The organism is Streptomyces sp. H27-D2 (genome assembly GCF_035828615.1).
In the GTDB taxonomy this organism is placed as follows: domain Bacteria; phylum Actinomycetota; class Actinomycetes; order Streptomycetales; family Streptomycetaceae; genus Streptomyces.
Genome location: NZ_JAYMZR010000023.1, coordinates 1 through 56,738, shown reverse-complemented (window position 1 = coordinate 56,738; position 56,738 = coordinate 1). Strand labels below are relative to the sequence as shown.

Annotated in this window: 54 protein-coding genes and 3 pseudogenes; 30 read left to right on the top strand and 27 right to left on the bottom strand. The window is 68.8% G+C overall.

Going from position 1 to position 56,738, the window contains the following annotated elements:
* Positions 1 to 78: 78 nt before the first annotated feature.
* Together QMK28_RS12065 and QMK28_RS12060 are read right to left on the bottom strand one after the other, a co-directional pair.
* Complete coding sequence (locus QMK28_RS12065; RefSeq protein ID WP_326437086.1) at positions 79 to 1,032, bottom strand: ANTAR domain-containing protein; 954 nt, start codon at positions 1,030 to 1,032, stop codon at positions 79 to 81.
* 404 nt (positions 1,033 to 1,436) lie between these two features.
* Positions 1,437 to 3,341, bottom strand: a complete 1,905-nt coding sequence (locus QMK28_RS12060; RefSeq protein WP_443050688.1) for an AMP-dependent synthetase/ligase — start codon at positions 3,339 to 3,341, stop codon at positions 1,437 to 1,439.
* A gap of 214 nt (positions 3,342 to 3,555) precedes the next feature.
* On the opposite strand from QMK28_RS12060, the gene QMK28_RS12055 reads away from it, so the two are divergent.
* The gene (locus QMK28_RS12055) at positions 3,556 to 4,515 is read left to right on the top strand and encodes a MaoC/PaaZ C-terminal domain-containing protein (protein ID WP_326437085.1); all 960 of its coding nucleotides are present in this window, start codon (positions 3,556 to 3,558) and stop codon (positions 4,513 to 4,515) included.
* Positions 4,516 to 4,776: 261 nt separating this feature from the next.
* Here QMK28_RS12055 and QMK28_RS12050 read toward each other — a convergent pair whose 3' ends face one another.
* Together QMK28_RS12050 and QMK28_RS12045 are read right to left on the bottom strand one after the other, a co-directional pair.
* Entirely contained in the window at positions 4,777 to 5,436 is a 660-nt protein-coding gene (locus tag QMK28_RS12050) for a TetR/AcrR family transcriptional regulator (protein ID WP_326437084.1), read from the bottom strand.
* A 147-nt stretch (positions 5,437 to 5,583) separates the two neighbouring features.
* A complete protein-coding gene (locus QMK28_RS12045) occupies positions 5,584 to 5,799 on the bottom strand; it encodes a hypothetical protein (protein ID WP_326437083.1) in 216 nt (71 codons plus the stop codon).
* Between the two features lie 125 nt (positions 5,800 to 5,924).
* On the opposite strand from QMK28_RS12045, the gene QMK28_RS12040 reads away from it, so the two are divergent.
* Positions 5,925 to 7,364, top strand: a complete 1,440-nt coding sequence (locus QMK28_RS12040) for a recombinase family protein (protein ID WP_326437082.1) — start codon at positions 5,925 to 5,927, stop codon at positions 7,362 to 7,364.
* Between the two features lie 299 nt (positions 7,365 to 7,663).
* On the opposite strand, the gene QMK28_RS12035 is transcribed toward QMK28_RS12040, so the two are convergent.
* The 5 genes from QMK28_RS12035 to QMK28_RS12015 all read right to left on the bottom strand — a co-directional run bounded on the left by QMK28_RS12035 (position 7,664) and on the right by QMK28_RS12015 (position 12,568).
* Positions 7,664 to 8,944, bottom strand: a complete 1,281-nt coding sequence (locus QMK28_RS12035; protein WP_326437110.1) for a dicarboxylate/amino acid:cation symporter — start codon at positions 8,942 to 8,944, stop codon at positions 7,664 to 7,666.
* Positions 8,945 to 9,410: 466 nt separating this feature from the next.
* Complete coding sequence (locus QMK28_RS12030) at positions 9,411 to 9,725, bottom strand: DUF4229 domain-containing protein (protein ID WP_326437081.1); 315 nt, start codon at positions 9,723 to 9,725, stop codon at positions 9,411 to 9,413.
* Positions 9,726 to 9,928: 203 nt separating this feature from the next.
* On the bottom strand, positions 9,929 to 11,092 hold the full coding sequence (mqnE, locus tag QMK28_RS12025) for an aminofutalosine synthase MqnE (RefSeq protein WP_326437080.1): 1,164 nt from the start codon (positions 11,090 to 11,092) through the stop codon (positions 9,929 to 9,931).
* Positions 11,093 to 11,190: 98 nt separating this feature from the next.
* Complete coding sequence (locus QMK28_RS12020; RefSeq protein ID WP_326437079.1) at positions 11,191 to 11,646, bottom strand: Lrp/AsnC family transcriptional regulator; 456 nt, start codon at positions 11,644 to 11,646, stop codon at positions 11,191 to 11,193.
* Positions 11,647 to 11,851: 205 nt separating this feature from the next.
* Positions 11,852 to 12,568 carry a UbiX family flavin prenyltransferase gene (locus QMK28_RS12015; protein WP_326437078.1) on the bottom strand — a complete coding sequence of 239 codons (717 nt, stop codon included), beginning with the start codon at positions 12,566 to 12,568 and terminating at the stop codon, positions 11,852 to 11,854.
* Between the two features lie 248 nt (positions 12,569 to 12,816).
* On the opposite strand from QMK28_RS12015, the gene QMK28_RS12010 reads away from it, so the two are divergent.
* Positions 12,817 to 13,365 carry a rhomboid family intramembrane serine protease gene (locus QMK28_RS12010; RefSeq protein WP_326437109.1) on the top strand — a complete coding sequence of 183 codons (549 nt, stop codon included), beginning with the start codon at positions 12,817 to 12,819 and terminating at the stop codon, positions 13,363 to 13,365.
* Between the two features lie 27 nt (positions 13,366 to 13,392).
* Here the strand turns inward: QMK28_RS12010 and mqnP are convergent, their stop codons facing one another.
* Positions 13,393 to 14,310, bottom strand: a complete 918-nt coding sequence (mqnP, locus tag QMK28_RS12005; protein WP_326437077.1) for a menaquinone biosynthesis prenyltransferase MqnP — start codon at positions 14,308 to 14,310, stop codon at positions 13,393 to 13,395.
* Positions 14,307 to 15,758: a menaquinone biosynthesis decarboxylase gene (locus QMK28_RS12000; RefSeq protein ID WP_326437076.1), complete on the bottom strand. Its 1,452-nt coding sequence runs from the start codon at positions 15,756 to 15,758 to the stop codon at positions 14,307 to 14,309. The genes mqnP and QMK28_RS12000 overlap by 4 nt, the downstream gene beginning before the upstream one ends.
* A gap of 87 nt (positions 15,759 to 15,845) precedes the next feature.
* On the opposite strand from QMK28_RS12000, the gene QMK28_RS11995 reads away from it, so the two are divergent.
* A complete protein-coding gene (locus tag QMK28_RS11995; RefSeq protein ID WP_326437075.1) occupies positions 15,846 to 16,301 on the top strand; it encodes a PLD nuclease N-terminal domain-containing protein in 456 nt (151 codons plus the stop codon).
* Between the two features lie 106 nt (positions 16,302 to 16,407).
* The gene (locus QMK28_RS11990) at positions 16,408 to 17,145 is read left to right on the top strand and encodes a DUF4291 domain-containing protein (protein WP_326437074.1); all 738 of its coding nucleotides are present in this window, start codon (positions 16,408 to 16,410) and stop codon (positions 17,143 to 17,145) included.
* Positions 17,146 to 17,160: 15 nt separating this feature from the next.
* On the opposite strand, the gene ccsB is transcribed toward QMK28_RS11990, so the two are convergent.
* The 7 genes from ccsB to hemL form a co-directional block, all read right to left on the bottom strand.
* The gene (gene ccsB, locus QMK28_RS11985) at positions 17,161 to 18,258 is read right to left on the bottom strand and encodes a c-type cytochrome biogenesis protein CcsB (protein WP_326437073.1); all 1,098 of its coding nucleotides are present in this window, start codon (positions 18,256 to 18,258) and stop codon (positions 17,161 to 17,163) included.
* Positions 18,255 to 20,360: a cytochrome c biogenesis protein ResB gene (resB, locus tag QMK28_RS11980; protein ID WP_326437072.1), complete on the bottom strand. Its 2,106-nt coding sequence runs from the start codon at positions 20,358 to 20,360 to the stop codon at positions 18,255 to 18,257. The genes ccsB and resB overlap by 4 nt, the downstream gene beginning before the upstream one ends.
* Positions 20,361 to 20,363: 3 nt before the next feature.
* The gene (locus QMK28_RS11975) at positions 20,364 to 21,128 is read right to left on the bottom strand and encodes a cytochrome c biogenesis CcdA family protein (protein WP_326437071.1); all 765 of its coding nucleotides are present in this window, start codon (positions 21,126 to 21,128) and stop codon (positions 20,364 to 20,366) included.
* 4 nt (positions 21,129 to 21,132) lie between these two features.
* Positions 21,133 to 21,750, bottom strand: a complete 618-nt coding sequence (locus QMK28_RS11970) for a TlpA family protein disulfide reductase (RefSeq protein ID WP_326437070.1) — start codon at positions 21,748 to 21,750, stop codon at positions 21,133 to 21,135.
* 137 nt (positions 21,751 to 21,887) lie between these two features.
* A complete protein-coding gene (locus tag QMK28_RS11965) occupies positions 21,888 to 23,135 on the bottom strand; it encodes a hypothetical protein (protein ID WP_326437108.1) in 1,248 nt (415 codons plus the stop codon).
* A 109-nt stretch (positions 23,136 to 23,244) separates the two neighbouring features.
* Positions 23,245 to 23,892, bottom strand: coding sequence for a histidine phosphatase family protein (locus QMK28_RS11960; RefSeq protein WP_326437107.1), 648 nt, complete (start codon positions 23,890 to 23,892; stop codon positions 23,245 to 23,247).
* Positions 23,893 to 24,071: 179 nt separating this feature from the next.
* Positions 24,072 to 25,379 carry a glutamate-1-semialdehyde 2,1-aminomutase gene (gene hemL / locus QMK28_RS11955; protein WP_326437069.1) on the bottom strand — a complete coding sequence of 436 codons (1,308 nt, stop codon included), beginning with the start codon at positions 25,377 to 25,379 and terminating at the stop codon, positions 24,072 to 24,074.
* A gap of 295 nt (positions 25,380 to 25,674) precedes the next feature.
* On the opposite strand from hemL, the gene QMK28_RS11950 reads away from it, so the two are divergent.
* Entirely contained in the window at positions 25,675 to 26,226 is a 552-nt protein-coding gene (locus QMK28_RS11950) for a hypothetical protein (RefSeq protein WP_326437106.1), read from the top strand.
* 255 nt (positions 26,227 to 26,481) lie between these two features.
* Entirely contained in the window at positions 26,482 to 26,994 is a 513-nt protein-coding gene (locus QMK28_RS11945; protein WP_326437068.1) for an anti-sigma factor antagonist, read from the top strand.
* A gap of 63 nt (positions 26,995 to 27,057) precedes the next feature.
* Here the strand turns inward: QMK28_RS11945 and QMK28_RS11940 are convergent, their stop codons facing one another.
* The 4 genes and pseudogenes from QMK28_RS11940 to QMK28_RS11925 form a co-directional block, all read right to left on the bottom strand.
* Positions 27,058 to 27,807: a GAF and ANTAR domain-containing protein gene (locus tag QMK28_RS11940; protein ID WP_326437067.1), complete on the bottom strand. Its 750-nt coding sequence runs from the start codon at positions 27,805 to 27,807 to the stop codon at positions 27,058 to 27,060.
* A 75-nt stretch (positions 27,808 to 27,882) separates the two neighbouring features.
* Positions 27,883 to 28,812 (bottom strand): ANTAR domain-containing protein, encoded by a 930-nt coding sequence (locus tag QMK28_RS11935; RefSeq protein ID WP_326437066.1) that lies wholly within the window; start codon positions 28,810 to 28,812, stop codon positions 27,883 to 27,885.
* Positions 28,813 to 29,150: 338 nt separating this feature from the next.
* Entirely contained in the window at positions 29,151 to 30,503 is a 1,353-nt protein-coding gene (locus QMK28_RS11930) for a cation:proton antiporter (protein ID WP_326437065.1), read from the bottom strand.
* Between the two features lie 4 nt (positions 30,504 to 30,507).
* A pseudogene (locus QMK28_RS11925) lies at positions 30,508 to 30,696 on the bottom strand (cation:proton antiporter regulatory subunit); the annotation flags it as partial.
* 106 nt (positions 30,697 to 30,802) lie between these two features.
* Between QMK28_RS11925 and QMK28_RS11920 the strand changes: the two are divergent.
* Complete coding sequence (locus QMK28_RS11920; protein WP_326437064.1) at positions 30,803 to 31,138, top strand: YnfA family protein; 336 nt, start codon at positions 30,803 to 30,805, stop codon at positions 31,136 to 31,138.
* A 175-nt stretch (positions 31,139 to 31,313) separates the two neighbouring features.
* Positions 31,314 to 32,078 carry an SDR family oxidoreductase gene (locus QMK28_RS11915; protein ID WP_326437063.1) on the top strand — a complete coding sequence of 255 codons (765 nt, stop codon included), beginning with the start codon at positions 31,314 to 31,316 and terminating at the stop codon, positions 32,076 to 32,078.
* Between the two features lie 82 nt (positions 32,079 to 32,160).
* Here the strand turns inward: QMK28_RS11915 and QMK28_RS11910 are convergent, their stop codons facing one another.
* Positions 32,161 to 33,354, bottom strand: a complete 1,194-nt coding sequence (locus tag QMK28_RS11910; protein WP_326437062.1) for an RtcB family protein — start codon at positions 33,352 to 33,354, stop codon at positions 32,161 to 32,163.
* A 162-nt stretch (positions 33,355 to 33,516) separates the two neighbouring features.
* Between QMK28_RS11910 and QMK28_RS11905 the strand changes: the two genes are divergently transcribed.
* The 4 genes from QMK28_RS11905 (at position 33,517) to QMK28_RS11890 (ending at position 39,091) form a co-directional block, all read left to right on the top strand.
* Positions 33,517 to 34,599, top strand: coding sequence for a hypothetical protein (locus QMK28_RS11905; protein WP_326437061.1), 1,083 nt, complete (start codon positions 33,517 to 33,519; stop codon positions 34,597 to 34,599).
* A 233-nt stretch (positions 34,600 to 34,832) separates the two neighbouring features.
* Positions 34,833 to 35,543 carry a DUF3558 domain-containing protein gene (locus QMK28_RS11900; RefSeq protein WP_326437060.1) on the top strand — a complete coding sequence of 237 codons (711 nt, stop codon included), beginning with the start codon at positions 34,833 to 34,835 and terminating at the stop codon, positions 35,541 to 35,543.
* A 250-nt stretch (positions 35,544 to 35,793) separates the two neighbouring features.
* Positions 35,794 to 37,224 (top strand): DUF2637 domain-containing protein, encoded by a 1,431-nt coding sequence (locus tag QMK28_RS11895; RefSeq protein WP_326437059.1) that lies wholly within the window; start codon positions 35,794 to 35,796, stop codon positions 37,222 to 37,224.
* Between the two features lie 181 nt (positions 37,225 to 37,405).
* Positions 37,406 to 39,091, top strand: a complete 1,686-nt coding sequence (locus tag QMK28_RS11890; protein WP_326437058.1) for an APC family permease — start codon at positions 37,406 to 37,408, stop codon at positions 39,089 to 39,091.
* A gap of 193 nt (positions 39,092 to 39,284) precedes the next feature.
* Here QMK28_RS11890 and lysS read toward each other — a convergent pair whose 3' ends face one another.
* Positions 39,285 to 41,054 (bottom strand): lysine--tRNA ligase, encoded by a 1,770-nt coding sequence (gene lysS / locus QMK28_RS11885; protein ID WP_326437057.1) that lies wholly within the window; start codon positions 41,052 to 41,054, stop codon positions 39,285 to 39,287.
* Between the two features lie 127 nt (positions 41,055 to 41,181).
* Between lysS and argS the strand changes: the two genes are divergently transcribed.
* Positions 41,182 to 43,026, top strand: a complete 1,845-nt coding sequence (argS, locus tag QMK28_RS11880) for an arginine--tRNA ligase (RefSeq protein ID WP_326437056.1) — start codon at positions 41,182 to 41,184, stop codon at positions 43,024 to 43,026.
* A 165-nt stretch (positions 43,027 to 43,191) separates the two neighbouring features.
* On the opposite strand, the gene QMK28_RS11875 is transcribed toward argS, so the two are convergent.
* Together QMK28_RS11875 and QMK28_RS11870 are read right to left on the bottom strand one after the other, a co-directional pair.
* Positions 43,192 to 44,655, bottom strand: a complete 1,464-nt coding sequence (locus tag QMK28_RS11875; protein ID WP_326437055.1) for a helix-turn-helix domain-containing protein — start codon at positions 44,653 to 44,655, stop codon at positions 43,192 to 43,194.
* Positions 44,656 to 45,160: 505 nt separating this feature from the next.
* Entirely contained in the window at positions 45,161 to 45,628 is a 468-nt protein-coding gene (locus QMK28_RS11870; RefSeq protein ID WP_326437054.1) for an ATP-binding protein, read from the bottom strand.
* A gap of 113 nt (positions 45,629 to 45,741) precedes the next feature.
* On the opposite strand from QMK28_RS11870, the gene QMK28_RS11865 reads away from it, so the two are divergent.
* The 5 genes and pseudogenes from QMK28_RS11865 to QMK28_RS11845 all read left to right on the top strand — a co-directional run.
* Positions 45,742 to 46,566: a helix-turn-helix domain-containing protein gene (locus QMK28_RS11865; protein WP_326437053.1), complete on the top strand. Its 825-nt coding sequence runs from the start codon at positions 45,742 to 45,744 to the stop codon at positions 46,564 to 46,566.
* Positions 46,563 to 46,898, top strand: coding sequence for a DUF397 domain-containing protein (locus QMK28_RS11860; protein ID WP_326437052.1), 336 nt, complete (start codon positions 46,563 to 46,565; stop codon positions 46,896 to 46,898). The genes QMK28_RS11865 and QMK28_RS11860 overlap by 4 nt, the downstream gene beginning before the upstream one ends.
* A 198-nt stretch (positions 46,899 to 47,096) precedes the next feature.
* On the top strand, positions 47,097 to 47,486 hold the full coding sequence (locus tag QMK28_RS11855; protein ID WP_326437051.1) for a WXG100 family type VII secretion target: 390 nt from the start codon (positions 47,097 to 47,099) through the stop codon (positions 47,484 to 47,486).
* A complete protein-coding gene (locus tag QMK28_RS11850) occupies positions 47,486 to 48,124 on the top strand; it encodes a WXG100-like domain-containing protein (RefSeq protein ID WP_326437050.1) in 639 nt (212 codons plus the stop codon). The genes QMK28_RS11855 and QMK28_RS11850 overlap by 1 nt, the downstream gene beginning before the upstream one ends.
* Before the next feature lie 27 nt (positions 48,125 to 48,151).
* A pseudogene (locus tag QMK28_RS11845) lies at positions 48,152 to 48,988 on the top strand (IS630 family transposase); the annotation flags it as partial.
* Positions 48,989 to 49,063: 75 nt separating this feature from the next.
* On the opposite strand, the gene QMK28_RS11840 reads toward QMK28_RS11845, so the two are convergent.
* Positions 49,064 to 49,528, bottom strand: coding sequence for a GNAT family N-acetyltransferase (locus QMK28_RS11840; protein ID WP_326437049.1), 465 nt, complete (start codon positions 49,526 to 49,528; stop codon positions 49,064 to 49,066).
* Between the two features lie 99 nt (positions 49,529 to 49,627).
* Here QMK28_RS11840 and QMK28_RS11835 point away from each other — a divergent pair, with 99 nt between their 5' ends.
* From QMK28_RS11835 to QMK28_RS11790, 11 genes and pseudogenes are all read left to right on the top strand, one after another.
* Positions 49,628 to 50,305 carry a putative adhesin gene (locus QMK28_RS11835; RefSeq protein ID WP_326437048.1) on the top strand — a complete coding sequence of 226 codons (678 nt, stop codon included), beginning with the start codon at positions 49,628 to 49,630 and terminating at the stop codon, positions 50,303 to 50,305.
* 45 nt (positions 50,306 to 50,350) lie between these two features.
* Entirely contained in the window at positions 50,351 to 50,770 is a 420-nt protein-coding gene (locus QMK28_RS11830; protein WP_326437047.1) for a DUF4279 domain-containing protein, read from the top strand.
* Between the two features lie 1,407 nt (positions 50,771 to 52,177).
* Positions 52,178 to 52,708 (top strand): SMI1/KNR4 family protein, encoded by a 531-nt coding sequence (locus QMK28_RS11825; RefSeq protein ID WP_326437046.1) that lies wholly within the window; start codon positions 52,178 to 52,180, stop codon positions 52,706 to 52,708.
* A gap of 15 nt (positions 52,709 to 52,723) precedes the next feature.
* Positions 52,724 to 52,927, top strand: a complete 204-nt coding sequence (locus tag QMK28_RS11820) for a hypothetical protein (RefSeq protein ID WP_326437045.1) — start codon at positions 52,724 to 52,726, stop codon at positions 52,925 to 52,927.
* A 58-nt stretch (positions 52,928 to 52,985) separates the two neighbouring features.
* Positions 52,986 to 53,423, top strand: coding sequence for a hypothetical protein (locus QMK28_RS11815; protein WP_326437044.1), 438 nt, complete (start codon positions 52,986 to 52,988; stop codon positions 53,421 to 53,423).
* Between the two features lie 563 nt (positions 53,424 to 53,986).
* Complete coding sequence (locus QMK28_RS11810) at positions 53,987 to 54,229, top strand: hypothetical protein (protein ID WP_326437043.1); 243 nt, start codon at positions 53,987 to 53,989, stop codon at positions 54,227 to 54,229.
* Between the two features lie 35 nt (positions 54,230 to 54,264).
* Positions 54,265 to 54,579 carry a hypothetical protein gene (locus QMK28_RS11805; protein WP_326437042.1) on the top strand — a complete coding sequence of 105 codons (315 nt, stop codon included), beginning with the start codon at positions 54,265 to 54,267 and terminating at the stop codon, positions 54,577 to 54,579.
* 87 nt (positions 54,580 to 54,666) lie between these two features.
* Positions 54,667 to 54,858: pseudogene (locus QMK28_RS34240) on the top strand (hypothetical protein); the annotation flags it as partial.
* A gap of 112 nt (positions 54,859 to 54,970) precedes the next feature.
* Complete coding sequence (locus tag QMK28_RS11800) at positions 54,971 to 55,444, top strand: hypothetical protein (protein WP_326437041.1); 474 nt, start codon at positions 54,971 to 54,973, stop codon at positions 55,442 to 55,444.
* A gap of 240 nt (positions 55,445 to 55,684) precedes the next feature.
* On the top strand, positions 55,685 to 56,227 hold the full coding sequence (locus QMK28_RS11795) for an SMI1/KNR4 family protein (RefSeq protein ID WP_326437040.1): 543 nt from the start codon (positions 55,685 to 55,687) through the stop codon (positions 56,225 to 56,227).
* A gap of 37 nt (positions 56,228 to 56,264) precedes the next feature.
* Complete coding sequence (locus QMK28_RS11790) at positions 56,265 to 56,519, top strand: hypothetical protein (protein ID WP_326437039.1); 255 nt, start codon at positions 56,265 to 56,267, stop codon at positions 56,517 to 56,519.
* The last annotated feature ends 219 nt before the right edge of the window (positions 56,520 to 56,738 follow it).

Below are 56,738 nucleotides of genomic sequence, written 5' to 3'. Positions count from 1 at the left end.
GCAAATTAAGCCCGTTGGGGCCACGTCCCGGACGAAGTCTGGGGGAGTTTGAGGACACCCGCCCACCGGCCCGACCGGTCAATCATCACGGTCACCGCACACGCCCCCGCCCGCGTCCGCAAGACCCCCACGCAGCCGCAACCGCAGATGAACAACATCCCGAGCAACCTCCAACAACGCCACGCCGTGGCACAACGCATGGCCCCGCAGCCGCAGCATCGCCGCCGCCGGGCTGATCCCCAGCTGCGCCGCGACCATGCCGGTGGCCTGGTGCAACACAGTGCGGCGCAGTACGGGCCCCAGCGCGGGCCAGCCCGCCGGGTCGGCGTCCGGATCGGCGTCCGGGTCGCTGTCCGGATCGCCGTCCCCGGCGGGCGGCGTCAGCAGGAGCAGCGTCAGCCGGTCGGCGAACGCGTGCGCGTCGGCGAGCGCCTGTACGGGGAGCGCGCCGGGGAGGCCGCGGTGGCCGGTCAGCACGCCGACCCGGATGACGCCGATCCGCAGCGGGAAGGCGAACCCGGCCCGTACGCCCAGCTCCGGGGCCGCGGTCGGCAGGCCGGGCCAGCGGGCTTCCGGGACCTGGGCGAGATCGTCGGCGAGCACGGGGACGCCGCGCAGCTCGGCTTCCTCGCTGGGACCGGCGCCCAGGCTGCTCTGCAGGTCCACGAAGCGCGCTCCGCGGGCGCAGGTGTGGGCCACCAGCTCGATCCGGCCGGCTGCGGCAGCGTCGTGGGTGGCGGCGTCGGCGTCGGCGTCCGGCAGCAGCGAGACGGCCAGCCCGTCGAGGCCCAGCGCCCGCGCTCCCGCGGCCAACGGAGCCTGGCCCAGGCCGACAGCGCCGCGGCCTGGACGGCGGTCGCGGCCGTGTTCACGCCGGGGGCGTGCGCGGGGGCCGTGCGGCCGGCCACGGGCGGGGATCTGCCGGAGGCCGCGCGGGCCGCTCCGGTCGGGGGCGCGGGCAGCGGCGGGGGCGTCCCGCCCTGCCGTCTCCAGAGCGTCGAGGACCACTGCCATCCGAGCGCTGATCACCACGCCACACCTCCCGAGGCCCGCCCGGCGCACCCCGTGAAGCCGACCTGATCCCACTGGGCTCGGCCTGGTCCGGCTCGGGCCGGTTACAGGGACATCTACTCCTGTTGGGCCCCCGGGTCGAGGATCTCGGCGCTGCCGTTTGCTTCGATCACCTCAAGGGCCACAGCGGTGAGCCCGAGCACCCCCGCGCAAGCCACAGCGTGCGCCCCGACGCGCAAGCCACCGTCCCCGCGCCGGGCGCGCGAGCCACCCGTGCGCGCCCCCGCGCCATGCCCGCGGCCCCGCGCCAATCGCAGACCGCGCGCCCCGCCGCCGTGGACCGACCGCCGCAGGACCGGCCGCCCCCGATCCCGCCCCCGGTCCCGCCCAGCGGAGAACCCAGCGGAGACCGCTCGGCGGCAGCGTCACCGCGTCCCGTACAGACCCTCGATCTCCTGCGCGAAGTCCCGCATGACCGCTGCCCGCTTGAGCTTCAGCGACGGCGTGAGGTGGCCGGACTCCTCGGTGAATTCCGTCGTCAGCACGGCGAACCGGCGAATCGATTCGCCGCGCGAGACCAGCTTGTTCGTCTCGTCCACCGCGTACTGGAGCTCGGCGAGCAACCGTTCGTCGGTGACCAGCTCCCGCATCGGCACATCCCGCTTGTGCTTCATCTGCCGCCAGTGCTGGAGCCCGTCCGGCTCCAGCGTGATCAGCGCGGTGACGTACGGGCGGTTGTCGCCGATCACCAGGCACTGGCCGACCAGCGGGTGGGCGCGCAGCCGGTCCTCCAGCGGGGCGGGGGCGACGTTCTTGCCGCTCGTCGTGATGATCAGTTCCTTCTTGCGGCCGGTGATGGTGAGGTAGCCGTCCTCGTCCAGCGCGCCGATGTCGCCGGTCGGGAACCAGCCGCCGACGTGCTCCGCCGGGATCGCCGTGCCGCTCGCCGAGTCCCAGTAGCCGCTGAACACCTGGCCGCCGCTGAGCAGCACCTCGCCGTCGTCCGCGATCCGGACCGCGCTGCCCGGCAGCGGCCAGCCGACCGTGCCCAGCCGGGGCTTGAGGGGCGGGGTGACGGTGGCGGCGGCCGTCGTCTCGGTCAGTCCGTAGCCCTCGAAGATCTCGATGCCCGCGCCCGCGTAGAACGCGGCGAGCGGGTGGCCGAGCGGTGAGCCGCCGCAGATCGCGTAGCGCACCCGGCCCCCGAGCGCGGCCCGGATGCGCCGGTAGACGAGCGGGTCGTAGAGCGCGCGGGCCGCGCGCAGGCCCGCCCCGGGGCCGGGTCCGGTGCCGCGCTCCGCCTTCTCGACCGCTTCGCCGTAGCGCCGCGCGATCTTGGCGGCCCGGTCGAACGAGGCGACGCGGCCCATCTTCTCGGCGGTGGCCCGGCCCGTGTTGAAGACCTTTTCGAGGACGTACGGGACGGCCAGCAGGAACGTCGGCCGGAAGCCCGCGAGGTCGGCGAGCAGCTCGTCGGTCCGGATGCTCGGGGCGTGGCCTAGCCGCACTCGGGAGCGCAGGCAGCCGACGGCGACCATCCGGCCGAAGACGTGCGAGAGCGGCAGGAAGAGCAGCGTGGAGGCGGGCTCCTTGCTGACCGACTTGAAGACGGGGTGCAGCAGTTCTATGGAGTTGTCGACCTCGGCGAAGAAGTTGCCGTGGGTCAGCACGCAGCCCTTGGGACGGCCGGTGGTGCCGGAGGTGTAGATGAGGGTGGCGGTGCTCTGCGGGCTCAGCCCGGCCCGCCGCTCGGTCACCAGCGAGTCGGGAATCCTGCGGCCCGCGTTGGTCAGCTGGCACACCGCGCCCGCGTCGAACTGCCAGAGGTGCTCAAGGTGCGGCAGCTTGCCGCGCTCGGCGCTGATCAGCCGGGTCTGCTCGACGTTCTCGACGGCGCAGCCGACCGCGCCCGAGTCATGGATGATCCAGCGGGCCTGGAGCGCGGAGGACGTCGGGTAGATGGGGACGGTGACCAGCCCGGCGGCCCAGGCGCCGAAGTCCAGCAGCGTCCACTCGTAGGTCGTCCTGGCCATGATCGCTAGTCGGTCGCCGGGCCGGAACCCGTAGGCGATCAGCCCCTTCGCGACGGCCAGCACCTCGGCGGCGAAGGTGGCGGCGGTGACGTCCCGCCAACTGCCGTCCGGCTGCTTGCGGCTGAGCACGGCGTCGGCGGGCGCCTCGGCCGCGTTGACGAAGGGGATGTCCGCGAGCGAGCCGGTCGGCACAGGCGGTACCAGCGGCGGTACCGAAACCTCGCGCACCGCCCCGCGAGCGGTGACTTTTCTCGGCTGCACGAGCACGGGTGAGGGTGCGGTTTCCTGACGGGGCACGATCAGCTCCTCAACTCTGGTCCGGATTCCTCGGGGCGTCCGGGTTCCTCGGGCGTACGAGTCCCCACTCCTGACCCAGCAGTAACCTTACTCAAAAGTAAACTTACGGCAGGCTGAGGAGCAGGCCAATGGCCGATCGCTGTCTTCACGTCACCACCACCTCCTTTGGCCGCCGCTCCACCCGCCACCTCGGCCCGCCGCTGGGAGCCCGAACATGACCGACATCAAGCTGTCCCGGCCGCCCCGGCTGATGCCCGCCCTCGGCCGGGGAGTCCTCACCGGCATCGGCAAACGCCCCGGCCCCGACTCGACGCCGCCCGACACCCGGCTGGTCCTCGCCGCCACCCGGATCGACGTCGGCCGCACCGCCGCGTACGCCCGGCTCTGCGGCTACCGGGCCGGCGACCCGCTGCCGCCGACCTACCCGCACATCCTCGGCTTCCCGCTGGCCGCACGGCTGATGAGCAGCCGCGCCTTCCCGCTGCCGCTGCTCGGCCTGGTGCACACCGGCATCGAGATCACCCAGTACGAGCCGCTGCGCCTCGACGACGCGCCCGAACTCACCGTCTACGCCGAGAAATTGATCCCGCACCCACGCGGCACCGAAGTCGTCGTGGTCACCGAGGCCCGGCGCGGCGGGGCGCTGGTCTGGCGCGACCTGAGCCGCTACCTCGCCCGGCACCGCACCGCGGACTCCCCGGCCACGCCTGCGCCCCGCACCCCGCCCGGATACCGCACACCGGCCACGCCTGCGCCCGCGGCGACCGCCCGCCGCCCCCTGCCGGAGGAACCCGCGCTGCCGGTGCGCGCGACCTGGGAGCTGCCCGCGAACCTGGGCCGCCGGCACGCCGCCGTCTCCGGCGACTACAACCCGATCCACCTCTACCCGCTCACCGCGAAGCCCCTCGGCTTCCCGCGCGCCATCGCGCACGGCATGTGGACCCTCGCCCGCTGCGTCGCCGAAGCCGCCCCGGCGGTCGGCGACGCGGTCCGCATCCGCGCGAACTTCAGGGCCCCGGTGCTGCTTCCGGCCACGGTCGCGTACGCGGCCTCGTACTCGGACGAGGGCGCGACGTTTCAGCTGCGCGGTGGCGGCGATGGCGGCGGGGGCCGCGGTGGTTCGGGCGAGGGCGGCTCGCGGCTCCACTTGTCGGGGACCGTACGGCCGGTCTAAGCGGGCGACCGCGATGGTCGACCAGTTCCGCCGGGTGGACGGGTGTCCTCAATCTCCCCCAGACTTCGTCCGGGAGGTGCCCCCAACGGGCTGAATTTAGCCCGCGAGGGCACCTCCCAGCCAAGGCTGGGGGAGGGCTCGATTCGGCCCGGTGGGGGCATTCCCCGGCCGAGGCTGAGGAGATCGAGGACACCGCAGGCACAGGAACGCGGCGGGCGCGGCACCGGACAGGCGCGCGCCGGAAGGCCGGACCCCGGCCCCCTACTGCCCCGGAGACCAGCGCCGCCCGCTCATCAGGCTCTCCAGCCCCGCCCACGCGAAATTCATCAGAGTAAGCGCCGTCTCCTTGGCGGAGGGGCCCTGCCCCTCCGCCTCGCCGGCCCACTCGGTCAGCGACTCGGCCGCTCCCACCAGCGCGTGCGCGAGCCCGGAGACCTCCCGCTCGGCCAGTTCCCGGTCGCAGTCGGCCTCCCGGGCCGCCGCCGCGATCAGTTGGGTCACCAGATCGACGAGCTCCGCGCGCATCACGGCGACCTCGCACGCGAAGGGCTCACCCTGGGTACGGGCCTGCTGGTGCAGCACCGCCCAGGAGTTCGGGTGCTCCGCGGTGTGCGCGAAGAAGCCGCGCAGCCCGTTCCACAGCTGCCGGTCGGCGGGGAAGCCCTCGGCGAGGCCCGGTTCGGCCGCCGCCCGGACCGCGCTGATCAGCGCCGCCGACTCCCGCCGGATACAAGCGCTGAACAGCTCTTCCTTGGAGTTCAGATAGAGATAGACGAGCGGCTTGGAGACGCCCGCCAGCTCGGCGATGTCATCCATCGAGGCCGCGCGGTAACCGCGCACCGCGAAGGTCCGTACGGCCGCGTCCAGCATCTGCTGCTCGCGTACCGCCCGAGGCACCCGCTTGCTCTTCACCGCACTCACGACAAAAGCCCCTTCGCACCGAAAAGCCCCTTCGCACCGCAGCCTTACTCGGAAGTAAGTCTACGGTGCGAAGGGGCGTTCGGCGCTGCGATCGTTCAAGCCTTGAATCGATCAGCCGTCAGGTCGGTGCGAAAGCGGCTGTTTCCGTCAGGCTTTGACGAGCTCCGGCTCGCGCTGCGAGGGCAGGTCCCCGACGGGGCCGTCCCCGGCGTCACCGTCGCCGCCGTTACCGCCATCGGTCCCGCCGCCGTCACCGTCGTTGGTCCCGCCGCCGTCACCGCCGCCGTTCGCGGAACCGTCGTCCGTCGCCGAGTCGTCACCGACGAAGTCCTCGATCGGCGAGGAGGTGGCCGCGTTGTACATGTCGTGGTCCAGGATCTTCTCCCGGGCCGAGACGATGAGGGATGAGCATTTGACCGGCTATGCCCGTAACCGTTCCTTGAGTATGTACGTTGCTCAATGCGGGACGACTACGGAGGGGACAGACCGTGGCCAAGCCGAAGCGCGTGGGGATCTACGTCCGCATCAGCAAGGACCGCAAGGGGCAGGAACTCGGCATCCAGCGGCAGGAGAAAGCCTGCCGCGAGCTGTGCGAACGGCTCGGGTGGGGCGTACTCAAGATCTACCCGGAGAACGACATTTCGGCGTCCACTACGAGCAAGAGGCAGCGTCCGGAGTACACGGAGATGCTGCGCGATGCCCGAGACGGGTTGATCGACGCGGTCGTGGTCTACTCCATCGACCGCCTCACACGGCGCATTGCCGAGCTGACGAACTTTCTTGAGCAGCAGCAAGAGCACGGCTTTGCGTTTGCCACGACGGAGGGCGAGGACACCGCCACAGCCAACGGCCGCATGATCCTCACGATCAAAGGAGCCGTGGCCCAGCAAGAGACCGAGCGTATGTCGGAGCGCATCAACAGTTCGCTGCTCCAGCGGCGGGAGAAGGGCAAGCCGCATGCTGGCGGCCCGCGCGTGTTCGGCTTCGAGCCGGGGTCGAATTTTCGACGGGTGGTACCCGATGAGCTGGAGTTGATCCGACTCGGCTACCGGATGCTGATGGACCAGAAGACACCCGGCGATGTAGCACGAGCGTGGAACGAGCATGGCTCGCGAAGTTCCGGCGGCGAGACAGCGTGGGCAATCCAGAAGGTCAAGCGGGTCTACCGCTCGGAACGCTTGGGCGGCATTGTCTCCTACAAGGGCCAGGACATCGGAGACAGCATCTACCCGCACCCACTCACGCGGGAGGAATGGGAGAACGTTCAGACCATCCTCAATGTCCGATCCACGCCCGCAAAAAAGGGCTCCGGGAAGAGGAAGCACCTCTACTCGGGTTTCCTGAAGTGCGGTCACTGCGGCTCGACCATGCGGATTCAGTGGGCCACCATCCTGGGGCGCACGTTCCGTCGGAGTTTCTGTCACTCCGGCCAGGTCGGGGCTCATGGCGAGCTGGGATGCGGAAAGGTCAGCCGCTCCTATGCGTGGATCGAGGAGCGCCTGAACGAAGTGGTGGAAGCTGCCTTGGCGAAGCGCATGCCCAAACCCCAGACGGCCCCCTCGGAAGACCTTTCGGGTGAGATCAAGATCTTGGAGGAGCGAATCCGGGGCCTGCGAAACCGCTGGAAGGCAGACGAGATGGAGGATGAGGACTATTTCGACTCCTTGAAACACCTCCGCGCCGAACTGCAAGCGCTCCATACTCGCACAGCCGCCTCCGTGGTCAGGGAGTCGCGCACCGAAACCGACGCACTCGCGGTGTGGCGGGACGAGGACATGCAGAACCTTGAACGCCGCCGTGCCATCGTCGCCTCAGCGATCAAGCACGTGGAGGTATTCAGCGTCGGCAGAGGCCGCAAGAAACCGCCGGAGATCGACTCCATCAAGGTCACCCCGGTCGGCGCAGAGCCGGAGTCTCCGGAAGCGTGATCTGCCTCGTCTGATCGGTGTCAAGCGATTGTGCAAGAGGTGCTGTTCCCGAGTCGCCGCAATCTGCGCAGCCCCAGCCAATCGACGGAATGCAGAGGAGTTGAGAATTCCGTCCCGGTCACGCATCGAGGCCCTCGACCAGCTCTTGATTCCCAGGCTCGTGCGCCGCATGAAGCACGCCGTCGCTGCCCGGAACAGAGCACACGCGCGGTACCTCGAAAACGGGGAACGGCCGGCCTTGTAGCGAAGTGCAGAAGATCCCCCCAGCAGCTCTGCTGAGGGGATCTTCTGCATGGTGCCTACGCGGCTACGGCAACCTTCGCCGTGTCAACCGGGTCGCCCAACTCCAGGCCCCCGTGGACACTGTTGAACTTGTCGCGATCGAGGATTCCCTCTCGTGCGGCCACGAGCAACGTGCATACGACCTGGCCGGCGACGTTGGTCGCGGTGCGCATCATGTCCAGGATCGGGTCGATGGCCATCAGCAGACCGACGCCCTCCAGCGGCAGGCCCAGCGTGGAGAGGGTCAGCGTGAGCATCACGGTCGCGCCGGTCAGACCGGCGGTGGCCGCCGAGCCGATCACCGAGACGAAGGCGATCAGCAGGTAGTCGCCGACGCCGAGCTGGACGTCGAAGATCTGCGCGATGAAGATCGCGGCGATCGCCGGGTAGATCGAGGCGCAGCCGTCCATCTTGGTGGTGGAGCCGAACGGCACCGCGAAGGAGGCGTACTCCTTCGGCACGCCGAGGCGCTCGGTCACCTTCTGGGTGACCGGCATGGTGCCCACCGAGGAGCGCGAGACGAAGGCGAGCTGGATCGCGGGCCAGGCGCCCCGGAAGAACTGGACCGGGTTGACCTTGGCGACCGTCCAGAGCAGCAGCGGGTAGACGCCGAACATCACCAGGGCGCAGCCGATGTAGATGTCGGCGGTGAAGGTCGCGTACTTGGCGATCAGGTCCCAGCCGTAGTCGGCGATGGCGAAGCCGATGAGGCCGACGGTGCCGATCGGGGCGAGCCGGATGACCCACCACAGCGCCTTCTGGAGCAGTTCCAGTACGGAGCGGCTGATGACGAGGACCGGCTCGGCCTTCTTGCCGAGCTGGAGGGCCGCGATGCCGGCGACGGCGGCCATGAAGACGATCTGCAGGACGTTCAGCTGGGTGAACGGCGTGATGATGTCGGTCGGCACGATGCCGGTGATGAAGTCGATCCAGGAGCCGGCGTCCTTGGGCTTGGCCCCGTCCTTGGGGGTCAGGCCGGTGCCGGAGCCCGGGTTGGTGAGCAGGCCGATCGCGAGTCCGATGGCGACCGCGATCAGCGAGGTGATCATGAACCAGAGCAGCGTCCTGGTCGCCAGCCGGGCGGCGTTGTTGACCTGCCGCAGGTTGGTGATCGACACCAGGATCGCGAAGAAGACCAGCGGGGCGACGGCCAGCTTCAGCAGCTGGATGAAGATGTTGCCGACCTGTTCCAGGGTGTCCTTGAGCCAGCCGACGTCACCGCTCTTGGCGACCCAGCCGAGCAGCACACCGAGCACCAGACCGGTCAGGATCTGGGCCCAGAACGGGACCTTGGGCATCCGGAAGCCGGTGGGCTTCTCGGCAGGCGCTTGCGTGGACACGGGCACACTCCGGCAGTCAAGGAGACACGGGGGAACGGGGTGCGGCGGGCCCGAAGGGGGTGCGGGGCCCGGCCGAACCGGAGCCGGCACTCACACCGGGGGCGACACCGCTGCTGGTCGCTCAGACGCGGCAACAGGCCGCGGACATACAGCGGCAGAGATCGACATGCAGGCGCGCCACGAGCAGGACGCTCATGGCGTTACGGGGCGCTGCTGCTGTCATCACGTCGAACACGTTAACACTTGTACTTTCAGAACATCAAAGGCGTCCTTTGGGGCAGCCGTTCCGCCGACGGCCGCGCGATGCCCGGAAAATGCCAAATCCCCACCGTGGAGCGGGAGCTCCAGGATGGGGTGCGGGTGTGATGTGACGAGCGTTACGCGGGCGGGCGGCGCGTACGGGGCGCGACGCCCGGCGTACGTCTCAGCCCTGGGAGCGGGCGGCGGCGTCGTTGGCGCCGTCTTCCTGGCTGCGGTTCTCCGCGAACCGCTGCTTGGTGCGGTCCACCCGCTCGACGAGCGACTCGGACATCGCGTCGCGCTGCTTGCGCAACAGGATGAAGCTGAGCGGCGCGGAGAGCACCAGCGCCAGCAGCACCACCCACATCAGGTTCGAGTCGCCGAAACCGGAGGGCAGCACTTCCAGACGGACCAGGACCAGAACGGCCAGGAAACAGCCGACGAAGACGGCCAGCCGCATCGTGGTGTACCGGAACGTGGCGCTCGGCTTGAGGGACACGGCGAATTCTTCTTTCTCCCGGAAGTACTGCCCATCCAGTGAAGCACGTCGCATTTCGGATCAAGTCAGCGGCACTGGAAGCCGGGGCCCGCCGCCCGGACGCGCGAGGGCCCCGGCGGGCCGGACGAACCGGCCCGCCGGGGCCTTCGGGGAGACGCGGGGCCCTCGCGGACGCCCAGGACCCTCGCGGACGCCCGGGAGCGTCAGACGCGCATGGCCTGCGGGGACTCGCGAAGCTCCAGGTCGGGGCCCGGGTACTCGCGGATGGTCTCGTAGCGGGTGTTGCGCTCGATCGGCCGGAAGCCCGCTTCCCTGATCAGGTCGAGCAGGTCCTGACGGGTCAGCTTGTCCGGCGTGCCGAAGTCGTCCGCGTCGTGGGTGATCTTGTACTCCACGATGGAGCCGTCCATGTCGTCCGCGCCGAAGTTGAGCGCGAGCTGCGTGGTGGCCAGGCCGTGCATGACCCAGAAGGCCTTCACATGCGGCACGTTGTCGAACATCAGCCGGGAGACGGCGAAGGTCTTGAGCGCGTCCGCGCCGCTGGCCATCGTCGTCCGCGCCTGGAGCCGGTTACGGACCTTGCCGTCCTTCATGTCCTGGAAGTCGTGCTGGTAGCGCAGCGGGATGAAGACCTGGAAACCGCCGGTCTCGTCCTGCATCTCGCGCAGCCGCATCACGTGGTCGACCCGGTGCCGGGGCTCCTCGATGTGGCCGTAGAGCATCGTCGCCGGGGTCTTGAGACCCTTTTCATGGGCGAGCCGGTGGATGCGCGACCAGTCCTCCCAGTGGGTGGCGTGGTCGACGATGTGCTGCCGGACCTCCCAGTCGAAGATCTCGGCGCCGCCGCCGGTCAGCGACTCCAGCCCGGCCTCGATCAGCTCGTCGAGGATCTCGGAGGCGCTGAGCTTGGAGATCGTCTCGAAGTGGTGGATCTCGGTCGCGGTGAAGGCCTTCAGGGAGACCTCGGGGAGAGCCTCCTTGAGCGCCTTGAGCGAGCGCGGGTAGTAGCGCCACGGCAGCGTCGGGTGCAGCCCGTTGACGATGTGCAGCTCGGTGAGGTTCTCGCCCCGCATCGCCTGCGCGAGCCGGACGGCCTCCTCGATGCGCATCGTGTACGCGTCCTTCTCGCCCGGCTTGCGCTGGAACGAGCAGTAGGCGCATGACGCGGTGCACACGTTCGTCATGTTGAGGTGCCGGTTGACGTTGAAGTGGACGACGTCGCCGTTCTTCCGCGTCCGCACCTCGTGTGCGAGGCCGCCCAGCCAGGCCAGGTCGTCGGTCTCGTAGAGGGCGATGCCGTCCTCGCGGGAGAGTCGCTCCCCGGCATGGACCTTCTCCTCCAGCTCGCGCTTGAGTCCCGCGTCCATCCGGCTGCCTCCCATATGTCTACCAATCAGGCCTCGCCGAGCGTACTCTCCCGGCTTTTGGCCGCCGGGCACCCCCCAGGTCCTGTTTCCCGCTGGATCTACGGCTCCTCGGGAAGCTCGCCCACCCGGTTCTCCCACTTGGTGGAGAGCACGACGGTGGTACGGGTCCGCGAGACGCCCCGGGTGCCGGACAGCCGGCGGATGGTGCTCTCCAGGCCGTCCACGTTCCCGACCCGCACCTTGAGCATGTACGAGTCGTCGCCGGCGATGAACCAGCAGTCCTCGATCTCCGCGAGGTCGCGCAGCCGCCGCGCGACGTCCTCGTGGTCGGCCGCGTCGGAGAGCTGGATGCCGATCAGCGCGGTGACGCCGAGACCGAGCGAGGCGGAGTCGACGGTCGCGCGGTAGCCGGTGACCACACCGGCCGCCTCCAGGCGGTTGATCCGGTCCGTGACGCTCGGCCCGGAGAGGCCGACGAGCCGGCCCAGCTCCGCGTACGAGGCTCTGCCGTTCTCCCGAAGGGCCTGGATGAGCTGCCTGTCCACCGCGTCCATACGCCTGGAGCCTTCCAATCTTTCAGCGTTTCCGAGTTTTACATGTAGAATCTAAGGCATACAGGGTCCGTTTGCCTGCGATTCTGTCAACATCCCGGCGTGAAGTCCCGCCTCGGCCGCGCGAAGAAGCGCTGACCCGAACACCGGGCGCCCCGAACACCGGGCGCCCCGAACACCGGACGCCCCGAACACCGGGCACTGAGCGCTAACCGGCTTCAGCGGACCGGGAGCCGCCACCGAGCTCTCCCTCCCACCTGCGGTACAGCTGATGCGGCACCCCCGCCGCGTCCAGCGCCCGCCCCGCGACGAAGTCCACCAGATCCTGGATGTGCGTCGCACCCGCGTAGAACGCCGGCGAGGCGGGCAGCACCACGGCGCCCGCCGCGTCCAGCGTCACCAGATGCCGCAGCGTCTGGCCGTTCAGCGGGGTCTCCCGCACCACGACCACCAGCTTCCGCCGCTCCTTGAGCGTCACGCTCGCGGCCCGCTGCAAAAGGTCCTTCGACAGCCCCAGCGCCACCCCGGCCACGCCGGCCGTGCTCGCCGGGACGATCAGCATCCCCTTCACCGGGTACGAGCCCGACGACGGCCCGGCCGCCAGATCCCCGGCAGCCCAGTGCCGTACCCCGGCCAGGTCCGCGAGCCCGATGTCGAAGGTCTCCGGCCTGCCGTCCGCGCCGCGCGCCAGCCAGCCGCGCAGGTCCTCGCGCCAGTGCGCGTCCCGGAAGGCGATGCCGGTCTCGTCCAGCAGCGTCAGCCGGGAGGCCCGGCTGATCACCAGGTCCACCGCCTCGCCGGCCAGCAGCAGCGCGCGCAGCACCGAGGCCGCGTACGGCGTTCCCGAGGCGCCGGAGACGCCGACCACCCACGGCCGGCGCCGCTGCGCGCCCGCTGCGTCCGTGCTGACTTCGCCGCTCTCCATCCCCCGACCTTATCCGGCGGAACCGACGGGCATACCGCGGCCGTTATCAGGTGACAGGAGTGTGTTCGGGGCGAAGCCCGCGGCAGGCTCCCCGCACGCCGACCGGCGACGCCCGAGCTACGGAGGACCACGTGGCATACGAACCGACGACACCGGGCTGGGCCGACAAGGGTCCGGCGCACGCGCGGCGCGGCGGCCGGGGCCGTGTCCGGGACCGGCCGAGCGCCGCCAAGGCGGCCGCCGGCGTCATGCTGGTCTGGCTCGGGCTGCTCTGGCTGCTCGAAGCGGTCGACTACGCGACGGGCCACGCCCTGGACACCTTCGGCGTCGAGCCGCGCCGGGCCGGCGAGCTGATCGACGTCTTCCCGTCCGCGTTCACGCACTTCGGCTTCGAGCATCTGGCGGCCAACTCCGTGCCGCTGTTCGTGCTCGGCTTCCTGGCCGCCCTGCGCGGCGGCGTGCTCCGCTTCCTCGGGGCCGCTCTGGTCATCATGGCGACCGCGGGGCTGGGCGTCTGGCTGATCGCGCCGGCCGGCAGCAACACCGCCGGGGCCTCCGGGGTGGTCTTCGGCCTCTTCGGCTTCCTGCTGATACGCGGCTTCCTGGACCGCGAGCCGCTCGACATAGGCATCGGCGTGCTGGTCGCCGCCGGGTACGGCTCGATCCTGTGGGGCGTGCTGCCGACCGCCGAGGGCGTCTCCTGGCAGGGCCATTTGTTCGGGCTGATCGGCGGCGTGCTGGCGGCGTTCCTCTACCGCGAGCGGCGCGCGCCCGCTGCCTCGCGGCTCACACGCTGAGGCCGCGCCACACACTGAGGCCACGCCTCACACGCTGAGGCCGCGCACCAGCAGGTCCAGCAGCGCGCAGAGGAAGAGCGCGATCCCGATGAAGCCGTTGACCTGGAAGAAGGCCCGGTTCAGCCGGGAGAGGTCATGCGGCTTGACGATCGTGTGCTCGTACAGGAACGCGGCCACGACGATCAGCAGGCCGGTCCAGAAGAACACCCCCGCGTCGGTGGCCACGGCGTACCAGCCGAGCAGCAGCGTCGTGACGACATGGCAGGCGCGCGCCCCGTACAGCGCGGCCGGCACGCCGAAGCGCGCCGGAACGGACTTCACGCCCCCCGCGCGGTCGGCCGCCACGTCCTGCGAGCCGAAGATCAGGTCGAAGCCGCCGATCCAGACGCCCACCGCGAGCCCGAGGATCACCGCTTCCCACGACCAGCTCCCGGTCACCGCGATCCACGCGCCGATCGGGCCCATCGCCTGCGCGAGACCGAGGATGGCGTGCGGGAAGTGGGTGAACCGCTTGCCGTACGGATAGACCACCATCGGGATGACGGCGATCGGCGCCAGCGCCAGGCACAGCGGGTTGAGCAGCGCCGCCGCGCCGAGGAAGGCGACGACGGCGACCAGCGCGCCGGTCCACGCGGACCGCACCGAGACCGCGCCGGTGACCAGTTCGCGGCCCTCGGTGCGCGGGTTGCGGGCGTCGATCTCGCGGTCGATGATCCGGTTGCAGGCCATCGCGAAGGTGCGCAGGCCGACCATCGCGATGGTGACCAGCAGCAGCCGGCCCCAGTGGATGTTCCCGTCCCAGCGGAACATCGCGGTCAGCGAGGCGATGTAGGCGAAGGGCAGCGCGAAGACCGAGTGCTCGATCATCACGAGCCGCAGGAAGGCTTTCACCTTGCCGCTGGACTCCGCCGGGCCGGGCCCGATGATTCCTTCGGCGGCGCTCACAGGCCGTACTCCTTCCAGCGGCGGTCGACCGTCGCCGCCGTATCCGGGTCGGACTGGACCATCCCGGGCCAGCCGCCGTCCCGGGTGTACCCCTCCTCGGGCAGCTTCGCCGTCGCGTCGATCCCGGCCTTGCCGCCCCAGAACTGCTGGTACGAGGCGTGGTCGAGGTGATCGACCGGCCCCTCGACGACGGTGAGGTCGCGCGCGTAGTCGGTGTTGCCCAGCGCCCGCCAGGACACCTCGTGCAGATCGTGCACATCGCAGTCCGCGTCCACCACGATGATCAACTTCGTCAGCGACATCATGTGCGCGCCCCAGATCGCATGCATGACCTTCTGCGCGTGTTTCGGGTACTTCTTGTCGATCGAGACGATCGCGCAGTTGTGGAACCCGCCCGACTCGGGCAGATGGTAGTCCACGATGTCCGGGATGATGATCTTGAGCAGCGGCAGGAAGAACCGTTCCGTCGCCCGTCCCAGCGGCCCGTCCTCGGTCGGCGGCCGGCCGACGACGATCGACTGGAGCAGCGGGCGCTTGCGCATCGTCACGCAGTCGATGGTCAGCGCGGGGAACGGCTCCTGCGGCGTGTAGAAGCCGGTGTGGTCGCCGTACGGCCCCTCGGGCAGCGTCTGCCCCGGCTCCAGCCAGCCCTCGATGACGACCTCGGCCTGCGCCGGGACCTGGAGCGGCACCGTCTTGCAGTCCACCATCTCGACCCGCTTGCCCTGCACGAAGCCCGCGAAGAGGTACTCGTCGATGTCGCCGGGCAGCGGGGCGGTGGCGGCGTACGTCACGGCGGGCGGCGCGCCGAAGGCGATGGCGACCGGCAGCCGCTCGCCGCGCTTGGCGGCCACGGCGTAGTGGTTGCGGCTGTCCTTGTGGATCTGCCAGTGCATCCCGATGGTGCGCTTGTCGTGGCGCTGCAACCGGTAGAGGCCGAGGTTGCGCACGCCCGTCTCCGGGTGCTTGGTGTGCGTCAGCCCGAGGTTGAAGAACGACCCGCCGTCCCGCGGCCAGGTGAACAGTGCGGGCAGCAGGTCGAGGTCGACGTCGTCGCCGGTCAGCACGACCTCGTGGACGGGCGCGTCCTTGACCTTCTTCGGCGGCACATGCGTCATCCCGGCCAGCTTGCCGAACGCCTCCCTGACCCCCATGAAGCCCTGCGGCAGCTCGGGCTTGAGCAGCCCGGCGATCTGCTTGCTGATCTCGTCGTAGGACGTGAGCCCCAGCGACTTGAGCAGCCTGCGGTCGGTGCCGAAGACATTCATGGCCAGCGGCATCGCGGAGCCCTTCACGTTCTCGAAGAGCAGCGCGGGACCCCCGGCCTTGTTGACCCGGTCGACGATCTCGGCGACCTCCAGATACGGATCGACTTCGGCCTTGATGCGCTTGAGCTCACCATCGCGCTCCAGCGCACGCAGGAACGAGCGGAGATCGTCGTATGCCATAAGCCCAAGTATCGGGCACCCTCTACGCTGGACCTGTCACCGGGTCCGCGCCGGGCCCGAACGCCGCTTTTGGGGGACCGCTCCACCATGCTCAGGTATCTGCCCTTCCTGCTGGTCCTGGCCCTGTGGATCTACACCTTCATCGACTGCTTGAACACCCCCGAGAAGGAGGTGCGCAAGCTGCCGAAGGTGGTCTGGGTCATCATCATCCTGCTCTTCGGCGAGGTCCTCCTCGGCCCGATCGCCTGGCTCGCGGTCGGCCGCCCGCGCAGGACCGTCGCCGGCGGCGGCTCGTACGCGCCCGGCGCCGGCGGTGTCAGGGGCCGCCGGCAGCAGTGGGTCGCGCCGGACGACAACCCCGATTTCCTCAAGTCGCTGAAAAAGGGCGACGGGAACGGCGGCGACACGCCCGCCCCCGCGGAGGACGACGCCCCGGAGGACGACGCCCGCCTCAAGGAGTGGGAAGCGGACCTGCGCCGCCGCGAGGACGAGATCAAGCGCCGCGAGAACGGCCCGGAGGACACCCCTCCGCCGACGTCCTGACCGCTGCCGAGGCCCCTCCCGCGGGGAGGCCCCGTTCGGCCCGCCCGGACCGCCCCGGCCGTAATTCGATCGCGGGCGGGGCTGTGGCCACCGCAAGCTGTGCTCCATGAACGAGCCGCGCCCCGTGGGCGAACCGCCGGACGAGCCGGGCCGCACCGCTGAGCCGCCGCATGAGCGGGGCCCCGCGGGCGAGCCGCCGCCCCAGCCGGGCCCCGCGGGCGAGCCGTACCGCCGGATCAGAGCGGTCCACACCGAGACGACGATCACCGTCTACCAGGCGTACACCCCCGGCATCGGCGGCCCGGCCGCGCGCGACGGCCGTTTCCCGGCCGTCTGGAAGCGGGAGCGGATGACGTGGATCAAGCCCTCGTTCCTGTGGATGATGTACCGCTGCGGCTGGGCGACCAAGCCTGACCAGGAGTGCGTGCTGGCGATCGAGATCGACCGTTCCGGCTTCGACTGGGCGCTGCGCAACGCGTGCCTGTCGCACTACGACCGCGCCGCTCACCCGGACCAGCGCGCCTGGAAGCGGGAGCTGAAGGCCGCGCCCGCGCGCGTGCAGTGGGATCCGGAGCGCGACCTGCGCTTGCGGGCGCTGCCGCACCGGTCGCTCCAGCTCGGCCTGTCGGGCGAGGCGTCCCGGCGGTACGCGGACGAGTGGACCGTGTCGATCACCGACGTCACCAGGCGGGCCCGCGAGATCCACGAGCTGGTGCGGCAGGGCGACCTCGACACGGCGGCCCGGCTGCTGCCGGACGAGCGGCCGTACGCGACGGCCCCGCCGGGGCTGCCGTCGGCAGGCCCGGCGGGGCCGGGTGGAGCGGTGGAGCGGGCGGGCCGCTGAGCGGTTCCGCGCTGGTCAGACTCCCGCGTAGGAGTGCTTGCCGTTGATGAAGATGTTGACGCCGTAGTAGTTGAAGATCCAGCAGCCGAAGGCGATCAGCGCCAGGTAGGCGGCCTTGCGGCCCTTCCAGCCGGCGGTGGCGCGGGCGTGCAGGTAGCACGCGTAGGCGACCCAGGTGATGAACGCCCAGGTCTCCTTCGGGTCCCAGCCCCAGTAGCGGCCCCAGGCGTCGCCGGCCCAGATCGCGCCCGCGATGATCGTGAAGGTCCACAGCGGGAAGACCAGCGCGTTGATCCGGTACGAGAACTTGTCCAGGCTCGCGGCGGCGGGCAGCCGCTCCAGGACCGACGTGGCGAACGCGCCGGGCTGCTTGCCGGACGGATCCGCGAGCTTGGCCTCGTAGTTGTCCCGGAAGAGGTAGAGCAGCGTGCCGACCGCGCCGATGTAGAACACCGCACCGCAGATGATCGCGGTGGAGACGTGGATCCAGAGCCAGTACGAGTCGAGCGCGGGAACCAGCTGGTCGCTCTCGGTGTACAAGACGGTGACGGCGAGGCCGAGGTCGAGGAGCACCGTGGCGACGAGCGGCAGACCCATCCAGCGCACGTTCTTCTTCAGCGCGAAGAGGGTGAGGTACGACCCGACGGCCACCATCGCGAAGGTGGTGGAGAACTCGTACATATTGCCCCAGGGGGCGCGCTCCACCGACAGGGCGCGGGTCAGCACCCCGCCCGCGTGGATCAGGAAGGCGAGGACGGTCAGCGAGATCGCGATCCGGCCGTACAGCTCGCCCTTCTCGCTGCTGCCCGCCGCGCCCGGCCCGTCCGGTACGTCGCGGCTGCCGGCCGCCGACCGGGTGATGATCTTAGGCCGCTCCAGAACGGCCGCGCCGCCGCCCTTGTGGGCGACGTCGACCTTGACCGTGCCCGCCGCGGCCGTCGCGGCGGCGTCGCCGGTGAGGGCGGACGCCGTGCGGCCGACCTTGCTGCGGCTGCCCAGCGCCCACTCCGCGATCAGCGCGAAGAAAGCAAGGGTGTAGACCGCCATCGCCGAATAGATCAGCACATTGCTGGTCTGGGCCATGTTCTCGTTGGCTGCGGCCGCGATATTCACGCGCGCGCTCCTTCGGAAGGATCAACAGGATGATCGGTGTCTGCGGGTTCGTCGGCGGGGTCGCCGGCGTGTCCCTGCGCGGGTACGGCGGCGGGTTCCTTCGCGGCCCCCTCCGCGGATTCCTCCGCGGGTTCCTCCGCGGAATCCTCCGCGGATTCGCCCTCCGCCGCCGGGGGCGCGTGCGACTGCAGCGCGAAGGCCAGGTCGCCCAGCTCCTCCGGCAGCTTGGCCGACTCGCTGCGGCCGAGACCGGCCATCTCGATGACCGTACGCCCGTCCTCGGCCCGTACCGCCCGCACCCACACCCGGCGGCGCTGGATGAACAGCGAGCCGGCCAGGCCGGCCACCGCGGTGGCCGCGCCGCCGAGCGCGAAGCCGTTGCCCGGCTGGTGGGTGACCTGGAAGCTGGCCCAGGTCCTGACGCCCTCGAACTTCACCGTGCCCGCGCCGTTCGGCAGCGTCATGGTCTTGCCGGGGGTCAGCATCTGCTTGAACTTGCCGCCCTGGCCGTCCTTGAACTGCTTCATCCGCGAGGTGTCGAGCTTGTAGACGTTCTGCGGCGTGCCGCCGTCGATGCCCAGTGAGCCGTGAAAGGCGGTCAGGAACAGCGCGGGGTTGTCCAGGGCCGGGAACTGCGAGGCCATCTGGCCGCTGCCCGGTACGTACGTCGGCATGAAGAAGCCCTGCAGCCCGAGCTGGTCCTTCTCGCCGTTCTTGTCCCGGTAGTCGGGGACCTTGACCACACCGGAGGACGTGAGGTTCTTGCCGTCCTGCGGCAGGAAGGCGACGGCGTCCTTGTCGTAGACGACGTCTCCCTGCCCGTCCTTGATGGTGACGACCGGGGCGTAGCCGTGCCCGATGAGGTAGACCTTCGAGCCGTCGGCCTCCAGCGGCTCGTTCACCTCGATCGAGGACTTCTTCGGCTTGCCGTCGGCGCCCTTCCAGTAGGTGACGTGGGCGCGGAAGGTGCGCGGGGTGGCCTTCTCCGGGCCGGTCCGCTCGTAGTCCGCGTCGAAGCCGTCCAGCGAGAAGCCGAAGGGGTCGAGGTCGTCGTCGTCGAAGAGACTGCCGGACTTGAAGTCGTCGTACTGGGTCAGCGTGTTGCTGAAGCCGTCGCCCTCGACGATCAGCTTGCCGCCCTCGGACTTCCACAGCTGCCCGACCGCGAAGGCGATCAGCATCACGATGAGCGCGATATGGAAGGCGAGGTTGCCCGTCTCGCGCAGGTAGCCCTTCTCGGCCGCGACCGCGTCGCCGCCCTCCGGCGCCGGGTCGACCCGGAAGCGCTTGCGCTTGAGCAGGGCGTGCGCGGCGGACAGCGCCTGTCCGGGATCGGCCTCGGTGCGCCAGGTCGTATAGGCGGGCAGCCGGTCGAGCCGGCGCGGCGCGACCGGCGGCCGGCCGCGCAGCTGTCCGACGAACTGCCAGCTCCGCGGCACGATGCAGCCGATGAGGGAGATGAACAGCAGGATGTAGATCGCCGAGAACCACACCGAGCTGTAGACGTCGAACATCTGCAGCTTCTCGTAGAGCGGGGTGACCGCCTGGTGCGTCTTCTTGAACGCCTCGGCCTTGACCGCGTCGACGTTCGTCTGCGGCACCAGCGAACCGGGGATCGCGGCGAGCGACAGCAGGAAGAGCAGCATCAGCGCGACGCGCATCGAGGTGAGCTGCCGCCAGAACCAGCGGACCCAGCCGACGGTCTCGCGGCCGAGCCAGCTCAGCCGCCCGGCCAGGCCGGGCCGCCGGACGCCGCCGAACGAGCCGGGGACGGCTTGGCCGCTCTCGTCGGACGGAGCCGTGGAGAGCTTGGAGCCGGCCACGCCGAATCCGTGGTCGTTGCCGGTGTGCCGGCTGGTGGCGGTGGCGGTGCCGGACTCGGACTCGGTGCCCGCCTCGGCCCCGGAGCCCGAGCCGGTTTCCGGGTGCGTGCCGGATTCCGGGTGCGTGCCGGATTCCGGTCGCGTGCCGGATTCCGGTCGCGTGCCGGATTCCGGTCGCGTGCCGGATTCCGGTCGCGTGCCGGATTCCGCGCCGGGTTCGCTCCCCGGTTCGCTCCCGGGTGTCGCGCCGGAGGTGCTGTCAGTGTCGGTCTTGGCCATGGATCAGATTCCCGGGGTGAAGTTGGACGCCCAGACCTGCATGTCGGCGACGATGCTGTCCCAGATTCCTGTGACGAGCAGCACGCCGACCGCGATCAGCATCAGGCCGCCGATCCGCATGACCCAGACGTAGTGCCGCTTGACCCAGCCGAAGGCGCCGAGCGCCCGTCGGAAGGCGACCGCGGCCAGTATGAAGGGAAGCCCGAGCCCGACGCAGTACGCGACCATGAGCACCGAGCCGCGTCCCGCGCTCGCGTCGTTCATCGACAGCGAGAGCACCGCGCCGAGCGTCGGGCCGATGCACGGCGTCCAGCCGATACCGAACAGGACGCCCAGCACCGGCGCGCCCAGCAGCCCCATCGTGGGCTTCTTGTGGAAACGGAACTCGCGCTGGGTGAAGCCGCCCAGGACGCCCATGAACGCGAGGCCCAGCAGGATGGTGACGGCCCCGAGCACTCGGGAGATCGTCTGCTTGTGCTCTTCGAGCGTCAGCCCGAAGTTGCCGAACAGCGCCCCGTACGAGACGAAGACGGCCGTGAAGCCCAGGACGAACAGCGACGCCCCCGCGACCATCCGGCCCCGCTTGGCCTCGGCCAGGTCGCTGCCGCTGATTCCGGTGACGTAGGACAGATATCCCGGCACCAGCGGCAGGACGCACGGCGAGAAGAAGGAGACCAGTCCACCGAGGATCGCCACGGGCAGTGCCAGCAGCAGCGCCCCGGAGGCGACGGTCTCGTTCACCCCGGTTCCGACGGCGAGAGCGATCACCGGATCACTTCTCCGCGATCAGCGGGTCGACCATTTTGCGCAGGTTCTTCTCGCTCAGCGCGGTGAGCGTGCGCGCCGCGATCTTCCCGTGCCGGTCGATGACGATCGTCGAGGGGATGGCCTTCGGGTTGAGGCTGCCTCTCGGGAAGCGCAGCATCTGCTTGCTCACCGGGTCGTAGAGGCTCGGGTAAGGAACCTTGAATTCCTTCTCGAACTTCACGGCGGGCGCCTTGTTGGGGTCACGCGCGTTGATCCCCACGAACTGCACGCCGTCGGCCTTGGTCTCGTTGGCGACCTTCACCAGGTTCGTGGCCTCGGCCCGGCAGGGCGCGCACCAGGAGCCCCAGACGTTGAGCACGATGATCTTGCCCCGGTAGTCCGCCAGGTCGATCCTGCCGCCGCCCAGCTTCTCGCCGGCCAGCAGCGGCGCGGCCGTGCGGTCCGCCTTGGCGACCGTGTCGATGCCGCCGGGGCCCGACACGAACTTGGTGTCGGAGGAACCGCCGTCGGCTCCCCCGGAGCCACAGGCCGACAGAGCCAGCGCGGCGACCGCGGCTCCCACGGCCGACACGGTTGCACGACGGCGGGTCACGGGACGTCGAGGGGCGCGGCTGGCACTCATGTGAAAAGTTTCGCATGGGCCTTCGGGCGATTTTCCGCGCCCCCCTCACCCGATCCGTACCGCCTTGTCCCAGGGCTCGTTCGAGCAGGTCACCCGGGCGGAGCTCGAGCAGGTCACCCGGCGGAGCCGACGGAGCCCTATGCTCCGGAGCCCTTCCCCGAGCCCATGAACGACTTCCAGCCCGCGGCCGGCCGCTGCCCCACGTCCAGGGTCCGCAGCTTCGCGAGCACCGCCGGGTCCTGCGCGTCCAGCCAGTCGACGTACTGCCGGAAGGACACCAGCCGGACGTCCTCGCGCTTGTCGTCGGCGATGTGCTTGATCGCGTCCTCGACGGCGTCCATGTATATGCCGCCGTTCCACTCCTCGAAGTGGTTGCCTATGTAGAGGGGCGCCCGGTTCGACTCGTACGCCCGCTGGAAGCCCGCGATGTAGGCCCCCTTGGCCTGCTTCTCCCAGCCGGGGTAGTTGCGCGGGTCGCTCTTGGTCGCGTTCTTCGACTGGTTGGCGAGCATGTTGTAGTCCATCGACAGCACCTCGAAGGAGCGTCCGGGGAACGGCACGAGCTGGAGCGGCAGGTCCCACACGCCGAGCTTCTTCGCCGGCCAGACCTGCCGGCCGCCGGGCGAGCTGGCGTCGTAGCGCCAGCCCAGCTTCCTGGCCGTCGGCAGCAGGTTGTCCTGGCCGAGCAGGCACGGCGTCCGGCCGCCGATCACTTCCCTGCTGTAGTCGAACGGCAGCGGGTCGAGGTCCTTGAAGCCGGTGTTCGTGCGCCACTTGGTGACGAAGGACTCGGCCTGGTCGATCTCGTCCTGCCACTGGGCCGGCGTCCAGTTGCCGACCGAGCCGGAGCCGCCGCAGAAGTGCCCGTTGAAGTGGGTGCCTATCTCGTGCCCGTCCAGCCACGCGAGCCGGACGTTCTCCAGCGTCGCCTTGATGTGGGCGTCGGTGAGATAGCCGATGGCGGACGCGCCGACCGGGTTGTTCGGCGGCCGGTACAGCCGCTTCTTGGACTCCGGCAGGCAGTACAGCCCGGACAGGAAGAACGTCATCCCCGCGTTGTGTTCCCTGGCCAGCTTGCGAAAGCGCGGGAAGAGGCCGTTGCCGACCTCCCCCGCGCCGTCCCAGGAGAAGATCACGAACTGCGGCGGCTTCTGGCCGGGCTCCAGCCGTTCCGCCTTGGGCTGGTTCGGCTGCTTGCCGTAGTCGGCGGTCGAGCCGTCGCCGATCAGCTTGCCCTGCGGCTGGTCCCCGTTATGACCGCTGCGGACCTTGCCCCGGCCGTTGTCCCCGTCCGAGGCCGGGCCCGAGGAGCAGCTCGCGACGCCCAGTGCCGTCGCGGCGCCCACTCCGAGTCCCAGTAGTCCCCGCCGACTGATGTCGCGCATTCGTACCCCAACCGTGCTCGTCATGCCCACGTTCCCTGTCGATGGACATCGACTAAGAGGGCATGACGAACAGGGAGGTTACGGAGGAACGGTGATAATTAATGAGTTTTTAGGCACCCGCCCCTTTGGCCCCACCCTTCACAGGCTTCGCGCCCGCGAGCAGATGGGCCGGGACCAGATCGCGGGCCGGCTCGGAGTAGCCGACCGAAACGATTCTGTCGCCCTGGTACGTGAAGCTGGTCACCGAGGCGAGCGTGCACTGACGCTTGCGCGGATCGTGCCACAGCCGCCGCCGCTCGGCGAAGCTGCGCACGATCCAGATCGGCAGCTGGTGCGAGACGCACACCGCCTCGTGCCCCCACGCCGCGTCGCGCGCCGCGTCGAGCGCCGCCATCATCCGCACGACCTGGTCGATGTACGGCTCGCCCCAGGACGGGCGGAACGGATTGGTGAGGTACTTCCAGTTCGCGGGCTTCTTCAGCGCGCCGTCGCCGACGCCGAAGGTCTTGCCCTGGAAGACGTTCTCGGCCTCCAGCAGCCGGTCGTCCACGTCCAGATCCAGGCCGAGCGCCTTGGCGATCGGCGTCGCGGTCTCCTGCGCGCGCTCCAGCGGCGAGGCGACGACATACGTGATGTCGCGGTCGGCGAGGTGCTCGGCGACCCGGTCGGCCATCTGCCGGCCCAGCTCGGAGAGGTGATAGCCGGACAGCCGCCCGTAGAGCACGCCCTCGGGGTTGTGCACCTCGCCGTGCCGCATCACATGCACGACGGTCGTCACCTCGGCGACGGGCGCCGCGGCCTCGCCCCGCGCCCCCTTCACACCGCTATGGAGGCTCGCACCGCCATGGAGGCCGCCCTTGCCGGTTCCGCCGCCGTCTCCGTCGTCATGGGCCATACCCGTGTCAGCCGTACCCGTGCCATCAGTCATGCCCGCCATCATTCCGACGCCTCGGCGGCGGCGCGTGCGGCACCCGGCAGCGCGGCCGCGACGCGCTCGATCGCCGCGCCGTCGTGAGCCGTGGAGAGGAACCAGGACTCGAACGCCGACGGCGGCAGATAGACGCCCGCCGCGAGCATCGCGTGGAAGAACGGGGTGTACCGGAACGCCTGCTGCGCCTTCGCGCCCTCGTAGTCGGTCACCGCCCGGTCGGTGAAGAACACCGAGAACATGTTCCCGGCGACCTGCACCCGGTGCGCGACGCTCTCCTTGTCGAGCGCGCGCGTCACCAGCCCGCGCACCTCGGCGGAGGCCGCGTCGACCTTCGCGTACGCGGCGTCGTCCAGCAGCCTCAGCTGCGCGAGGCCCGCCGCGGTCGCGACCGGGTTCCCGGACAGGGTGCCCGCCTGGTAGACGGGGCCGACCGGGGCGAGGCGCCCCATGACGTCGGCCCGGCCGCCGAAGGCCGCCGCCGGGAAGCCGCCGCCCATGACCTTGCCGAAGGTCATCAGGTCGGGCTTGACGCCGTCGATCCCGTACCAGCCGGCCTTGGAGACCCGGAAACCGGTCATGACCTCGTCGGAGATGTAGAGCGCGCCGTCCGCGCGGCAGGCGTCCGCGAGCCCCTGGTTGAAGCCGGGCAGCGGCGGTACGACGCCCATGTTGCCCGGCGACGCCTCGGTGATCACGCAGGCGATCTCGCCCGGGTGCGCGGCGAACGCGGCCCGTACGGCCTCGATGTCGTTGTACGGGAGCACGATGGTGTCGCCGGTCTGCGCGCCCGTGACGCCCGGGGTGTCCGGCAGCCCGAAGGTCGCCACCCCGGAGCCCGCCGCGGCCAGCAGCGCGTCCACGTGACCGTGGTAGCAGCCGGCGAACTTGACCACCTTCGCGCGGCCGGTGAAACCGCGCGCGAGCCGGATCGCCGACATGGTCGCCTCGGTGCCGGACGACACCAGCCGCACCTGCTCGACGGGCTCGATCCGCGCGACGATCTCCTCGGCGAGCGCGACCTCGCCCTCGCCCGGCGTGCCGAAGGAGGTGCCGCGCGCGACGGCCTCCTGGACCGCCGCGATCACCTCGGGGTGCGCGTGCCCGAGCAGCATCGGCCCCCACGAGCACACGAGGTCGACGTACTCCCGGCCGTCGGCGTCGGTGAGGTACGGACCGGCGCCGGACACCATGAACCGGGGCGTACCGCCCACGGCGCGGAACGCGCGCACCGGAGAGTTCACGCCACCGGGCGTCACAAGAGCCGCGCGGTCGAAGAGCGTCTGTGAGACTGGGGCTTCATACGGAAAAGGCACTTTGATCCTGACCTGCGGAGACGTAGGGACGACGACAGTGCGGACAGCGGCGGACGGGTGCGCGGCGCCGGCCGGCGAAACGGCGCGGGGCTCACCCCGCGCTCCGCCGGCTTTACCGGGTGTCACCCCCCGCGCGTCTGCGAAACTGGGTCACTGTACGAATAAGTCACGCAAGCCATGGTGTCAGAGCTTCACGCGGACACACGGCCGGGCGTTTCAGGACCGCTTCGCGGGGGAGGTCTCTGAGACGATGATCGGGTTGCGCGGCCATGGCTGCGAGTGGTCGGGTGGAGATATGCATCGCGGTGGCGAACTGGGTGAGGGCACCGACGGCCCCGTGCCCAAGCGCGCCCGTTCAGGACGCCACCGGCGTGATGCCGAGAGCAGCACGAGCAGGGGCGGCCGCATGAGCATCGGGGTCACCTACAAGTACTTCGGCGCGCCCGACGGCGCGACCGCGGCCAGAGTGCCCATTTCCATGCGCCCCGAGGAACTCGGCGGCGACGAACTCGGCAACGGCATGTTCACCAAGATCAAACCGGAGACGATGGCCGCGATGGTCCTCACCGGCATAGAGGGCATACCCCTGCACAAGGTCCCGCCGCTCGAACTCGTCGTCCTGCACCCCGACTACGCGGTCGTCAAGCTCCCGATGACCGTCGTCGACCCGCTGCGCGGCGTCGGCGAGGAGTCCGTCGGCGCCGCCGCCTTCATCTGGTCCACCGTCCCCGACCGCGGCGGCCCGCGCGACGCGTACAACGTCTACCAACTGCTGCACGAATGGCAGGATTTCAGCCATCGTCTGCACGAGGCGGGACATCAGCCGTACTGCCTGGTCTGGCCCTGACCCGTCGGCGATCCGCAGCGATGCGTGCCGATCCATCGGGTCTGAGCAGCGAGGACATCCGCGCCGCCGCCCGGCCTCCGTCCCGCCCCCGTCGTCACGCGGCCTATCAGCCGCTTCGCCCGCTCCTGCCGTCACTCAAGCGGGTGAAGCAGCGCCTGTTTGATCCCCGGGCCCGCCCTTTGTTGTAAGAGAATGTGCCCGGCCCCAGACCCCGGCCTCCTAGCCGAACCGAGCCGATCTGGGAGACCGAGCCCGATGAGTTCCACTGAGGCCCGAGTGCCGGATGAGATCGATGCTCCGGAGCCCTTGGTGCGCACTTGGGTCGCGTACGGGTACACCGTCATCGAACTCCGCGGGGAGATCGACATCTCCACCGTGGAACTTCTCGGCGGACACCTCGACACCGCGACCAGCCCACCCCACCCGGCCCGCTCCGCCGGACCCGCCGCCGGACCCACCGCCGTCTCCGGTGCCGTCACCGGTGTCGTCATCGACCTGCGGTCGGTCGAGTTCATCGACTGCGCGGGCCTGTCCCTGCTGTGCCGCGCGTACCGGCGGCTGCGCGGTCACGGCGCGACGCTGCGGCTGGTCTGCGATCACCCGCTGACCTTGCGGATGCTGCGGCTGACCGGACTGTTCCAGTCCTTCGACCCGGTGCCCACACTGACGGAGGCGCTGGCCAGGGGGCGCGAGGACGGGGGCTGCCGGGAGGGGCGGCAGGACGCGCACGGCGGCGGGCCGTGTGACCGTCGGGTCGAGTCGTCCTGACGGCCGCGGGCCTCGTCCTGACGGCCGCGGGCCGCCTCACGTCCGGCCCTCCCCCTCCCCCGGTCACCCGGGCATGCCTGTCACACCGGACTGCCGGGGTGCCCACTCCGGCAGATTGCCCGTCTCGATCACTTCGCGGGCGACTTCGCTGAGCCGCCGCTGGTGGTGCCGGGCGTGGCTGCGCATCGTCTGGAAAGCCTCGTCGACGCTCATCCGTCCGCGCACGGCCAGCACGCCCTTGGCCTGCTCGACCGCGATCCGGCTGTGCAGCGCCATATGGAGCTGGGCTGCGAGGTCCGTGCTGCGGCGAATGGTTTGTTCATGCAGGATGCCGATGGTCGCGGCGTCCGCGAGCGCCTGGGCCAGCCGTACGTCGGCCTCCGGCAGCACCCCGGGGCCGGCGTGGAGCAGCAGCAGCGAGCCGATGACCTCCTGCCGCAGGCGCAGCGGCAGGGCGCAGCCGACGGTGTAACCCGCCTCGCGGGCCTGGGCGGTGAACGTCGGCCAGCGCTCGGCATCCCCGTCGAGGAGGTCGAACGGGCCGACCCGGACGCCACCGCGGTAGCAGTCCAGCGCCGGGCCCTCCCGCTCGTTCAGGGCGAGCAGGTCGGAGAGTTCGGGCCGGTGCGCCAAGACGGCGGCCGGGTTGAGGTCGCGGCCGGGCAGAGCGAGCATCAGCGCCGCGTCGGTGACTTCCAGCAGCTCGACGCACCTGGTCGCCAGCTGGTAGAGAAAGTCGATCACGTCGAAGTCGTTGACGAGTGTGTCGGCCAACTCCACGAAGGTGTCCGCGAGTCGCTGCTCTCGGTCCATGGTCATCTTCCTTTCCGCCGCACAGGGGGACGGAAGTGGCCCTCCGCATGCCAGCGCGGGGTCACGTATCAGGTGTCACAGGGGCGTGGGCGGTGCCGGGTCCTGGGGGAACTCCAAGCGGCCGGCGATGACGTCGCGAGCGACATCGATGATCCCGCGGTCATGAGCGAAGGTGTATCCGCGCAGCCGCAACAGGGCGTGGGCCAGTGGTATTTCGAGTTGTGCGGACAGCATCCCGGTCGCCTGGTGCACCTCGGCGCGGTGCAGATCGCTGAAGAGGTTCCCGTTGGACGCCGCGGAGCCGCCGGAATCCCCGGAGCCGTCGTGGGCCGAAGGGTCAGGGGCTCCCGAGCCGGCCGAGGCTCCCGGGGGCGCTGGGCCCGGCTGGCCCGTGCGTCCCACCGGGCGCGGACGGCCGTGGGATCCCTCCGGGTCGGAGAAGCCGTGCGGCTCCGCCCGGCCCTGCGGGTCGGATTCCGCCGTGCCTCGGGGGTCGCAGGCGTCCCCCGAGCCCGGCAGGTCGTGGAGTTCCTCCGCCTCCAGTCGGCTCTGGGGTTCCTCCAACCCCGCGATGCCCGAAGGTTCCCGCGGCTGCGCCGAATCGTGCGGGTCCTCGGGGGACGGTCGCAGCGTCAGGAGGTGGACGGTCAGGGCGTCGGCGATCGCCAGCGCGTCGGCGATCATCTTCTGCCCGAGCCGGCCGTTGGTGTGCAGGTGGGCGGTCATGCCTCCGACGTGGATCGCGCCGAGCCGCAGTGGGAACGCGAAGACGGCCCGGACCCCCGCAGCCACGGCCGCCGGGGCGAAAACCGGCCATCGTTGCGCCGACGCGCGCTCCAAGTCCGTCTCCAGGCACAGGGCCCCGTCGTGGATGGCCTCCAGGCTGGGCCCCTCTCCCAAGGTGAACTGAAGATCGTCCAAGCGGGCGCTGGCCTCGTCGCTGAACCACAGCAGCTCCGAGCCGCCCAACCCGACGGACACCGCCACGCCGTCCACTTCCAGCACATCGGCACACTGGCGTGCCCAGTCGTGCGAGGGCCCTTGCCGGCCGCTCGCCATCAACGACTGAAGCAGACTCGTAATCGTGGAACCGGCCATTGCGTGCTACCCGTGTGTTCCCGTCCGGACCTCGGCCCGAAGGTGCCCAACTGCGGCTCTACAGCGCCTGGATGAGAGGCTTTATGCCATCAACGATGCCACTGCTCCCGGTGGCCGCGCAACCGATTCGGCAGCTCGTCCGACGTAGACGTCCGGCTCCGCCGAAGGGGTACGCCGGGGGCGTATGCAGGGCCGTTCGGCTCAAGGGCCGGTCGGCGCACCGCGCGGGCTGCGGGAGCCGCGGCCTACGGCGCGTCCGCGGGATCGGGCTCGCCCACCGGACGGGGATCCCCGCTCCCGCCGCTCCGGCCGACGTCACCCGCCCCGCCCGGTTCACCGGCCACACCGACGTCACCGGCCACACCGACTCCGTCGGCCCGGCCGCTTCCGTCCTCCTGGCTCGCGGTCTCTCCCCGACCGCCACCGCCGCGCTCACCGCGCTCGCCCCGGTCGAACAGCCGTCGTGCGACCGGTTCCGTATAGCGCGCGGCCAGCGGGCCCATCACCACGAGCAGCAGGACGTACGCGGTCGCCAGCGGGCCGAGGTCGGGCTCGACGCCCGCGGCCACCGCCAGCCCCGCGATGACGATCGAGAACTCGCCGCGGGCCACCAGCGCGCCGCCGGCCCGCCAGCGGCCACGGGTGGCGATTCCCGCTCGGCGGGCCGCCCAGTACCCCGTACCGATCTTGGTGATGGCCGTGCAGACCGCCAGGATCAGCGCGGGCGCCAGCACCGGCGGAATGCTCGCCGGGTCGGTGTGCAGTCCGAAGAAGACGAAGAAGACGGCTGCGAACAGGTCGCGCAGCGGGCTCAGCAGCGTATGGGCACCCTCCGCGACCTCGCCGGAGAGCGCGATGCCGACGAGGAACGCGCCGACCGCAGCCGAGACCTGCAACTGCTGCGCGATGCCGGCCACCAGCAGGGTCAGCCCCAGGACGACCAGCAGCAGCTTCTCCGGGTCCTCGGTGGACACGAAGCGCGAGATGAGCCGGCCGTAGCGGACCGCGATGAACAGCACGAGCCCGGCCGCGCCGAGCGCGATGGCCAGCGTCAGGCTGCCCGCCGCGAGGCCGACGCCGGCCAGCAGCGCCGTCACGATCGGCAGATAGACGGCCATCGCGAGGTCTTCGAGCACCAGCACGCTCAGGATGACCGGGGTCTCGCGGTTGCCGATCCGGCCCAGGTCGCCGAGCACCTTGGCGATGACTCCGGACGAGGAGATCCAGGTGACGCCGGCCAGCACCACGGCGGACACCGGCCCCCAGCCCATCAGCAGGGCCGCGGCGGCTCCGGGCAGCGCGTTCAGCGCGAAGTCGACGGCGCCCGCCGGGTACTGGGTCTTGAGGTTGGTGACCAGGTCGGAGGCGGTGTACTCCAGGCCGAGCATCAGCAGCAGGAGCACCACGCCGATCTCCGCCCCGACCGCGACGAACTCCTCGCTGGTGCCGAGCGGCAGCAGACCGCCCTCGCCGAAAGCGAGCCCGGCCAGCAGATAGAGCGGTATCGGGGAGAAGCCGTAGCGGCCCGCGAACCGGCCGAGCAGCCCGAGCCCGAGGATGATGCTGCCGAGCTCGATCAGGAATATCGCGGAGTGCATCCAGTCACTCCCGGCCCAGAATCGCCGCGGCCGCGTCCACGCCTTCGCGGGTGCCGATGACGATCAGGGTGTCCCCGCCGGCCAGCCGGAAGGCGGGGGTCGGGGAGGAGATCGCGTCGGCCCGGCGCAGCACGGCGACGATCGACGCGCCGGTGTCGGTGCGGATGCGGGTGTCGCCCAGCACCCGCCCGTTCCTGCTCCTGCCACACGGCACAGCCGTTCGGCTTTCCCGCGCCCTCGAAGATGCCACATCTCGCCCTTCACACCGACCCGCCGTCCAGCGCCGTAATCTGCCGAGCATGCTCGTGACCCGCTCCATCGCCCTCTTCCTGCTGGCCGCGCTCTTCGAGATCGGCGGCGCCTGGCTCGTCTGGCAGGGGGTGCGCGAGCATCGCGGGTGGGTGTGGATCGGCGCCGGGATCATCGCGCTCGGCGTCTACGGGTTCGTCGCGACCCTCCAGCCCGACGCGAACTTCGGGCGCATCCTCGCCGCGTACGGCGGAGTGTTCGTCGCGGGCTCGCTCGCGTGGGGCATGGTCGCGGACGGCTACCGGCCGGACCGCTTCGACGTGGCCGGCGCGCTGGTGTGCCTGGCGGGCGTCTCGGTGATCATGTACGCGCCGCGCGGCGGCTGACCGGGGCTGCATATCCTGACGGGCGTACGGCCCGAGGGCGCGCGCCCCGCACCGCACGCCCCCACATTGCGTAGCGCGCCCGCGCACCGCACGCCCGGGCACCACCCACCCGCGCACCCCACGCCCCCGCACCACCGCCGACGCGCCCCCGCCGACGCAGACCAGGAGCCGCCCCATGTCCGCCCGTACCGCCACCGCAGTCGTCACCGGCGCGAGCAGCGGCATCGGCGCCGCCACCGCGCGCCGTCTCGCCGAGGCCGGCTACCGCGTGCTGCTGACGGCCCGCCGCGAGGACCGCGTCGAGGCCCTCGCCGCCGAGCTGACCGCGTCCGGCCACGAGGCGAGCGCGTACGCGCTGGACGTCACGGACCGAGCGGCCGTCGACGCCTTCGCGGCCTCACTGGACGGCGAGGTCGGCGTCCTGGTCAACAACGCGGGCGGCGCGCTCGGCGCCGACCCGGTGGCGAGCGCCGACCCCGCCGACTGGCGCACGATGTTCGAGGTGAACGTCCTGGGCGTGCTCAACATCACCCAGGCCCTGCTGCCGGCCCTCACCGCCTCCGGCGACGGCACGGTCGTGGTGCTCTCCTCGACCGCCGGACTGAGCACGTACGAGGGCGGCGGCGGTTACGTCGTGGCCAAGCACGGCGCGCACGTCATCGCCGAGACCCTCCGGCTGGAGCTGTGCGGCGACCCGGTCCGCGTCATCGAGATCGCGCCCGGCATGGTCAAGACCGACGAGTTCGCGACGACGCGCTTCCGCGGCGACCAGGAGAAGGCCGCGAAGGTCTACGCGGGCGTGGCCGAGCCGCTGACCGCCGACGATGTCGCCGAGACCATCGCCTGGGCCGTCAGCCGCCCCGCCCACGTCAACATCGACCTCCTGGTCGTCCGCCCCCGCGCGCAGGCGTCCAACTCCAAGGTGCACCGGGAGCTCTGACCGGGACCGGCGTGCGCCGGGGGCTCTTACCGGCCCCCGTCAGCCTCAGCCCTTCCCGGCCCCGGTCCGGCCCCGCACAGCCTCAACCCTTGACGCACACGACCTGCTTGAGCTTGGCCACCACCTCGACCAAGTCCCGCTGCTGGTCGATGACCTGCTCGATCGACTTGTACGCGGCCGGGATCTCGTCCACGACGCCGGAGTCCTTGCGGCACTCCACGCCCCGCGTCTGGTCCTCCAGGTCCCGCGCCGAGAAGCGCTTCTTCGCGGCGTTCCGGCTCATCCGGCGACCCGCGCCGTGCGAGGCCGAGTTGAAGGACGCGGCGCTGCCGAGGCCCTTCACGATGTACGAGCCGGTGCCCATCGAGCCGGGGATGATGCCGTACTCGCCGCTGCCCGCGCGGATGGCGCCCTTACGGGTGACCAGCAGGTCCATGCCGTCGTAGCGCTCTTCGGCGACGTAGTTGTGGTGGCAGGAGATGACGGGCGCGAAGGTCGGCTTCGCCTTCTTGAACTCCCGGCGGACGACGTCCTGGAAGAGTCCCATCATGATCGCGCGGTTGTGCTGCGCGTACTCCTGCGCCCAGAACAGATCGTTTCGGTACGCCGCCATCTGCGGGGTGTCGGAGATGAAGACCGCCAGATCGCGGTCGACCAGCCCCTGGTTGTGCGGCAGCTTCTGCGCCTGGCCGATGTGGTGGTCGGCCAGCTCCTTGCCGATGTTGCGCGAGCCGGAGTGCAGCATCAGCCACACCGCGTCGGTCGAGTCGATGCACAACTCGATGAAGTGGTTTCCGCTTCCGAGCGTTCCCAGCTGCTTCGTGGCACGCTCCCGACGGAATTTGACCGCTTCGGCGACGCCATCGAACCGCGACCAGAAGTCCCCCCACTGAGCGGTCGCGAAGCCGTGCAGCCGCCCCGGGTCCACCGGTTCGTCATGCATCGCCCGCCCCACCGGAATGGCCTGCTCGATCTTCGACCGCATCCGCGAGAGGTCACCCGGAAGGTCATTCGCGGTGAGCGACGTCTTGACGGCGGACATACCGCACCCGATGTCCACCCCGACCGCCGCCGGGCAGACCGCGCCGTGCATCGCGATGACCGAACCGACCGTCGCGCCCTTGCCGTAGTGCACATCCGGCATGACCGCGAGGCCCTTGATCCATGGCAGGGTCGACACGTTGTACAGCTGTTGCATGGCGACGTCCTCGACGGAGGCCGGATCGGCCCACATCCGGATCGGCACCTTCGCTCCGGGCAACTCGGTGTACGACATATCTCCCCCATTGACCTACAAAATACCGAAAACGCAAAAACCGCACAAGCTATCGGATTCAGGACGGCGACCCGGCGGAACCGGTAGTGCGTGCGGTAGACATTGTGTCCACCGGTCGCTATACGGCGGCAACCAGTTTTTGTACGAGAGGAGCCGGAGACGGTGCAGCGAAGGGCGTACGTACCAGGTGCCGCGCTGGCCGCAGTGCTCGCCGCGGGAATGGCGGCAGGGCTGACGGGTTGCTCCGGCGGCTCCAGCTCGAACGACGCGAGCGATGACGCCCGGACCGGTGACAGCGGCACGACGACGACCGCCGCCGAACCCGGCAAGTACCGCACGCTGCCCGAGCCGTGTGCGGCCGTCAGCCGCGGCACGCTCAGGAATCTGCTGCCCGCCGCCGACGGCGACCGGACGGACGAGGCGGGCGACGACGCCGAGGACTCGGCCGAGAAAGAAGAGAAGCTCTTCGAGGGCCAGGCCACCGTCACCTACGACACCGACCGGCGCGTCGGCTGCCGTTGGAAGCGGGAGACCTCGGAGGGGACGCGTCAACTCCACGTCGACTTCGAGCGCGTGGTGTCGTACAACCCCGCGGTGAGCGACGACGACGAAGCGCAGCGCATCTACGCCAAGAGGGAGACGGCCGCGCAGATCCCCGATTCCTCCGCCCCGGTGGGCGGAAACCCGGCGGCGGGAAGCACGGACGGGGCCAAGACCGACAGCCCCGCCGAGAAGGGCACGGGCAAGGACGCGGGCAAGAGCGACGGCAAGACCGAAGCCGAGCCCGGAGCCGAGCCCGGGGACAAGGCCGGGGACAAGGCCGGGGACAAGGCCGGGGACAAGCGCGGGCCCAAGGGCGACGGCAGCCCGGTGGCCACGCCGTCCGCTTCCAAGCCGGGCGCCTCCAAGCCTGACGCGGACTCTGATTCCGGCTCCGGCTCCGGCTCCGGCTCCGATTCAAGCTCCGGCTCCGCGTCCGACCCCGAGTCGCCGAGCCCCGAGACCGCGCCCCGCCGGCTGGAGGACCTCGGCGACGCCGCCTTCCTGGACGACGAGTTGGCCGGCGACTCCGCGGAGGCCGGCGCGCACCGCGACATCTCCATCGTCTTCCGCTCGTCGAACGTCATCGTGAAGATCGAGTACGCCCAGTGGTCCACCGAAGCGGGACTGCTGCCCCCGAGCGAGTACCTGCCGAGCAGGGCCCAGGGGTTGGCCAGAGAACTGGCGGGACGCTTCGACGAGTAGCCCCGCCGGGGCCACCGGTGGGACCAATGAGACCAGCGACACGACGACCGTCACGACGAATACCACAACGAGCACCACGACAAATAAAGCGACTAAAGCGAATGAGTCGGCGAGTACCGCCGCAATTCGTCCGGCCGCCGCCATCGGCCGCGTACCGTGCCGACAGGACCGGGTACGGACCGGCCCCGCGGACGGAACGGCCGCCCCCGAGACAACCAATGAGCGAAGGACCCATGCACCGAACAGCCACGCGACTCGCCCGAATCCTCGCCTGCGCAGCCGTACCGGTGATGCTCGTCGCCGGCTGCTCCTCCGACTCGGACAAGAAGGACTCCAGCGAGTCCTCGAAGTCCCCGGCCAGCTCCGCGCCGGCGCTCAAGCCCGCGAAGTTCAACAAGCTGCCCGACGCCTGCGCGGCACTCGCCGAGAAGACGGTCAAGGACCTCGTCCCGAAGGTGAAGGACGCGAAGGGCGACGCCGCCAAGTCCTCCGACACCTCGGCGCGCGGCGGTTGCTCCTGGAACGGCCTCGACGGCTTCCAGTACCGCTGGCTCGACGTCTCCCTCCAGCGCTTCGACTCGGACCCGGCGCTCGGCACGGGTGACACCCGCGCCAAGGACTACTACGGGAAGCAGATCGCCGCCGCGAAGGCCTCGAAGGACGCCAAGAACATCAAGGACAGCAACGCCGACGGCACCGGCGACGAGGCCACGGCCGTCACCTACGACCTCAAGAAGGACGGCGAGGAGTACAAGAACCAGACCGTCGTGACCCGCACCGCCAACATCGTCGTCACGCTCAACTACAACGGCGCCGGCTTCGAGGACGCGAAGGCCCCGGACAGCGGCGACATGATGAAGGACACCCAGAAGGCGGCCAAGGAGGCGGTGGCCTCGGTGGCCGACGCCAACAAGAAGAAGTCCGACGCCGACAAGAAGAAGTAGCGCGGGCGGCAAGCAGCGCGGCGGAACAGCAGAACCCAGGAGAGCCCGACCCCGCGTACGCCCCGGGGCCGGGCTCCTCCCATACGCCCCGGGGCCGGGCTCCTCCCGTACCAGAGGCAGCCGCCCCACCCCGCTCCCACACCACCCGCACCACTCCTCCACCGCTCCCAGCCGTCCCCCGGCGGACCGCGCTTGACTCATGTGCCACGCTGACCCCTCTTATTGCCAGGAGCGGGAAAGGGAGTGCGGCGTGGCCGCGACGGAGTTGACACGTACCCACCGAATATTGATCGGGGTGGTCGTCGCCGGTGCGGTGGTGATCGCCGCGATCGGCTTCGCCGGGTCCTACTCGGCCGTACGGGACCTGGCGCGGGAGAAGGGCTTCGGCGCCTTCGCGAACGTCTTCCCGATCGGCATCGACGCCGGGATCATCGTCCTGCTGGCCCTCGACCTGCTGCTGACCTGGTTCCGCATCCCCTTCCCGCTGCTCCGCCAGACCGCGTGGCTGCTGACCGCCGCCACCATCGCTTTCAACGGCGCGGCGGCCTGGCCCGACCCGCTCGGCGTCGGCATGCACGCGGTCATCCCGGTGCTGTTCGTGGTCTCCGTCGAGGCGGCCCGGCACGCGATCGGCCGCATCGCGGACATCACCGCCGACAAGCACATGGAGGGCGTCCGGCTCTCCCGCTGGCTGCTCGCCTTCCCCTCCACCTTCCGGCTCTGGCGCCGGATGAAGCTGTGGGAGCTGCGCAGCTACGACGAGGTCATCAAGCTGGAGCAGGACCGCCTCGTCTACCGCGCCAGGCTGCGCGCCCGCTACGGCCGCGCGTGGCGGCGCAAGGCTCCGGTGGAGTCGCTGATGCCGCTCAAGCTCGCGAAGTACGGGGTGTCCCTGGCCGAGACCGGCGCGGTGGGCCTGGCGGCGGCGGGCATCACGGTGCAGACGCCGCAGGCACTCCAGGCGTCGCTCCAGGCAACCCAGGCAGCACAAGCGGCACAGACCCCGCAGGCAGCGCTCACCTCGCAGACTTCCCAGAGCCCGCAGGCGTCCGACACCCAGCACCCGCCGCAGATCGAGGCCGTGAGCGCGGACCCCGCCGCCGCAAACCCCGGCTCCGCGAATCCCCAGGAAGCGCACCCCCAGGAAGCGCGCCCCGCGATCTCCAGCGGCCGGCACTCGACGCCGACGGCGGGAGCGGAAGGCGCGCAGCCCGCCCGCACCGCCGCCCCCGCGGCCTCGTACGCCTCCGAGCACGAGGCAGCCCCCCGGCTGACCGTCCCGGTCGGTCCCGGCCGGCACCGTCCGCTCGGCAACTCCCAGCTGAACACGCCCGGCACGGGCGCGTTCGTACCCCAGCAGCGCTCGACCGCGTCCGACCTCCCGCAGGAGCAGCCCCCGGCCGCCGGTCCCGAGGCCGAATTCGACCTCGACTCCGAGCTGGACACGACCCGGCTGCCGGAGAACACCTCCGCCGCCGAGGTCTACTTCGGCGCGTTCCGCCAATACTGCGCACAGCACGGCGACTTCCCCGACGCCCGGCAGCTGTCCCGCTTCCTGCACGACCAGTTCGGCCTGACGAACCCCAAGGGGCAACTCCTCAGCGAGAGCTACCTGCGCAAGTTCATGCGCGAGTTCCGCGACCGCCACCGCATGGAGATGGGCACCGAGCAGGCACCGTGACCTGACCTGCGGCGCGCCCCCCGGAATGGGTGCGTCCGGCGCATGGCACGCTGGTCACCGCAGCAGACCGGGGCCACGCCGAGGAGACCAGTACGTGTCGGATCGAAAGTCGCCCCGCGAGTCGCCTCGTCAGCCGCCCGAGGGCACCGGCCCATCCAGCGCATCGACCCCGGATTCGGCAGTGGCGACAGAGGCCGCGCTGACCGAAGCCGCGCTCACGGAAGAACACCGGCTGCGCCCCGATCTCGGTTTCTGGGGTCTGACCGCCATCGGCTTCTCCAACATCGTCGGCTCCGGCTGGCTGTTCGCCGCCCTGTACGCGGCCCAGTTGGCCGGGCCCGCCTCCCTTCTCTCCTGGGTCGGCGCGGGGGTGCTCTGCGCCCTGGTGGCGCTGGTCATGGTGGAGCTGGGCGCGACCAGGCCGGAGGGCGGCGGCACCGTCCGCTGGCCGCTGTACGCGAGCGGTCGCCTGGTGGGCACCATGATCGGCTGGTCGGTGCTGCTCTCGGTGGGCGGTACGGCGGCGGAGATCAGCGCGATCATGCAGTACGCCGCGCACTACCTGCCGGGGCTCTACAACGGCGGCACGCTCAGCGTGTCGGGGCTCGGGCTGGCCACCCTGCTCAGTGTGGTGCTGACGATCCTCAACTGGTTCGCCGTACGCCTCTTCGCGCGGCTGAACAACGTCGTCACCGTGATCAAGATCCTGGTGCCGGTCATCACCGTCGTCGCACTGTTCGCCTCCGGCTGGCATTCGGGACGGCTCACCGATCACGGCGGCTTCGCGCCGTACGGCTACGCGGCCTGCCTGAGCGCGCTGGCCGGGGGCGGCATCGTCTACTCGGTCAACGGATTCCAGGCGCCGCTGGACTTCTCCGGCGAGGCGCGCCGGCCGCGCCGCAACGTGCCCGCGGCGGTGCTCACCGGCATCGGGCTGGCCCTGCTGGTCTACATCGCGTTGCAGCTCGCGTTCCTGTTCACGGTGCCCGAATCGCTGCTCGGGCACGGCTGGCAGGGAGTCAACTTCGAGTCGCCGTTCGGGCAGCTCGCGCTGATCCTCAACCTGCACTGGCTGGCCAGCGTGCTCTACGCCGACGCGGTGCTCTCCCCCGGCGGATCGGCCTACGTGGGCGTCGCGATCGACGCGCGCCACACCTACGCGCTGGCCAAGAACGGCCTGCTGCCCCGCTACTTCATGCGGATCAATCTGCGGCACGGCATCCCGCACCGGGCGCTCGCGCTCAACCTCGGGGTGATCGTCATCTTCCTGCTGCCGTTCGGCGGCTGGCAGAGCATCGTCAGCGTCATGGGCGACATGTACCTGATGATCTACGCGGCCTCGGCCGTCGCCGTCGCCGTCTTCCGCGCCTACGACCGGCAGCGGTCCGAGGCGTCGGGCGCGACGGAGTCGGGGAAGAAGGCGGAGCAGGATGCGGTGAAGGGGGCGGTGAAGGGGGCGGAGGACCGGTCCGGCCGGGTGCCCGGAGTGCGCTGGATCGCGCCGGTCAGCTTCGTGGTGGCCAGCGAGTTCGTGTACTGGTCCGGCTGGCACGACCTGCGGCTCGCGCTGCCCCTGGTGCTCGCGGGGCTGCCGCTCTTCCTCGTCCTGCGGCGGGCTGAGAAGGGCGCGGTGCTGCTCAGGGAGCTGCGCAGCGGCGCGTGGCTGGTCGTCCACCTCACCGCGCTGACCGTGCTGTCCTGGCTCGGCAGCTTCGAGGGCTCGGGGCAACTGCCCGCGCCCTACGACACGCTGGCCGTCGCGGCGGTCGCGCTGGGCATCTTCGGCTGGGCGGTGCGCTCCGGCGTCGCCCACCTGGCGACGACGCCCCCGCCGCCGGCCGCCGCCGTACGGGACCCAGCGGTCTGACGGCCGGACGGCCGCGAGGGTCGTCCTGGCCCTCGCCTCGGGCCCCCGCAGCACGCCCACCCATTCATCAGGCCCGGCCATACGTCGGGCCCACCCATACGTCGGGCCCGGCCGGTACGTACCCGGCCGGGCCCAATCCGTACGTAGCGGCCGCAGCCCGCAGCCCGCTCAGCCCGTCAGCAGGCTGGCGACCTCAAGCCCCCAGCAGCTTCCGCACCCGCTCCGCCCCCACCGCGAGCAGCAGCGTGGGCAGTCGCGGCCCGGTGTCGCGGCCGACCAGCAGTTGGTAGAGCAGCGCGAAGAACGACCGCTGCGCCGCCTTCAGCTCGGGCGTCGGCTTGGCGTCGGCCGCGAAGCCGGCCTGGAGCTTCGGGACGCCGTAGACGAGCGTCGTCAGCCCGTCCAGCGACCAGTGCTCGTCGAGCCCGTCGACCAGCAGCCGCAGCGACTCGCGCTCGGTGTCGCCGAGCGCGGCCAGCGTCCCGGTGTCCGGCTCTTCGCGCACCCGGGTGCGCTGGTCGGCCGGGACCTGGGTGGTGATCCAGGTCTGGGCGCGGTCGAGCCGGGGCCGCGCCTGGTCCAGCGAGGTGATCGGGTCGGCCGGGTCGAGGTCGCGCAGGATGCGGAGCGTCTGCTCGTCGTCGCCGGTGGTGATGTCCACGACGGAGGCGAGCGTCCGGTACGAGAGCGGGCGCGGCGTGACCGGCAGCGGTCCGGCGGCGGTGCGCGAGGCGCGGTCGTACGCGGCGGCGTCGGCGTCCTGCACCGTGCCGTCGGCGATCTTGCGCGCGAGGGCGTCCCACTCGTCGTACAGCCGCTGGATCTCCTGGTCGAAGGCGATCTTGAACGACTGGTTCGGCCGGCGGCGGGCGTAGAGCCAGCGCAGCAGCGGCGCTTCCATGATCTGGAGCGCGTCGGCCGGGGTCGGCACGCCGCCCTTGGACGAGGACATCTTCGCCATGCCGCTGATGCCGACGAAGGCGTACATCGGCCCGATGGGCTGCTCGCCGCCGAAGACCTCCTTGACGATCTGCCCGCCGACCACGAAGGACGAGCCGGGCGAGGAATGGTCGACGCCGGAGGGCTCGAAGACGACGCCCTCGTACGCCCAGCGCATCGGCCAGTCGACCTTCCAGACCAGCTTGCCGCTGTCGTGCTGGGAGAGCAGCACCGTCTCGGCGTGCCCGCACACGCAGGTGTACGCGAGCTCGGTGGTCTCGTCGACGTACGAGGTGACGGTCGTCAGGTCGCGCTCGCAGACCGAGCAGTACGGCTTGTACGGGAAGTAGCCCGCGCCGCTCGTGCTGCCGTCGTCCTCGTTCGCCGCGCCGGAGCCCTCGGCCGCGGCCTCGGCTGCGGCGACGTCGGCCTCGTCGACCTTGCCCTTCTGCTGCTGCGGCTTCCTGCCCTTGGCGGCCGGCGCGGCGCCGTCCTCCGCGGGCTTGGCCTTGGTGCGGTACCGGTCCAGCACCGCGTCGATCCGGGCCCGCTCGCGCATCGCGAACAGCACCTGCTCGCGGTAGACGCCGGAGGTGTACTGCTCGGTCTGGCTGATGCCGCGGTACTCCACGCCCAGCTCGGCCAGCGCGGCGACCATCGGGGCCTTGAAGTGCTCGGCCCAGCTGCCGTACACGCTGCCGGGAGGCGCGGGGACGGCGGTCAGCGGCTTGCCCAGGTGCTCGGACCAGGACGGGTCCACCCCGTCCGGGACCTTGCGGAACCGGTCGTAGTCGTCCCACGACAGGATGTGTTCGCAGTCGTATCCGCGGCGCTTGATCTCATCGGCGACCAGGTGCGGGGTCATGACCTCGCGCAGGTTGCCGAGGTGGATCGGGCCGGAGGGGCTGAGGCCCGAAGCGCAGACGATGGTTTTGCCGGGCGCTCGACGCTCCGCCTCGGCGATGACCTCGTCCGCGAAACGGGAGACCCAGTCGGCCTCGGTGCTCTGACCCACGATCGGCACTTCCTTCCTCAAAAGCTGGACCGTCCCAGTCTCTCAGAGGGAAAAGGGGTGGCCGCGCGCATCGGGGTGCATGGGATACTGGCCGCTTTCCCCATACCCGCCACACCGACGGAACGGCTCAGATCCCATGGCTTCGGTTCCCTCCCTCGCCGCTACGGTCCATCAGCGCATCGCGGACGCCCTCTCGGCCGCACTGCCGGAGGCCGGCGCCGCCGACCCGCTGCTGCGACGGAGCGACCGAGCGGATTTCCAGGCCAACGGAGTGCTGGGGCTCGCGAAGAAGCTGAAGGGCAACCCGCGGGAGCTGGCGGCCACGGTCGTGGCCGGGCTCGGCACGGGCGCGGCGGGTGACGTGATCGCGGACATCGAGGTCTCCGGCCCCGGCTTCCTGAACATCACCGTCGCCGACTCCGCGATCACCGCCACGCTCGCGGCCCGCGCCGCCGACGACCGGCTCGGCGTGCCGTACGCGGAGCACCCGGGCACCACGGTGATCGACTACTCGCAGCCGAACGTGGCCAAGGAGATGCACGTCGGGCACCTGCGCTCGACGGTCATCGGCGACGCGGTGACCCAGATCCTGGAGCACAGCGGCGAGAAGGTCATCCGGCGGCACCACATCGGCGACTGGGGCACCCAGTTCGGCATGCTCATCCAGTACCTGATCGAGCACCCGCACGAGCTGGACCACGAGTCGGACACGCAGCGGCCGGCGGGTTCGGGATCGGCGGGCTCGGGTGCCGCTCCCGGCTCGGCCCCCGACGCCGAGGTCGACGCCGAGGTCGGCGAAGCGGCCATGGCCAGGCTCAACCGCGTCTACAAGGCGTCCCGCGCCATCTTCGACTCCGACGAGGAGTTCAAGACGCGTGCCCGGGACCGCGTCGTGGAGCTCCAGGCCGGGGAGGCCGGGACGCGCGCCCTCTGGCACAAGATCGTCGACGAGTCGAAGATCTACTTCCAGGCCGTCTACCACCAGCTCGACGTCGAGATCCGGGACGCGGACGTCGTCGGCGAGAGCGCGTACAACGACGACCTCGCGACCGTCTGCCAGGAGCTGGAGGAGTCCGGGGTCGCGGTCCGCTCCAACGGCGCGCTCTGCGTCTTCTTCGACGACGTCCTGGGCCCGGACGGCAACCCGACCCCGCTCATCGTGCAGAAGACCAACGGCGGCTACGGCTACGCGGCGACCGACCTGGCCGCGATCCGCGACCGGATCGGTGTCCTCAAGGCCGACACCCTGCTCTACGTCGTGGACGCCCGGCAGGCGCTGCACTTCAAGATGGTCTTCGAGACCGCCCGCCGGGCCGGCTGGCTGCCCGAGAACACCGCGAAGCAGCTCGCCTTCGGCACCGTCCTCGGCAAGGACGGCAAGCCGTTCAAGACCCGTGAGGGCACGACGGTCCGGCTGGTCGACCTGCTCGACGAGGCGGTCGAGCGGGCGGCGGCGGTCGTCCGGGAGAAGTCGGACGGCGGCCTGACCGAGGAAGAAATCCTGGAGCAGGCCGCCCAGTTGGGCGTCGGCGCGGTGAAGTACGCGGACCTGTCCACCTCGCTGGGCCGCGACTACATCTTCGACCTGGACCGGATGGTGTCGCTCACCGGCGACACCAGCGTGTACCTCCAGTACGCGTACGCCCGCATCCAGTCGATCCTGCGCAAGGCGGGCGACCGCAAGCCCAAGGCCCACCCGGAGCTGCCGCTCAGCCCCGCCGAGCGCGCGCTGGGCTTCCGCCTGGACGAGTTCGCCGACACCCTCGCCTCGGTCGGCGAGACGTACGAGCCGCACAAGCTCGCCTCGTACGTCTACTCGCTGGCCTCGGCGTACACCACGTTCTACGACCAGTGCCCGGTGCTCAAGGAGGAGAACCCGCCGGAGCTGGTGGAGAACCGCCTCTTCTTCTGCGAGCTGACCGCCCGCACGCTCCAGCAGGGCATGGCTCTGCTGGGCATCCGGACGCCTGCGCAGCTGTAGTCCGTCCGTAAGCGTGTAGTCCGTCCGCAAGCCGCGCGGCCTCGACCCGACGCCGGGTCGAGGCCGTTCGGCATATCTGGGCCGGGCCGGTCGGCGCCGGGGCTCGGGACCGGGCAGCGCTGGGGCTCGGGACCGCTCAGTGCCTGGGCTCGGGACCGCTCAGCGTCAGGGCGTCAGTTCGTATCCCGTCGTATCGCGCAGCTTCCAGGCGCTCTCGTCCGGCCGGTAGTCATAGAGCGCGTGCCCCTTCGTCCCGCTCACCCCGTTCATCCCGCTCGTACGGAACGGCTTCCCGTGGTCGTCGACCCGCACCGTCCCGTGCCGGTCCCCGGTGCTCCACTCCAGCTCCAGGTACCAGCTGACGGTGTGGCCGTCGGTGTGCGCGTAGACGTTCAGCACTTCGGGATCGGTCGCCGAGACCTTGTACGGGAACGTGGTCGGCGGAATCCTCCGGCCCTCCTGCTCGCCGGCGACCGCTCGGGCCAGCGGCCGGCCGGCGTCGAGATCCACATCGAACGACGCGGGCGTCAGCCCACCGCCGCACCCGCCCCCCATCGAGTAGGCCGCCCCCTTGAGCGGCGCGGTGCTCCCCACCACCCGTATGTACAACGCCCGCAGGACCACGGCCTGATCGGTCCTGCCCTGCACGGCCAGCTCCATCTGCATGGCCCCGCCGGGCACCCCATGCAGGGCCCGCGCCCATGCGCGGGTGTCCTGCTCGGCGGGCGGCGGCGGCACGGCGGAGGGTGCCTGGTCCAGCAGATAGAACTGCGAGCAGCGGTCCTGCCACGAGTTCGGCTGCAGATCGACGCCGAGCGGCGCTGCGCCCGCTCCTCCACCGGAGCCGCCGGAACCGGGCGTGCCGGCGCTGCTCTTCCCGTCCCCCTCCTTCTCCCCCTTCCCCTTCCCCCCGCCGTCGGCCGAGGAAGCTGAGGAAGCGGACGCGGCGGAACCGGACGCCCCGGACGTCGCAGCGCCCTTGGACTTCCCGGTGCCCTTCGACCTGGGCCCACCGCTGGCGGAACCACTCGCCGCCTGCGGGGCGTGCGCCGGTGCGGCCGTCTCCCCCGCGACAGTCTTCTCGCCTCCCGACGGCGTGCCCGCATGGCCGACCGCGAGGGCAGCGGGCACGGCGACGGCGACCACGGCGGCGGTGGCGAGCGCGAGCCGCGCGCGCGTCCACGTCCGACGGCCGGCCTCGGGGACGACGACTGCCACGGGCTCGGGAACGGGCTCGTCGCTGGCACCCACGGGCTCCGGAACGGGCTCGTCGCTGGCACCCACGGGCTCCGGAACGGGCTCGTCGACGACCCCCGCAGGCTCCGGCACGGGCTCCGGCACTGGCTCCGGCGCGGGCTCGGCGGCCGCCCCCACCGGCTTACGGCGTCGCGCCGCGTCCGCGAGAATCCACTGCCGGTGCAGCCCGACGAGTTCCTCGGGACTCGCCCCGCACAGCCGCCCGAGCCGTTCCACGGGGGCGTACTCGGTGGGTACCGCGTCGCCGTTGCAGTACCGGTGAAGCGTGGACGTACTGACATGCAGCTTGCCCGCCAGGACGCCGTAGCTGCGCCCCGAGCGGCTCTTCAGCTCCCTGAGCAGCGCGGCAAAGCCTTCGGTCTCAGTCGCCACGTATGTCGCTCCCCCTAGTCGCCCCTCGCCGTCCGTCCCACCAACGCGTTCCAGGGAAGCGTTCCAGGGACGGGGCGTCTTCCCAGGTCAGATTACGCGCAAGCGTTCCAGCGTCCCGAATGGTCCGGGAGCCATTGCGGCCGGGACACGACGCTCCGCAGGCTGTGACCACACCACGGCGTTCCTGCGACGCCACAACGTTCCGGCCCCACCCGTCCAGCCCCACCCTTCCCAGGAGCAGCCGTGCGCAATCCCACCCGCTTCAACCTCACCGATGCGGTGGCCACCGTCGTACTGGCCGCGTCCACCACGATGGTCCTGGCCCTCATCTGCGGTTTCTGACACGGCTCCTGACGCGGGTTCTGACGCGGGTTCTGACGCGGCTCCTGACGACCGGCCGGTCAGCGACACCGGCCCGACGACCGGCCCGACGGCCGGCCCGACGGCCGGCCCGAGCCGGGTACGCACCTCGTCATGCGGACGACGCACCGTCGTCCCGGCCGCCTCACGCGCCCGGCACGCGCCGAGCGCGAGCTGCCTCACCCCGCTCCGCCCCCGGCGGGGGGCCCACGCCCGCGAACTCGCACCAGACGATCTTGCCCGGCTCCCGCTCGCCGACCCCCCACTTGTCGGCCAACGCCTCCACGAGCAGCAGCCCCCGCCCCGACTCGTCCCAGCCCTCGCCGGCGTCCGGGACGCACGGGTACCCGTCACCGCTGTCATGCACCTCGACGCGCAGCGCCCCGTCCCCCGTCAGCCACACCCACACCCCGAAGCCCCGCCCCGGCGGCACCCCGTGCAGCAGCGCGTTCGTGGCCAGCTCACTCACGCACAGCAACACATCCTCCGCACGCCCCGCGACGCCCCACTCCGTGAGCGCCTGCCGTACGAACTCCCGTGCGACGGGCACAGATCGCCGCTCCCGCGGGTAGAAGCGCTCGCGAAAGAGGGGCCGTTGGATGTCCTGGTTCATACCGCCAACCGTCGCGCTCCGTCACTATCCTGAACCAGGGCGTGAACCCGTACGGTTTTTCCGTACGGGCACGTTTCCGGTCATGTACGGACTCGGGTGGGGAGTTGGCGGCTATGAACAACTGGAAGAAGCCGAGGAAGAACGCATCGGCGGTACGCCTCATCGGAGCCCAACTGGCCCTGTTCCGCAAGGTCGCCCACCTCACCCAACGCGAACTGGCCGACCGGGTCCGCGTCCACGAAGAGACCATCGCCTCCATCGAACAGGGCAGACGCCCCCTCAAACCGGACCTCGCGGAGGAGCTGGACAACGCGCTGGAGACCAAGGGGGCGCTCGCGGTGGCGGTGGCGAACTTGCCGGAGCTGGATCGCTTTCCGGTGTGGGCGGCGGAGTTCATGGACCGGGAGGCGGAGGCGATCGCGCTGGCGTCGTACGAGAATCAGGTCCTCCCTGGTCTGCTCCAGACCGAGGGTTACGCACGGGCAGTCTTCCGCAGCAGGATTCCCATCCTCAGCGAGGGAGAAATCGAGCGCCAGGTCACCGACCGAATCGAACGTCAGGGCCTCCTCCACCGCGATGGACGGCCGACCATCAGTTTCGTCATCGCCGAGGCCGTACTGATGGACCGCCTGGGTGGCCCCGCAGTGTTCGAGGAGCAACGGCAACACCTGCGTACCTGCGCGGACCTCCCCGGCCTCTCGCTTCAGGTCATGCCCTGCGGCCGCTGGACCCATGCCGCGCTCGACGGGCCCTTCGTTCTGCTGGAGACCTCCGAGCACGACCACTTGGCTTACGCCGAGACGCAGCGCGGTAGCCAGCTGATCTCGGACCCCGGAGAGGTCAGCATCCTTGCCCAGAGGTATGCGATGCTGCGAACGCAGGCCCTCAACCCCGAAGACACCAAGACCCTGTTGGACCGGGCGCTAGGAGAGCGATGAACCAAGAACTGGCCACCCCCTGCCCCGACGACCTGGCATGGTTCAAGTCCAGCTATAGCGGCAGCGATGGCGGCAACTGCCTAGAAATTGCCTACGCCTGGCGGAAGTCCAGCTACAGCGGTAGCGAAGGCGGCAACTGCGTCGAGGTCGCCTGCGACTGGAGCAAGTCCAGCTACAGCACCGGCGAAGGCGGTAACTGCCTCGAAGTGTCAGCCCACCCCGCCGCCGTCCACGTCCGCGACTCCAAGGTCCCCGACGGCCCGACCCTGGCCCTCCCCCCGGCCGCCTGGGCAGCCTTCGCCACCTTCGCCGCAGCACACCCGGCCGCCTGACCCACAGCGCCCGCACGCCCGCACGCCGAGCCGCCGACCCCGCGTCGGCGGCTCGCAGCCTTGGGCGCAAGCGCCTCCCGCAAAGGCCCCACCCCACCCCCATAGCCGCTGACCACCGGTCAGTTACTGTCGCATGATCGACATCGACATCGACATCGGCATCGGCATCGACATCGGCAGCGGTACGGGGAGCAGTACGTGGCGGAGCCCGGCAAGACACCCGGCAAGATTCTCGATATCGACACCGCCGACCTCAAGGCGTCGGCTCCCGCCTTCCACACGCAGAGCGAGAAGCTGCGCACAGCGGCGGACACGCTGAAGGGGACGCTGGACGGCCTCGGCGCGCCCTGGGGCGGTGAGGCGAGCATCATGACCAAGTTCGGTAATAAATACGTCAAAAACCGCGCCAGCATCGAGGACTCAACGGCGATCCTGGTGGAGGGACTGGCCAGCATCCACACCGCGCTGAGCGACATGGCGGACGGGCACATCGAGAACGAAGAGCTCATCAAGGCGATGTTCCGCAAGGACGGCCGCAAGGACGGGCGTAAGGACGGGCGTAAGGACGGGCGTAAGGACGCCCCCTGATGGGGGCCTTCGAAGAGGCCAAGGAATGGCTCGTCGAGAGCGTGGGCATGTGGTGGCCCGACGGCGACGAGCACAAACTCCGCCAAGCCGCCGACGCCTGGCGGACCTACGCGGACGCCGTCGACGACGTCCGCGCCGCCAGCAACCGCAAGGCCGCCGCCCTCATCCACAACAACAAGGGCGAGGCCATCGAGGCCTTCGACGCGTTCTGGCACCGCTACCAACACGGCGACAAAGGCTGGCTCCAGGACCTGGAGGGCTCCGCCCGGGACATGGCCGACGGCTGCGACAAGCTCGCGGACGCGATCGCCGACGCCAAAGACACCATCGACACGCAACTGTGGATCTCCGCAGCCGCCATCGCGGCCGGCATCGCCCTGACCGCCCTCACCGGCGGCCTCGCCGCCGGAGCCGCCGTCACCGCCACCACCCTCATGATCGACACCGCCGCTGCCGCAGGCGTCGCCCTGAGCACCACAGCGGCCCGCATCGGCGCCGGAGTCCTGGTCGGCGCCTTCTTCGGCGGCGTCGAATCCGTCAGCCTCAACCTCGCCGTCGTCCAGCCCCTCCAGATGGGCACCGGCCTCCAAAAAGACGGCTTCCGCTTCGACCTCGCCAACCAGGCGCTAGTGCTGTGACCGCATAGGTTCGCCGGGTTGGGGCTCGTGGTCCAGACGGCCACCACCCGCCCGGTCAGACTCGGGCAGCCCTTCACCCGCTGGTCCATCCGCAAACTCGCCGCCTACCTGCGCAAAGCCCACGGCCGGGCGATCCGGATCAGCCGCGAAGCCTTACGGACCCTCCTGTCCCGCCGCAGGGTCGCCTTCCAACGCACCAAGACGTGGAAAGAGTCCACCGACCCGGACCGGGATGCCAAACTCGACCGGATCGAACACGTCCTGGAACACTTCCCCAACCGCACCTTCGCGTTCGACGAGTTCGGACCGCTGGGCATCCGCCCCACCGGCGGGTCCTGCTGGGCCGCGCGGGGACGGCCCGACCGAGTCCCCGCGACCTATCACCGCACCCACGGCGTCACCTACTTCCACGGCTGCTACTCCATCGGCGACGACACCCTGTGGGGCGTCAACCGGCGCCACAAGGGCGCGGTCAACTCCCTGGCCGCGCTCAAGTCGATCCGCGCCGCGCGCCCGGACGGCGCCCCGATCTACGTCATCATGGACAACCTCTCCGCCCACAAGGGCACCAAGATCCGCCGATGGGCCCGAAAGAACCGGGTCGAGCTGTGCTTCACCCCGACCAACGCCTCCTGGGCCGACCCGATCGAAGCCCACTTCGGGCCACTGCGGCAGTTCACCCTGGCCAACTCCCACCACCCCAACCACACCGTCCAGACCCGCGCTCTGCATCGATATCTACGCTGGCGCAATGCCAACGCCCGTCATCTCGACGTCCTGGCCGCCCAACGCCGCGAGCGTGCCCGGATCCGCAGCGAGAAAGGCATCCGATGGGGCGGCCGACCGCTGTTATCCGCAGCCTGACCGCCCAACCCGGTGATCAATTCCGATCACAGAAAGACCCATTTCGGCCGTCACACGGCGATGTGCCACCTGCTGTCATTCGGGGCTTCGCTGGAGTAGCCCCTCGAAGCACAAGGAACTCTCCACGTCGGCGTAGACCCCGAAATTCGGGATCCGATCGTATCCGGAGCGCGTGTAGAAGCGGACGGCATCGGGCTGGGAGTCCCCGGTCTCCAGCCGAAGACTCGTCCACCCCTGCCCGCGCGCCCAGTCCTCCAACGCGCGCAGGAGACACAACGCGATGCCCGAGCCGCGCCAGGCCGGGGCGACATACATGCGCTTGACCTCACCGACCCCTTCTTCGAGGCGGCGAAGCCCTCCGCACCCCACAGCGGTGCCGTCCTCCTCGCGAGCCACGAAGAACGCCGCGATGTCCGCTTCCGACGGCGACGTCCCGGGTTCGCTGTCCGGGGTCCGGTATCTCGCGGCAATCTCAGCTCGCTGCCGTGCACGCAGCGCAGCAGCATCCGGATCCGCCCAAAGAACCTGTTCGATCTTCATGCTGCGGATTCTGCCGAGCGTCTGTTTCGGAGAGGTAAAGCCAACCGATACCGCCGGCCACGAGCGGCGCCTCATCAAACCCGGTGAACGTTGCCGGTCATGGCACTAGCCGAGGGCATGATCTTCGGCGGTGCCCTCGGCGGAGCCCTCGGAGGTGCCAGCAGCTTTGCGGACGACATTGCCCATGCGGGCGGTACGGTCAAGATGCTCAAGGGTGTGCCCACGAGCTTCGGGAACCTTGGGCGCTCTCCCCTTTTGAAGAATGCGCCCTTCGGTCCAATGGCAAGTCGAGGCTCAGGGACCGACATGCCGGCGTTCGAACAGATCAAGAAAGCTGTTTCCGATAGTAATCCTCAAATTTCGTCACGCCGTTGGCCTGACGATGACGGACGTTATTATGCGAGCAGGGTGATCTCAGGCGGGCGGGCGGATGGGGAATCCGTGCTGGCCGGCCATGGTTATATCGAGGTCGGCGCGGGCGAGTTGACTGTCCCGCCAGGTTCAACGATTTCGTTCTATGTCCCGCATGGAGAAAGAATCCCAGGATTGAATGGCGTGGCAGTCGAAGGTGGTTCGTATCCTGGCGCAGCCCTGGAAACGTTCCACCCGGGCGACAGTATCCCCAACTATACGCTGGCCCCTCCTGAGTCCACGGGTGCTGGGGGATTCACTGTTTATGAAAATTCGACCACAGTCGCCAAACGTACATATCTCGGCGATCTTCTCAAACTCGATATGGGAAATGTTCACTGGGCTGCATGTCGTGAACTTAAGTGATAGAGTTTTGCGTCGTGCACGAAGACTCGTACCGAGGAGATGTTTGTGAGCATCGATGGCCACGAACCCCGCACATGGGTATTGACGGATGTTTCTCTCGTTATCAAGAGCCCCGACCTTGCCCCCGACGCCGTAACTCGCCAGCTGGCGCTGACTCCTACCAATACCCGGCAGCCCGGACCTGATCGCTGGGATCCAGACGGGGACTCCGATGGGCAATGGCGCATGCAAAGCGATGAACATACGTCACGGGTCTTCTCGGAGCAGTTGGCCGCCATCCTTACTGCTGCAGAAAGTAAGCGGAAGGAGATCCTGTCATTGGAGGCCAGCGGCTGTGAAGTTTTCCTCGCTGTGCATGGATACTCCAGCAACGATGCGATTCTCAATTTTTCCAGTGAGGAAATCAAGAGGATCTCAGACCTTAACATTCCGCTCGAAATCCAACCGAGCCTCAGTGACCGCTGAGCCTGCGACACTCCAGGAGAGGTGAGGAATGTTATGCCTGAAACACCATGGTCGTGGTCTTCGCTCACCACGTCTCTCATTGTTACGAAAAATCGGATCGCTGCGGACCACGTCAGCCAGACCTTGGATGTTCCGCTGAGCGATGGAGTCCCCACCGGTGAGGGATTCGGCTTTTACGCCGGGCCGAACTGGTGGGCGTTGACATTCGATGAACGGTTCTCCGAAGACGCTAGGGAACAGGTCCACTCCTTGGCAGAATGTCTTACTGGGCGACTGGATAGGTTTCGCGACCTATTGGAGTCCGGTCACACGGTCCACGTAGATATCTCCGGGACAGTTCAAAAGGGGGACAGGCTCCGCCTGTCCCCCGAAACCTTGTCCGATCTCCACACTTTGGGCGTTCCCGTGACATTTACTACCGTCAGTGAAACGGGTGCCGATGAAGAGGACCCGCTTGCCTGGCTCGGCTGAGCGCATAACATTTACTCTATAGGCCCTGTACTACAGCCTCAGATCTGAGGCTGTAGTACAGGGCGGGTGCGTACCCGTGACTTCGCGGGCGCGACCGCACCGGTCGTCCGAATTCCTCAGTGGGGAGCCGCTGGCCGTCATCCATGTCCTACTTCATGAACGACATCAGGGGAGAATCGGTCAACGCGCCGAACGAGGCGCAGATCCGAGAAATCCTGTCAGCCTTGCAGGACGCGGATAGCGAGCACGCGGATATTTCCTCGGTCCATGAGTCACGGTGGTCGCTGAGTGTCTACGCACCCATCCATTTCACGACTGATCCATTTCCTCCCCTCCCCCTCAGTTCCCGAACAGAAGAACTGGCCTCTCATCGAAAGCCAAATCGGATCGACTCTGCCGAAAGATTACAAAGAACTCGTCGACACCTACGGCGGAGGGGAGTTCGACCGCTGCATCTGGCTGCTGGAACCTGGTTCTCTTTTGGCTCGTTCGCCCCGGACAGGGACCTGACGCATGGACTGTCATGGTAAACGAAGGTCGCGGTCCTGAATGGGAACGTTTCGCGATGACGTGTGCAGATTTATTGTCATCCGTTCTTACGGGGGATATGAACTCCGAAATTCTCTGCGAGCTCCCAGCTGCCGTCCATGAATTTCATCCGAGTGGAGAATTTGTCTGACCTCGAAATCGGCCTCAACTAGAATTCCGTCTCCTGTGTGACCTCTTCGAGAGCTTGATAAAGAATCCAGTTAACACCCCGATCATGCGCGGATTTGAAACCCGCGTATACAATGCATTGGATTCAGGAGAAACCGTGAGCTACTCTGTCACGCCCATCTACAATGGGGCCACCGGTGCTCCCCGAGGTGTCACGCTGGAGGCTACGGGTTCCGGCGGTTTCCATCTATCCGTCAGCATCCCCAATGGGGAGCCGTAATGACTGTAGAGCAACTTCTCAAAGTAGTAACACCCCCCAGCGAGCGCGACGCCGCAGTGGACTGGACCGCCATCGAACGGGAACTGGGACACGGCCTGCCGCGAGACTACAAAGAGGTCGTGGAGGCGTATGGCCCCGGCGTGTTTGACGACTTCATCTACGTCTATCAGCCAGCATACCCAGCGCTCGCGATTGATCTGAAAACCCAGGCCGATCGTTCCATTTTGGCACTGAGGAAGCTTCAAGAAGAGGGGGAGCCAATCCCCTACACACTTCAACCGGAACCGGAACTCCTGTCATTTGCCCGAACAGATAATGGCGATGTCTGCTACTGGCGAATTACCGAAACCAATAACCCAGACTCTTGGACCGTGACGGTAAATTCGGCCCGAGACTCCGACTGGGTCGAGTTCATGGGAGGGACGGCGAGTTTTCTTCGATCCGTCCTGACTGGGGAATTTACCGTCTCGTTGTTTCCGGATGATTTTCCCTCCGACGAGCTAGAATTTTCGCCCTACGAGATCGACTGAATTCCTCTTCTCTCCGTGGAGCACAGGCCCGCACGCAATACCACCGAGATCCGCGAGCGCGCCTCAGGAACCCGCCGTTTCGATCTCAACAACACCCGCCGCGTCACCGCGCATGGACGGAGCGAGACCTACGCCTACGACGAAACGGGGAACGTCACCCGAGCCACGGACCCGGACCACCCGGCCGATGGGGAACGTGAGTTCACCGGCACGCCCTGAACTCCACCGACTCCTGACTGCTGCCCGAGCCGCACTGCCGCAGGAGGCTGAGTGGTCCATGATGAATGACGTGCCGGAGGGAGGCAAAGGGGGTCCGGTGCCAGGCGCTCCGAGGGATTACGTAGATTTCCTCAAACTGGCGAACGGTGCCATCTTCGGCCGCATCGTCGTCTTTGACGCAAAAACCGTTGGCGATATGCAGTTTTATGCAGACCCGACGGAGGGTACGCCTGTCCAGCTTGGGCGCGAGGAGTGGTTCTGTTTCGGTAAGGTCAATGATGACCCTCTGTTCATCCGACGTACGGATTCTTCTGTCTGGGGGTTTCGGGACATGGGCGCCCTCTGGTGGCAGAGCGAGATTTTTGAGTCGCTGGAGGATGGGTTGGACAGTTTTGTGCGTGGAAAGGCTTTCGGTGACGGATACCTCTCATTCACAAGCGCGGAGGCTGATGATCCTTGGTGGCAAGTACTGCGGCATATCGGTCGAGTGACCTGATGCGGTGACACTGGACAGGGTGCACACACGGCTCCGTTCCGACGACATATGCCAGTAAGGCCGCGCGGGCTTCGCCGTAGGATCCCCGTGGCATCGCGGCCTCGACCGAACTGATCGTCCGAATCTCTCAGTGGGGAGCGCCATCCGTGTCCTACTTCATGAACAACATCAGGGGATAATCGGTCAACGCGCCGAACGAAGCGCAGATCCGAGAAATCCTGTCAGCCTTGCAGGACGCGGATAGCGAGCACGCGGATGTCTCCCCGGTCCACGAGTCAGGGTGGTCCCTGAGCGTCTACCCAGAGTTTGACGCCTCTCCAAGGCCGGACCCTATCTGCCCACGCCGCAGAACGTGTAGCGGGCAGCGGCCCTGGACACCCGCCCACGAATCTCAACGTAATCGATCATATACTTAACAATGAAACAAAAGTAAAATATGAAGCCGCGCGGGATACCATCCAGATCAGAGACCCCCCTCTTGCCGGCAAGCCGTTCGTGGTAGTCAGCGGAAGAAACCCCAATCATGTCGTGACGGCAATGATTCCCAAGGAGGTAGATCTCCCATGAACCCACAGGAAAAACTCTTGGAATTGATTGACAAATTCCTGACCAGGCAGGATGCATCCATGCGGATGATTGGTGAAATCGAAGCGCTACTTATCAAGGATTTCCTGGAAACAGATGTCTTTGAGAGTCTGGCTGAGGCAGTATCCCTATACCGCCCGGGGGCCGGAATGCCATACCTGGACGTAAACGAAATGGCAGAGGAACTATTGGCAGTGCGCGCTACGCTTGAACCCCAATAGCACCTACTGCCCGAAGCGGTTATTGGATACTGGCCATGAAACATTCTGACCCAGAAATTCTGGAAGCCCTAGATCTCGCTTGGGATGGCGAGCTGGGACCGCTCGGTAAATTGCGAAATGGTACATTCGACCCAGTGCTCGCCGATAATTATATTAAGCTGCTAGAAAGAATTGAGATCACCGAAGACGAGGCGCTGCACCCGGATTTCGTGAGACTAACGTGGTTCGCTCCGATCTTCTCGGAATGGCAAATCGACAGGGCCGCTGAGTTGGGAGAAAATCGACAGGAAGTGACTGATTTCAGTGACAAAATCCGAGAACGCATGATGGAAATTTTGGGCATTCCCTAGCGTTTCGTGACCCCGCTAGAGATCATTTAATGGTGGGAGTTCTCGGGAGCTGGTGACGGTTGACGGCGGGTTCGCTATGCCGGAGGTATGAGGTATTCCGATCGTGGCGGGCTGACTGCTGAGGAGCGAACCCGTCGTGAGCGGGTGCGCTTCGCCGCGGCCGACTTGATCGAGGCCGGGGTCGGCGACCGCGAAGTGGACCGGCGTTTTCGGGCGCGGGCGACCCGGATATCGGTGAACCGCTGGCACCGGGCGCTGGCCGCCGGCGGGCGGGAGGCGCACGGTGCAAACTCAGTGGCTTGACGGTACGCTCCCGTGACTTCACAGGAGCGACCGAACTAGTCATCCAAATTCCTCAGCAAGGAGCCTCCGGCCGCCGCCTATGTCGCCAATGGATTTCGCCATCGACCCTCCGAACGGAGTTTCCCCGCTCCAGATCGGAATGGGATACGAGCAGGCCCTGAACGCAATCTCCATGTGGGGCACTCCGAAAACATCCGGCCCCCATGCTCACACATCCACCGTCAAACTGCGGGTGGACTATCACAGCCTGGACATCGTCGCGCACCTTGAAGACGGCGAGACCCTGACCGCAATTGAGCTATGGCGATTTGATGGAGATGAGCCGGACGTTCGGGTCCTCCTTGACGGTATCGATCTCTTCCGCACTCCAGCCCGCGAGGTGTTGCGACAGCAAGCCGAGCGAGGGCGCAGGGTCGACGAATCGGATCCTGAGAATGCCGTAATCCCGGATGTCACTCTGGCCTTCACGCGTGACACCGGACAGGAAGTCCCTCGCGAACCCGACGGTCTTCCCCTGTACTTCACATCCATCCTTGTGGCAAACGAAGAGTACTATTCCTAACAGCAACTCATAGTCGGCCAGCACCGGCGCGGCATTACGGTGAACTGGGCTATTGCCCGTTCGAATTCCTCAGCGAGGAGACTCCAACCGTCACCCATGCCCTACTTCATGAACGACATCAGGGGAGAATCGGTCAACGCGCCGAACGAAGCGCAGATCCGAGAAATCCTGTCAGCCTTGCAGGGCGCGGATGCGAGCACGCGGATGTTTCCTCGGTCCATGAGTCAAGGTGGTCGCTGAGTGTCTACGCACCCATCCATTTCACGACTGATCCATTTCCTCCCCTCCCCCTCAGTTCCCGAACAGAAGAACTGGCCTCTCATCGAAAGCCAAATCGGATCGACTCTGCCGAAAGATTACAAAGAACTCGTCGACACCTACGGCGGAGGGGAGTTCGACCGCTGCATCTGGCTGCTGGAACCTGGATGCGCGAACAGCGGCTACGACCTGATCATCGCGGGCAAAGAACGCGCTGAAGCATTTGAGTGGCTTTGGGAAACTGGTGAGGACAAACCCACAGAGCTGGAAGAGGAAGGAAGCCGTCTCATCCCATGGGCCTGCACCGAGAACGGCGAGTATCTCTTTTGGCTCGTTCGCCCCGGACAGGGACCTGACGCATGGACTGTCATGGTAAACGAAGGTCGCGGTCCTGAATGGGAACGTTTCGCGATGACGTGTGCAGATTTCTTGTCATCCGTTCTTGCGGGGGACATGAACTCCGAAATTCTCTGCGAGCTCCCAGCTGGCGTCCATGAATTTCATCCGAGTGTAGAATTCGTATAACCTCGGAATCGGCCTCAACTAGAATTCCATCTCCTGTGTGACCTCTTCGATCACCGGCCCGGAAAACAGCAATTTCATCTTCTGCTGGCCACTCTATCGAAGCGGGGAAGATGTCTACGTGCGGAACTCAATCATATTTCTCGACGAGCTGGACGGTAGATTCGATCCCGAGGAACCCGAGAATTTCATGGGCGCGCGCCACGCGGTCAATGAAGACGGGGACCGCATCTCTGAATGGTCAACCGGATTGGCCGAGATAAGTCGATTCCTTGAGTCAGGAATGGGCCAGTAGGGTTCATCTGCTGAGCTTGCTTGGCCCGTGCGGGCTTCGCTGTACGCTCCCGTGGTGTCGCGGCAGCCACCGCACTGATCGTCCGAATCTCTCAGTGGGGAGCGACATCCGTGTCCGGCTAACGGGGCGATCAGCCCCGGGCTCCGAGCGCCGAGCTCCGGGCCTCGGGCCCCGAGCTCCCTATGCAAGGAACGGGCGGAGAGATATACCCACCCGCCC

Coding starts and splice junctions, on each gene's coding strand:
- QMK28_RS12055 (WP_326437085.1), top strand. CDS start 3,556: ATGACCGACATCAAGCTGTCCCGGCCGCCCCGGCTGATGCCCGCCCTC.
- QMK28_RS12045 (WP_326437083.1), bottom strand. CDS start 5,799: ATGTACAACGCGGCCACCTCCTCGCCGATCGAGGACTTCGTCGGTGAC.
- QMK28_RS12035 (WP_326437110.1), bottom strand. CDS start 8,944: ATGCCCAAGGTCCCGTTCTGGGCCCAGATCCTGACCGGTCTGGTGCTC.
- mqnE (WP_326437080.1), bottom strand. CDS start 11,092: ATGGACGCGGGACTCAAGCGCGAGCTGGAGGAGAAGGTCCATGCCGGG.
- QMK28_RS12020 (WP_326437079.1), bottom strand. CDS start 11,646: ATGGACGCGGTGGACAGGCAGCTCATCCAGGCCCTTCGGGAGAACGGC.
- QMK28_RS12015 (WP_326437078.1), bottom strand. CDS start 12,568: ATGGAGAGCGGCGAAGTCAGCACGGACGCAGCGGGCGCGCAGCGGCGC.
- QMK28_RS12010 (WP_326437109.1), top strand. CDS start 12,817: ATGCTGGTCTGGCTCGGGCTGCTCTGGCTGCTCGAAGCGGTCGACTAC.
- QMK28_RS12000 (WP_326437076.1), bottom strand. CDS start 15,758: ATGGCATACGACGATCTCCGCTCGTTCCTGCGTGCGCTGGAGCGCGAT.
- QMK28_RS11995 (WP_326437075.1), top strand. CDS start 15,846: ATGCTCAGGTATCTGCCCTTCCTGCTGGTCCTGGCCCTGTGGATCTAC.
- QMK28_RS11990 (WP_326437074.1), top strand. CDS start 16,408: ATGAACGAGCCGCGCCCCGTGGGCGAACCGCCGGACGAGCCGGGCCGC.
- resB (WP_326437072.1), bottom strand. CDS start 20,360: ATGGCCAAGACCGACACTGACAGCACCTCCGGCGCGACACCCGGGAGC.
- QMK28_RS11970 (WP_326437070.1), bottom strand. CDS start 21,750: ATGAGTGCCAGCCGCGCCCCTCGACGTCCCGTGACCCGCCGTCGTGCA.
- QMK28_RS11965 (WP_326437108.1), bottom strand. CDS start 23,135: ATGCGCGACATCAGTCGGCGGGGACTACTGGGACTCGGAGTGGGCGCC.
- QMK28_RS11960 (WP_326437107.1), bottom strand. CDS start 23,892: ATGCGGCACGGCGAGGTGCACAACCCCGAGGGCGTGCTCTACGGGCGG.
- QMK28_RS11950 (WP_326437106.1), top strand. CDS start 25,675: ATGCATCGCGGTGGCGAACTGGGTGAGGGCACCGACGGCCCCGTGCCC.
- QMK28_RS11945 (WP_326437068.1), top strand. CDS start 26,482: ATGAGTTCCACTGAGGCCCGAGTGCCGGATGAGATCGATGCTCCGGAG.
- QMK28_RS11940 (WP_326437067.1), bottom strand. CDS start 27,807: ATGGACCGAGAGCAGCGACTCGCGGACACCTTCGTGGAGTTGGCCGAC.
- QMK28_RS11930 (WP_326437065.1), bottom strand. CDS start 30,503: ATGCACTCCGCGATATTCCTGATCGAGCTCGGCAGCATCATCCTCGGG.
- QMK28_RS11920 (WP_326437064.1), top strand. CDS start 30,803: ATGCTCGTGACCCGCTCCATCGCCCTCTTCCTGCTGGCCGCGCTCTTC.
- QMK28_RS11915 (WP_326437063.1), top strand. CDS start 31,314: ATGTCCGCCCGTACCGCCACCGCAGTCGTCACCGGCGCGAGCAGCGGC.
- QMK28_RS11910 (WP_326437062.1), bottom strand. CDS start 33,354: ATGTCGTACACCGAGTTGCCCGGAGCGAAGGTGCCGATCCGGATGTGG.
- QMK28_RS11900 (WP_326437060.1), top strand. CDS start 34,833: ATGCACCGAACAGCCACGCGACTCGCCCGAATCCTCGCCTGCGCAGCC.
- argS (WP_326437056.1), top strand. CDS start 41,182: ATGGCTTCGGTTCCCTCCCTCGCCGCTACGGTCCATCAGCGCATCGCG.
- QMK28_RS11870 (WP_326437054.1), bottom strand. CDS start 45,628: ATGAACCAGGACATCCAACGGCCCCTCTTTCGCGAGCGCTTCTACCCG.
- QMK28_RS11865 (WP_326437053.1), top strand. CDS start 45,742: ATGAACAACTGGAAGAAGCCGAGGAAGAACGCATCGGCGGTACGCCTC.
- QMK28_RS11860 (WP_326437052.1), top strand. CDS start 46,563: ATGAACCAAGAACTGGCCACCCCCTGCCCCGACGACCTGGCATGGTTC.
- QMK28_RS11850 (WP_326437050.1), top strand. CDS start 47,486: ATGGGGGCCTTCGAAGAGGCCAAGGAATGGCTCGTCGAGAGCGTGGGC.
- QMK28_RS11840 (WP_326437049.1), bottom strand. CDS start 49,528: ATGAAGATCGAACAGGTTCTTTGGGCGGATCCGGATGCTGCTGCGCTG.
- QMK28_RS11835 (WP_326437048.1), top strand. CDS start 49,628: ATGGCACTAGCCGAGGGCATGATCTTCGGCGGTGCCCTCGGCGGAGCC.
- QMK28_RS11825 (WP_326437046.1), top strand. CDS start 52,178: ATGACTGTAGAGCAACTTCTCAAAGTAGTAACACCCCCCAGCGAGCGC.
- QMK28_RS11815 (WP_326437044.1), top strand. CDS start 52,986: ATGATGAATGACGTGCCGGAGGGAGGCAAAGGGGGTCCGGTGCCAGGC.
- QMK28_RS11810 (WP_326437043.1), top strand. CDS start 53,987: ATGAACCCACAGGAAAAACTCTTGGAATTGATTGACAAATTCCTGACC.
- QMK28_RS11805 (WP_326437042.1), top strand. CDS start 54,265: ATGAAACATTCTGACCCAGAAATTCTGGAAGCCCTAGATCTCGCTTGG.
- QMK28_RS11800 (WP_326437041.1), top strand. CDS start 54,971: ATGGATTTCGCCATCGACCCTCCGAACGGAGTTTCCCCGCTCCAGATC.